The organism is Microcoleus sp. CZ3-B2 (assembly GCF_036705055.1).
GTDB lineage: Bacteria > Cyanobacteriota > Cyanobacteriia > Cyanobacteriales > Microcoleaceae > Microcoleus.
Map to the genome: position 1 here is coordinate 1 of NZ_JAUBTN010000031.1, position 57,671 is coordinate 57,671.

A 57,671-nucleotide genomic window follows, 5' to 3' on the forward strand; every position below is an offset into this window, starting at 1 on the left:
ATTAGTCATTAGTCATTAGTCATTAGTCATTAGTCATTAGTCATTAGTCATTAGTCATTAGTCATTAGTCATTAGTTGTTGGGAATTGGTTATTAGTTATTGGTTATTGGTTATTGGTTATTGGTTACTTGCTACGAATTCCCAATTTCCCATTCTCAATTCCCAATAACAAATAACAAATAACAGTCAACAGTCACGAGTCAACAGTCAACAGTCAACAGTCATCAGTTATGGGTTATGGGTTATTAAATATTCGTTATTGGCGCGAGACATGGGACTGGTGACTGAAGGCTAAAAATCCAGAAACACAAACAAGTAAAAATCAGGAAAACACTTTTTTAGAGCTATGAAAACTCAACAAAGTCAAGACCGGGTGATTATTTTCGATACGACTTTGCGCGACGGAGAACAATCTCCGGGTGCATCTCTGAATGTCGATGAAAAGCTGACGATCGCTCGACAGTTAGCGAGATTGGGCGTGGATGTGATAGAAGCGGGTTTCCCTTTCACCAGCACGGGAGATTTTGAGGCCGTCCAAAAAATAGCGCGATCGGTCGGCACGGAAAATGGGCCGACAATTTGCGGTTTGGCACGGGCGAGAAAGCCGGATATCAAAACAGCAGCCGAAGCTCTGAAACCGGCGGTAAATTCGCGAATTCATACGTTTCTGGCTACGTCGGATATTCACTTGGAATATAAGCTGAAAAAGACGCGGGCAGAAATTCTGGAAATAGTGCCGGAAATGGTGGCCTACGCTAAATCTTTTGTGGAAGATGTCGAGTTTTCGCCGGAAGATGCTTGTCGTTCGGAACCGGAGTTTTTGTATCAGGTTCTGGAACGGGCGATCGCCGCAGGGGCGACTACTGTTAATATTCCCGATACTGTTGGCTACACGACTCCGAACGAGTTTGGGGCTTTGATTCGGGGAATTAAGGAAAATGTGCCGAATATCGATCGCGCAATTATTTCGGTTCACGGTCACAATGACTTAGGATTGGCTGTTGCTAACTTTTTGGAAGCTGTGAAAAATGGCGCAAGACAGTTAGAATGCACGATTAATGGTATTGGCGAACGGGCGGGAAATGCGGCTTTGGAAGAGTTGGTAATGGCGCTTTACGTGCGCCGCCAATATTTTAATCCGTTCTTGGGCCGGCCAGCCGATTCTGAGGAACCGCTGACTAATATTGACTCGCGCCAAATTTACAAAACTTCCCGCTTGGTTTCCAATTTAACGGGGATGTTGGTGCAGCCAAATAAAGCGATAGTCGGGGCCAATGCTTTCGCCCACGAGTCGGGAATTCACCAAGATGGGGTGCTGAAAAATAAGCTGACATACGAGATTATGGATGCTGAGTCGATCGGCTTAACGGAAAATCAAATCGTACTGGGCAAATTATCCGGCCGCCACGCTTTTCACACTCGCTTAAAAGAGTTGGGTTTTGAAATGGCTGACGATGAGCTAAATAAAGCTTTTGTCAAATTTAAGGATTTAGCGGACAAGAAAAAAGAGATTACCGATTGGGATTTGGAGGCGATCGCCAACAACGAAGCCCACCAAGCACCGGAACTGTTCCGGTTAGAATTGGTGCAGGTTTCCTGCGGCGACAAATCTCGCCCGACAGCAACCGTTACGGTGCGGAATCCATCGGGAGAAGAATTGACGGATGCTGCGATCGGCACCGGGCCAGTGGATGCGATTTACAGAGCAATTAACCGCGTGGTAAACGTACCGAACGAGTTGATTGAGTTTTCTGTACAATCAGTAACAGCCGGCATAGATGCGATCGGCGAAGTAACAATTCGTCTGCGCCACGAAGGGAAAGTATTTTCCGGTCACTCAGCAAACACCGACATCATAGTCGCCTCCGCAGAAGCATACATCAGCGCCTTAAATCGACTGTACGTGTCATTGCAGCCTGAAAAATCCTCCGAACAGCCAACTGCGATCGCCAATCAAGTTGTTGCACAAGCACAGCGCTGATAAATTTGCAGTCAACCATCTTGCTTAAACCAAACCGCAGACGAACCCAGATCGAAGCAGATTAAACTAAATTAATCTGCCTTGATCCGCGTTCATCTGCGGTTAAAAATTAACTTAATCACCGAAAAATAATCATGTAAAAAATGCAAGAAGAAACCTTAAACAAAGAGCGAGAATTCCACGATGCCTGGGCATCAACAATAGATATTGACGGCATTCGAGTCAATGATTACTTTGAAGCTTGTACTGCCCCAGAAAATAGATTTATCCTCAAACAAATAGGTGATATTACCGGAAAACGCCTCTTAGATTTAGGCTGCGGTGCTGGAGAAAATAGCGTTTATTTTGCCAAAAAAGGCGCGCAATGCGTAGCTGCAGACTATTCTCAGGGCATGGTAGATGTGGCCTTGAAATTAGCAGAAAAAAACGGCGTTATTATAGAAGGTTGTACTGTCAATGCAATGGCGCTAGATTTTCCAGATAACAGTTTTGATATTGTTTACGCTTCTAACTTGCTGCACCATTTACCGGAACCAGAAAAAGCAATTCGCGAAATGCAGCGCGTCCTGAAACCAGGGGGAAAAGCTTGTTTTTGGGACCCGATGAAGCACAATCCGGTGATTAATGTTTACCGCAGAATGGCTACTGAGGTGCGGACTGAGGATGAAAGTCCTTTGGATATTAATATTGTGAATTTTGTCGAGTCTTTGTTTTCAAAGACGGCTTACGATACATTTTGGCTGGCGGCGCTGTGGATTTTTTTACGCTTTTATTTGATCGAGAAAATACATCCCAATGAGGAGCGTTACTGGAAAAAAATTATTATTGAACAAGAGAGATTGAAACCGGAATATTCTCGATTGGAAGGGTTGGATGGGTTGTTAAAGAAGTTGCCTTTGATGAAGCGGTTGGCTTGGAATTTGGCTGTGGTAGCAACGAAGTAATTAAAAGAAGGAAGTTCGGCAACGGATTATGTAACGGATGTAACGGATGTAACGGATGTAACGGATGTAACGGATGTAAGTCCGTCGGAAAAGGGAAGAGGGAAGAGGGAAGAAGAAGGCTTTAGTGGTAGGGTTCGTCAGTTTTGAGATTCTTGTATCAGCGCCGAAAGTATGATTTTGACGCGCCATTTATTGTCCGGTGCGTCAGTTTTGAGATTGTTTGTTTGTCGCAAAAATAATCGTAGCTGACGCACCCTACTTTCAACTCTAAAAGAAGTACAATAAGTCAAAGCATTTAATTAAGAGGCTAATTATGCCAGAAACTATTACTGCTGTCTACGAAAACGGGGTTTTGCGTCCCCTCAGTCCTTTGTCTTTCCAAGATGGGGAAACTGTGGAAATCACAATTGTAGCGGAAGTTTCGCCGGAAGAACTCAAGGGCGATCGCGAATTGGCGATTAAGTTGATGGATGTACGGGGATTGATGGGTGTACCAAACAAACAGGGTAAGCTCGATCGAGCAGAATTAATCAAGCGCGCCCAACAGTGGCGCGAATTGATGAAAAAAATGGAACCGCTACCAGGTAAACCTGTCTCAGAAATCGTTATTGAGGATCGCGGCCCGTGGTAAATGCTTATTTTGTCGATACTAGCGCTTTAGTCAAACGGTACGTGCCTGAAATAGGCAGTGAGTGGATTCTATCCATTACCGATCCTGTTACAAACAGCGATTTAGTTATTAGCCAGATTACTTGGGTGGAGGTACACAGCGCTTTTGCACGCCGCTTACGGGATGGAAGTTTGTCTGCGGAGCGCTTTGATTTAATTGTGCAAAAAGTGAGGGAGGATTTTGAAAATGAATACCGAGTTGTAGATGTCGATCGAACTTTGATAGAAACAGCCGCCGAATTGGTGATGCAACATCCGCTGCGGGCTTATGATGCTGTGCAATTAGCGTCTGCTTTGCGCTTTCAATCTACTTCTATCCTTTCGCAGCCAGAAACTCAACTAATTTTTGTTTCGGCGGACAACCGATTGCTGGATATTGCTCAGTCGGCAGGATTGGCAATCGATAATCCTAATAATTATCCCTCATCAAACGGTTCGTAGTGAGGAATGCAAGTCCTAGGATGGATGGGGACACCAGGACGCACTACGAACCTATATTGCTGCGATGGTTATTTATAGGATTTCCTTCAAGGTTTTAACTAATATTTGATTCTGTTCTTCCGTACCTACACTAATTCGCAATTTGTCTTCTAATCGCGGCTGATTGAAGTATCGAATCAGTATTCCCCGTTGTTTCAGTGTTTGATAAATTCTTTCTGCATCGCCGCCCAGCGGCCTAACTAACAAAAAGTTGGTTTGCGATGGCCAAACTTCAAAGCCTAATTCTTTGAAAATGACGGCTATTTTTGCTCTGGAAGCCTTGACTTTTTCGGCGTTGGCTGTTTTGTGCTCTGAATCTGCGATCGCACTCGCCGCCACCGCATAGGCTACAGCATCAACATTGTAGCTGTCTTTAATTTTATTTAATTCAGCCAGCAGCAGCGGATTTGCTATAGCAAAACCCAGCCTTAATCCCGCCAGCGAATAACCTTTTGAAAGAGTTCTCAAAACTATAACATTACTGTACTTTTTTGTCAACTCCAAAGCATTTTCTTCGGCGAAATCTACATAAGCTTCATCAATCACAAGAATACCCGATAACTCTTGAGCCAGTTTCTCCAAATCTGCCACAGATATGGCTGTTCCCGATGGACTGTTTGGCGAAGCTACAAATGTCACAGCACCTCTGGCTGCTATTAGCAAATCGACTGGTAACTGGTAATCGTCGGGATAAGGAACTTCGACAAATTGTGCATCTTGAATTTGTGCCAAAGTGCGGTACAATACATAGGTTGGCGCGGGACAAACAATCTGTTTTCCCGGTTCGCCCGCAGCGCGAACTATCAAGTTTAATAAATCATCGCTGCCGTTACCTACCGCAATCCAATCGTCAGGTACTCCCAAAACTTTACTAGCAGCAATGCGGAAATTTTTGCCCGTTGGATCTGGATAGCGCCGCAGCATTTCTCCGTCTATTTCCTGAAGCACTTTTAAGGCTTTGGGAGAAGGCGGATAGGGATTTTCATTAGAATTTAGTTTAATGATTTTGGTGCCTGCGGGTGGCTGTTCTCCCGGCACGTAACCCGACATTTCATGGATGTTTGTGCGAAAGTAATTCATCTATTATCTAGCGTTAACTTGCGTTAATTTGCGGTTCAAAAAAATTATATCAAACAATTAGTGACTATCCGATTTATACCCAAATCAATTAACTTTTGCATATCCGCTCGATCGTCCACCGTCCACGCCACAATGTCAACTCCCTGACTGCGGCTTTCTTGAATCAGTGCGGGATTTTCTAGCAAAATGCGATACTGGCTGCTAATCAAGTTATCGCCCTGCGCCACAGCTTGAGATAATTGAGTTTTGTATGCTTCTAGATTAGCAACAATGTGTCCGATCGCCAAATCGCCAGACAGCCGCCGCACTTGTGCCAAAAATTGCTCGCTAAACGAGGTAATGATGCACTTGTGTTGAATTTCTGCGCCCTGTAAACTATTGACAAAATCCGCCACTTCTGAATCCGACCATTCGCAATGCGGCTTGACATCAAAATAGAGAAATTTGTCAACTTTTTTCAGGATAACTAATGCTTCTGCGAAAGTAGGAATTTTTTGTCCTAAAAATTCATCACTAAACCATTTTCCCGCATTAAGTGTTTGCAATTGAGACAGCTTTTGTTCCCTGAATTTACCAGAAAATCCAGTGATTCTATCTAATGTTGCGTCGTGAAAAATCATCGGTACGCTGTCGGCTGATAGCTGGATGTCAAATTCGATCGAATTAGCTTTGCGGGCGATCGCCAGTTCAAAAGCTGCTAAAGTGTTCTCCGGGGCGATCGCCGAAAAACCCCGATGTGCGATAATTTCTACATTCACTATCTCGCGCCCTCTAAAAAATTGGCCACAGTTTGATTAAAAGTTTCCGGTTGAGTCAAAAAACACCAATGATTCCCCGGTACTTTTGTAGCGGTAAGATTTTTCAAGTATTTCTTGTACGGCTGCATTTGCCAATCCAGGCGATTTACGCCTTTTTCCGGCTGTACGAACAAAGTTGGGATTTCAATATTTTCAGTCAAACCGGCAACTTTCATCACTTCTGCAAATATCTGATTTCTGGCGGGAATCGTAAATTTACTGCCCCAACTTCCGTCTAATTTTGGTTCGATTTGGTGTTGGAATATCATTTGCTGCGCGTCACTCCAACCGGCGTATTCTCCCGATTGTTTGGCTGCTGCTTCTGCTTGGGCTAAAGTCGCAAACGGGCCCATACATTTGAGACAATCTAATTTCCGGTAAACAATTGGGAGGGTGAGTTTCATCGCTGCGGGCAGTTTGGTGATGAAGATCGGGTCTACTAAAATCATACTGCAAAAGCGATCGGGATTTTGTCTCGCCCAAATCGGTGCTAGTTTTCCCGTCCAAGAATGTCCCAAAATGTGGCAGGAAGACCAGTTGAGATGTGCCATCAAAGCTTCTAAATCTGCGATCGCACTTGCAAAAGTATAGCCGGTTTCCGGTTTGCTGCTCTCTCCGTGGCCGCGCATATCCGGCGCTACAATATGATAGCGGTTCGCCAAGTAATTGCCGAGGCTAGTCCAGACAACAGCACTATCTGCTAAACCGTGCAACAGCAGCAAGCGCGCCACTTTTTCTGTTGCTTTTTCTGTCTCTGTTGCTGAGTTCCATTCTAGGTAAGAAAGTTCAATTTCTGGTAAATGTAAGCTTTTGCGAGCAGGCATAATTAAAGTTTTTTTTAAAATAGTTAAGCTGCAGATATCAGTAAGGTTCGTAGTGCGGACTTTAGTCCGCTATTCGGGTGCGGACTAAAGTCCGCACTACGAGCGAAACGGTTTTTGTGATGGCGATATACCGGGTATGATTTCATTTTTGAAACAAGCATTTTTTACCAAGCGTGGGAGCACCTCAAGAACTCGCAATATAATAAATCCACAATCGGTAGGAGCTGGTGTTTTTCATTGAGCGTGCGAGCATCTCAAGAGCTCGCGTATTGTACAACTCGCGAGTTTTTGAGGCGATCGCACTCAAAACATCCAAAACCCAGATGTTCCCGGCTTGACGCTGCGCCGGAGCCTTTTCTGGGTTATTTTGAATGTTTTGACGGTCGAATTGGCCGATCTTCAACTACTTTATGGTTGTGGTTCAGATACTTCAGTTTGGACGATCGGCTCTTTAGCAATTTTGCTCAATTTCACTGAATCCAACAAGCTTTCCCAATCAGCCTTGAGGGTTGGATCGTCAGGCTGAGCCCGTCTTGCTGCAGCTAGGGTGCTGATGGCATCTTGCCAAATCCCATTTTCAGCATAAATAAAGCTTTTCTGGCGCGGATCTGCCTTTTCTAATTGACTGCGGATATCTGGACTGAGTTCAACTCGCCGCACAGTACCCATTTGGAACAGATCGCCGGATCTATCTTGAGGATTGTCGCAAATCACTGTCAAACTCCAACGGTAATTTTTTCCTACTTCCAATGGTGGCACATTTTTATTAGCGGGGATACTAACCTCGACAGTCCCTGATAAATTGCTAATTTCGAGAGTCTGTTTATAAATCTCCTTGTCGTTTGGATCTAGCAGACTAAATTCGGCTAATTTCGCTCTTATGGGAGGCCAGTTGAAAAAGAATGTTGGATAGTCGGAAACAGTCCGTGCGAAGTTATTTGGAGGAACTAAGGGTATGAGATATATTGGATTTGGGTTGGAGTCGAGCGCGCAGCCGCCGCGCGTACTTCGTGGTGTTACTGGTGGCTTGAACTGCATATCTATATCTTCACGGGGCTGAACGAAGCGCGGCCCTCCCGATTGAGTTAACGGTTTGCCGGGATCTTCCCTCGGCATTGGCTGTGCCAGACTTGCAAATTGGCAAGCGTTAAATGCTGCTATCAATAATATGGCACCAAAGGCGATCGAGTTGAAGCGAAAATTACTAATTTTTTTCATAACCGTTGCCGATGTTTTTTTTAATGTATATTGTCTCTGTTTACTTTGCAGACTTTTCTCCCAACACGCGGTATACATTTACTTTTTGATCCCTGCCTTTTAGAGGTAAAGCTCCCCAAGATTCTACCTCAAATTTTCCTTCTAGATGTACTAAAGTTTCTTCGCCAATCAAGATCCGGCAGGTGTCTTCTTGCCGATGTTTTTCGCAGCTTTCGAGGCGAGAAGCGATATTTACACTGTCGCCGATTACTCCATATTCTAAACGGGTTTTGCCTCCCAAGCTGCCCACGACGATCGGCCCTGTAAAAATTCCGACTCGCATTTTTGCCGCTGGTAAACCGCGATCGCTCCAATTTTGATTCATGGCTGGTAAGCGCGAACTTATAGCTAGAGCGCAAGATACCGCAAGGCGAGCATCTTCGGCAATTGCTTCGGGAGTTGTGCGGGGAATTGGCACCCCAAATACTGCCAGCATTCCATCTCCGGTAAATTTATTAATTACGCCTTGATGTTTTTGCACTTCCTCGGCCATTGCTGATAAATACTCGTTCAACCAAGGCATTACTATTTCTGGGGGTAGTTTTTCAGAAATTGTGCTAAAACCTTGCAAGTCAGTCAGCAGCATTGTAGCAGTTACTTTTTGCCCTGGCAATAGCCCGGACTGGAGGAGATGGACGCGCTCTTTCCACAAAGCATTGGCGATCGCCGGTGAAGTTTGCTGTCCTAACAGTTTCATTACAATTTCTTGCTGCTGTCTTGACTGGTGGTACTTGTAGGTGATGACCGCTACAGGGGCGATCGCCAAGGCCAGAGTCGGCGCTGTCACAGGTATCCACCCCTGTTGAGTGAATAGAAAAAATGTGAATCCCCATAAAATGCCACCAAGTGCGATCGCGCTAACGGTGAAACTGAGCGTATTTTCTAGCCGCCAAGCCAAACAGCCGCCAACTCCTCCCCAAACAGCAATCCAAAGCATTTCTTGCCATTCATCCCAAAACCAAAATAGCCCTTTACCATCTAAAACGGCGCTGATAATTTGGCTAGTTGCTGTTGCGTGAATCAATACTCCAGGCATCAGGCGGTTTTCGCTGACAGTAGCGCTGTAAGGAGTAGAAAAGATATCTCTTACAGTTGGGGCTGTAACGCCGATTAGCACTATTTTATCCTTTACCAATTTGGGGTCAACTTTTCGCTCCAAAACTTGACTTAGTGTCACCGTATTTGCGACATTTTTAGGAGAGCGGTAATTGAGCATGATTTGATAGCCTTGACTATTAATTGTCTGATACCCTCCTGAATCAGGCTTCAGTCGCGAAAACACTGTTTTTCCTATTTGAATTTCGTTATTTGCTGTAATTATTGTTTCTATTTTCTTGGTGTCAAAATAGTTATAAGCTAACCGCATTCCCAAGGAATTAAGCGTCGAATCTTCATAAAAAGTAAACATAAAATTGCGGCGAATTATGCCGTCTGGATCGACGATTAAATCGCTAAATCCTATCTGTTTTTTGGGTAGTTTCGGAGGCGGCCCAGCTCGCTCGCGCTCGGAGTTGCCGAGGGAGGTAATGGCGATGATTTTGGGGTTTTTGAATTGAGCGGCCAATTCTGCATTTCCCGGTTCGTAGGGGATATCGCGAATGATATCCATACCAATAACTGCGGGTTCGAGACGGGATAATTCGGCGAGCGTTTTTGCTAAAACGCGATCGGAAATCGGCCATTTATTAAAGGCACGAATATCCTCTTCTGTGATTTTTACTACCAGCAATCTAGGGTCAGCACCTGCATCGGTGTGCAACTGCACCATCAGGTCAAAAGCTTTTAATTCCAATGGCTGCAACCAACCTAAATGTCGCACTCCTAAGAGAGTTCCCGTCACGACAATCCAGGTCATCGCCAGAGGTTGCAAGTCAGCGAAGGGGAAGGAATTAGTTAAGTTTTTCCAACTCCAACGTTTCTCTCCCAATTGATGATGGAATCTCTTAAAGAATTTGGGCATCATAATTCTTTTTTTTCAACTTTATTGGACAAAGTACGATCGGAGGCGGTCATAATTAAAAGAATAATGCGATCGCCCTGAAGTTCCTTACAGCAAGGAAATTAGCTTTTCAGGTTTAAGGTTTATTTATGCACGCCTGATGGCATCTTAATGTCAATAATGCCGATTATTGATTCCTAATTTTTAATTGTTCTGTGCGGTTTTGGCGATCGCATTTAACTGCAATCCCTGGGGATAAATGTTCTCTTCTTTGCTGCGCTTGATGTCGGCTTCGGAAATCTGGGGTTTGAGGTATTTCGCCAAAACTTTCACGATGTCGCCCCGATCGATCGTCCCTAGGACTGAACCAATGGGCGAGAGGACGATGATTCGGGGGAGTTGACGGGCTTCCATGCTGTTAATGACTTCGGCGATGGATGCTTTTTGTGAGACTGTGGGGGTTTTTCCTAGGGGTTGCAAAATGTTGTGCAAAGTCTGAATTTGCCACTGACTGCGTTCTGTCAAGCGGATATCGTCGATCGACACTAAGCCCAAATCTCGCCCGTTGGTCGCAGCAATGTAAAATGGAAACGGGTTGACTTCTAACAAATAGCGATCGGCAAATTCTCGCAGAGTCAAATCTGCATCTACAACTCGAAATTCGCGGCTCATCGCATCAGCCGCTTTAGTTTTGAGCAGGGCTTCTTGCAGAGCAGCAAAGTCTCTGTAGGCTGTGGCATTCCGAATCGCAAACCAGCCGATTAGCGCAATCCACAAGCCGCCGTACTGGCGCGCTAACAAACATACACTTACACCAAAAACAACCGCCAACCAACCCAAAACTTGTCCTGTTTTTGCCGCCCAGCGAATGCCGACAAATCGAGAGCCGGTAATTTTCCAAATAGCTGATTTTAAAACTTGTCCTCCGTCCAAAGGCAAGCCGGGAATTAAGTTAAACAATCCCAAAACTAAATTTATTTCTGCTACCCTCTCTGTTACAATAGCAATCAAACTTGTTTGAGGGAGAACTTGAGAACCTAAACCGAGGATTAAAAACAGCGCGAAGCTGATTAGAGGGCCGGCGATGGCTACTTGAAATGCTTGACCGGGAGTTTTTGATTCCGAGTCGATCGATGCAACACCGCCAAATAAGAATAGAGTAATAGAATTAACTTTAATCCCTTGCGATAGGGCGGCCAAGCTGTGTCCGAGTTCGTGCAACAGCACCGAAGCAAACAGCAGCAGAGCTATGGCTAACCCAGCACTCCAGGAGAGGGCAGGCCCCCACAAGCGGTAACTGCTAGCATATTCGCGGGTTGCAAGGGCTAAAATTATAAACCACGAATAATCTATCAGTAGGGGGATGCCAAATAAAGACCCGATTCGCCAACCTGTCTGCATGAAATTTTCCTGGGAAAGGAGAGCAAGAAAGAGTTTCTATTATATCTGTTCTTCTGCTTGCCTTTCCCGTTGTCGCGGTTTCTACAGAACTCCGGCGTTACCCAAGCCCAAGATGACTCCAGCCCCCAACAAGTGGCCGAGGCTGGTTGTTGCCAGCAATTCCGGGATGCCGAAGCCTTTGAACATTCCGGGGACTGCAACGGGTAAAGCAGGGCCTTTGCCTCGGTTTTGCTTGTTGATGCCGTAGTAGCCGATCGCGATCGCCAGCAAATTGCATAAAATCATTGTCAGGCCTACCATTGGCGACCACTCCGGTGTTGAGGGAGTGGTAGACTGTATCGCTAACAGTAAAGATGAGTTAATCATGTTGTTATTTCCTGATTTCACAGATAAGATCGAGCGCTACAAAATTATAAAAAGCATTCTGCATTAAACTAAAATTTGTTTTATTAATTAACAATTTCTTTATATTTTGATACAAATTCATCGCGGAGGAAAAAAAGTGCGGGTTAAAATTTGCGGAATCATGAAACTCGATCAGGGAATGGCGATCGCCCGTTTGGGAGCTGATGCTTTGGGGTTTATCTGCGTGCCCGCTTCCCCGCGCTATGTCAGCCCCCAAACTATTCGCCCGATCGCGATCGAGTTGCCGGAAAATGTCGATCGCATCGGCGTTTTTGCTAACACCACAATAGAAAACATCTGTCAAGTAGCGATCGAGTCAAATTTAAACGGGGTGCAGTTGCACGGAGATGAAACAGCAGAATATTGCGCGAGACTGCGGGAGTTTTTGCCGGGAATTGAAATTATCAAAGCCCTGAGAGTTAAGACTCCAGAAACTTTAGCGACCGCTGCTATTTATGCCCTTCACGTCGATACTTTACTGCTGGATGCTTACCATCCCGCTCAACTCGGCGGTACTGGCAAAACTATAGACTGGGTGATGTTGGCAGAGTTTAAACCGCCTTGTCCTTGGCTGCTCGCCGGCGGTTTAACACCGGAGAATGTTTTAAATGCAATTGATAGCGCCAAGGGCAGTAATTTCAGCGGTGTTGACCTTTCTAGCGGTGTAGAAATAGCGCCGGGAAATAAAGATTTGACCAAAATTGCTCAGTTGTTTGCAAAATTAACTCAAATTGCTAATCATTGATAATTGGTAATTGAGAAAAAGCTAATTGGTAACGCACACTTTTTGCTTTTGATTCTGATGTACTAGACTTGAGTTGCAGAAGTCTTATCTCGATATTTTAACGGAAGATATCGGGCAGATTTAACCAACGATTGACGCAAAAAAATTCAGGGTGTTTGCCAATTTTGGCAATTGCTCGTCTGCTCAGTTCCCTCGCGCACCGCAATTCAAAAACTCGGTTTCTCCATCGCCCGTCTCTCGCTCGTCAGGCGCAACCTTCAAAGAAACCGGGTTTCTGCGATAATTTACGCATCCTCACCAAGAGCGAGGAAGAAACCCGGTTTCTGATTCCCCGCACACATCCCAGAAACCGGGTAATGACAAGGCCTTATTCCGACTACTAATATATCTTTAAAACTTTTAATGTTAAATTTGATTATGTTCAATTTTAGCGCGATCGGGCTGCTGGACTTACTGGCGCGCCGCCTCACCCTGGCTTTTTCAACTATTCCCGATTTCACCGACTGGCTGGTTACAGCTATGCTGGTGCTAGCTTACACTGCGATCGCGCTTCCCGTCGGTTTTTGGTCGGGATTTCTGAAAATAGACGTACAAACCTCTTGGCCTACCATTACCGGAGTGCTGATAGGCTGTTTGTTAACTCCGGGGCTGAGCGAGGAAGTATTTTTCCGCGTGTTAATACTGCCGCACCCTCGGGAGAATGTTCCTGGGTTAATGCTGTGGTTTTGGGGATGGGCGAGTTTGGTGCTGTTTGTAGTTTACCACCCGCTGAACGCGCTGACTTTTTATCCGATCGGTCGATCGACCTTTATGAATCCAGTGTTTTTGCTGCTAGCGGCAATTTTGGGAGTAGCGTGCTCCATCGCATACCTGCAAAGCGGTTCCATCTGGCCTGCGGTAGCGGTTCACTGGCTGGTTGTGACAGCTTGGCTGCTGCTATTAGGCGGTTACAGGAGGCTGTATGGTTAAATGTACAAAGTCCAGCATCACTATATTGTCAGGAGGAACTCCATCGTGGGTATCATAGGAGCGATCGTAGGTTTTTTGGCAGGGGTAGCAGTTGCTTACTCATTAGTGGAAAAACGATTAAAAAAGCAAAAACAAGAATACTTGCAGCAAACCCGAAGAATAGCTCAGGATATAGAACTAGCTCAGATATCTCGGATGCAGCCCACTGCAGATTCCCAGCCAGGAGAACAGGAAGATAAGCTTAGACAAGCCACTGTCGAACACGAAAATTTACTCAGACAAGTTACAACTCAATACGAAAGTCAACTCCAACAAATTGCCGCTCAATACGAAAATCAACTCCAACAAGTTCGAGCAGAACGCGATCAACTCCAACAAGTTGCTGGCGCACAGGAAAATCAGCTCAAACAAGCCAGCGAGGAATTAGAAGCAGCTCACAATGCTAAATTGCAAGAAAACCTGCAATCTTTGCAATCAGAACACGAAAATCATTTACTCAGAGTTGCTGACGAATTGCATCACAATTATCAAGCTCAAATCGAAGAACATTTGAAATCTTTGCAATCAGAACACGAAATTCGCTTGAAACAAACTGCCGAGGAATATCAGAACCGCGAGGTTGAGATGCAGTTACGTATGGAAGCTTTGCAAGAGGAATACGAGAGTCGGTTGCAAGCAGCTCACGAACAGTTGCAAGCTCACGAAACTCAGATGCAGACTACTATCGGGTCTTTGCAACAGCAGTACGAGAATAATGTCCAACAACAAGAAGTTCCCGATCGACAGTTTGGTCAGTTAAATCAAACAGAAGTTGGAGAATATTTACCCGAACCAGAATTAGTACAGGAACAGTCAAACGAGTTAAACCAAATAGAAGCTCAACAAGAGTTAAATGATACAGGTTTTTCGGAGCCACAATCAATTGATTCATATCAACAAACCGCAGTCGAACAACAGCCTGAAATAGCCAGACAATTAGCAACCTATTCGGTGGAGCAATTGATGGGATGCGTTCAAAGTCCAGACTCAGAAACGCGCAAGTTTGCAGCGTCTACTTTAGGTAACTTGGCTGCTGCGAATGCTCTGACAGACGACAGCGAGCGAGTAATAGAAACCTTGGGCCAATTACTTCGAGATTTGGAGCCAGAGGTGCGCGAAGCTGCTGTGGAAGCACTAGGATCGATCGAGTCGGAACAAGTAATTCCGCTGTTGGAACAAGCTTTGCTAGATACAGATAGGGCTGTGGCTGTGGCGGCTAGTGCTGCGCTCAATAGGTTGAAGTTTGATCCCCAGACTCCGGCGGTGCAACCGACAATTGTTGATATTGAGGAACCAAATAGTTAACTTTTGAGGGGGTTTGGGGGAGCTATAAGTCCCGCGCTGTACCCGTTGGGTCAGCGTTGGGATACATGGACTCCCTCAAGCAAATTTGATCCGGTCAATCAGGCGTAAAATTTGCCAGCTCGACCGACTAATTTTATTAGGAATATATATAATGCTAAAGGGAGGTGAAAACAATGCAGCATCAAGCCGTCAAAGTTAGACTGTATCCGACAACCCAACAGCAGACGATACTAGATCAGCATTTTGGCTGTTGTCGTTGGTGGTGGAATTACGCACTCAATATGTGTATTGAAACCTACAAAGCCACGGGTAAAGGCTTGACTCAAGTTGCGTTAAACAAACTCCTCCCAAACCTTAAAAAACAAGAAGAAACACAATGGTTGTCTGAGTGTTACTCTCAAGTTTTGCAATCAACTACGCTCAATTTGGTAACTGCTTACAAAAACTTTTTTGAATCCAGGGCTAAATACCCTAAATTCAAAGCCAAGAAAAACAGGCAGTCAATCCAGTACCCGCAGTCAGTCAAACTTGTTGGCGGCTCTCTCAAGTTTCCTGGTCGTGTCGGCACTGTCAAAGCCAAATTACATCGACCGATTGAAGGAACCATCAAAACCGTAACTGTCAGCATGACCCCTTCAGGGAAATATTATGCCTCCGTACTGACAGAACTCGAAGGACACAAGCCAGTTGCTTGCACCGATGGAAAAGTTGCAGGAATTGACTTGGGATTGAAAGATTTTGCTGTTGTCAATGATGGCATCAAAACATCCAAGTACCCAAATCCCAAGCATTTAGCAAAACACGAACGCAACCTCAAAAGGAAGCAGCAAAAATTAGCCAGAAAGCAGAAAGGAAGCAAATCTAGAAATAAAGCCAGGAAACTGGCTGCTAGGGTTTACGAACGAATTAGCAATGTCCGTCAAGACTACTTGCACAAGCTATCCAGAAAGCTTGTTGACGACAACCAAGTCATTGTAGTCGAAAACCTTCACGTTAAGGGCATGGTTCGCAACCACAAACTAGCTCGAGCAATTTCTGATGTAGGTTGGGGAATATTTGTCAATTTCTTGCATTACAAGCTAGACCGCGAAGGTAAAGTGTTGGTAGAAATTGACCGATGGTTTCCTAGCTCAAAACTCTGTTCAAATTGTCATTACCCTGTTAGTGAAATGCCATTAAATGTTAGGGCATGGACTTGCCCTAGTTGTGGTACTCATCATGATAGGGACTCAAACGCTGCAACCAATATCAGAACAGAAGGAATCAGAATGCTATTGGTCTTGGGAACCAGGACTGCTGCTGATGGAGGGGATGTGAGTCCGAAGCTGGGACGCAAGTCTAAGCTGACGCAATCCCCGCTGAAGTCAGAAGCCCGCGCTGTACCGAAGGTCAGCGTTGGGTAGTTCACAATCGCTGTTTTGTGCCGAGCACAAATTTAGTTTCGCCGGAGTCGCCAATACCCACGTCTAAGCGAATTAATCCAAAGGGCGATCGCACCCTTAAACCCAACCCAACAGCCGCCCCAGTCCCCGGTTTATCCCTCACCGACGCCGGTTTTCCCAACACGCTGTCACCGGTTCCCAAATCCGAAGCAAAATCGGCAAATATCACGCCGCCGACATCCCTACCGACGGGAAACCGATACTCGCCGGAAGCCAAAAAATAACTCCGCCCGCTACCAATATCCCCGCTATCGTAACCCCGCACGGAATTGCGCCCGCCGAGGCGAAATGCTTCTGTTGGCGGCAAATCTCCGATGACAGTTCCCCCTTGCAAGTTAAAAGCCAGCATTTCTGGCAAGGTTTCGGACTCGCTGATGCCAAGCAAAGTGATTGGTATATATTGTATATAATTTGCTAAGAGGCGGTTGCTCACAATGTTACCGCGTCCCAGAGGTATGGACTGCTCGGTGCTGAGGGTGAGAATCGAGCCGCTAGTGGGGTTAAAGGGATTGTTTCGCCGATCGCGCGTCGCGCCAAAAGAAACAGTGTATAACTCATCCACGCCGGAACCGCTGAAAGTGAGAGGATTGCCCCGTTCGTCGCGGCGGGCAATATTTAAGTTGCGATCGCGCGTGCTGATATTGGTATAATTCAATCCTAAAGTTCCCCGCCAATCGCCCAAAGGTCGCGTAACAGCGAGATTTCCCCCGATCCGAATTTCCCGAACTCGATCGCCATTGGGCAAATCGATATCCTTGTTGAAAATTTCGGAGATTTTGCGATCGCCAAAAGCTCTCACACTGTATCCCAAACGGTCTTCGGCAGCAATGTAAGGGCTGACAAACTCGACATCGTACTGGATACCTCGGAGGCTGGGTTCAAGTTCCACCGATAGCCGCTGTGCGTTGGTGCCGAAAGTGCGATCGACATAGGAAAGAGGAATAGCAACACCAACATCATCGCTAATGCTAGCACTCGCGCCAAAAGAACGAGCCGATCGCTGTTGGACATTGTAAATTACATTAATATCCGTCCCTACTTCTTCAGTAGAAACCGTCACATTGTCAAACAATCCCAACTGCTGCAACTGCTGCAAGTCCGATCGTACAACTTGCTCGGTGTAATTATCTCCCGCCTTTAGTTTGAGCTCGCCCCTAATAAAATCTTCCGAAATTCTGCCAACAATCGGATTGCCTTTTTTATCAACTGCTTCGCCTCTGGAATTGACAAAGCGAATTTTCACCTCAGCCACATAAACGCCCTCAGCATTGCCCGCTTGACTGATTTGTCGAGTACCGCCTAGCTGTCGGGCGTTGGTGTTTACCGGTTCGGTTTCGGGTTTGGTGGCGATCGTCCCCGGAGTTTGTAACACAGATGTAAAATCTTTATGGCGATTCGACTTGAGAGAAGGCGATTTAACTTCTCCAGCAACCGCCAGCTCATCAGATGCCGGCAAATCCCGCACAATTGGACTCACCTCATCCTCATCCTCATCCCTCTGCGCCCTCTGCGCCTCTGCGGTTGCTTCTCTAACCTCCACTTGACGCGGTGCATCTGTCGGATCGAGAGCCCGCGCCGACAACTCCCCACCAGCCACCTGCGCCAGAGTCAAAAATGCAATAATCGGAATTCGCATAAACATAAAACTAAAGCATACTCAACGCATATTAACCAAAATTGGTCATGATGCCTAATCCCCAAAAAGAAACCCGGTATTTTTGAAGATACCGGGTTTCTGTGATGCGCTGAAAATTTGCCAAAGGTCGATCGCGGGCGATCGTAAAATTGGGGAAACCAAAAATTTATTTATAGAAATTGTCTAGAAACACGTTTCTCAAAATGAGCCTGAGTCTGCTGCAACAATTGTTCGCGACTGTCCTTAGCGGTAGTAATGCTAGGGAGCAAATTGCGAGCTTGTAAAGTCATGTGAAGCTGTAGGTGTGCTACGTACTCACTGACGTCTTCGCGCACGGAGCAAGCTGGGTAACGTTTTAAAGTAGAGTTCAAAGTGTTCTCCTGCTTTGAGTTTGCAGTAGTTTCAATAATATTAGAGAGTATCACGGTCTACATCTAATTGCCTATTCCGCAATGAAGTTTAACCTTTGGGAGGCTTTTTTGTTACAATTGTTTACATATAATATTGCTTAAATAAATAAATCTACCCGATCAAAGGTAAAATACCGATCGCTAAAAAGCCCGCTGTGTATGTCTTCTTCCTTCTGTCCTAGATAACTAAAGCCCTCTCCCCTCGGACTGATGACGTTGTACCGAAAGCTCGGAGGCAACAGCAAAACATGACTGATGACTACCCTTCGACTTCGCTCTTCGGGCAAGATGACTAATGACGTTGTACGGAAAGCTCGGAGGCGACAGCAAAACATGACTGATGACTGATGACTAATGACTAATGACTAATGACTAATGACTTCTTCCCTCTTCCTTCTTCCTTCTACAAATTATCAGGAGTCGATCGCCCGTGCAGTCAATAGCAATAGCACACAAGCACACACTAACCACATTTGTCAATAGCAGCAGCCAAACAGCCGCCTACCTCGACATCGGCAGCGGCCCACCGTTATTGCTGCTGCACGGTTTCTTCGGAGAAAAGACTTGCTGGCTGCCATTAATTGAAATATTGCAATCTCAGTTTCGGTGCATCAGTTTAGATATGTTAGGTTTTGGAGAATCCAGCCAACCACAAATCCAGTACGACGTAGCCGTAGAAGTTGCCTTTGTGCGACAAGTTATAGAACAACTAAACATCGAACCCTGCAGCATCATCGGGCATTCTTTTGGCGGTTGGGTAGCCTCTGCATATGCCCTCAAATATCCTAATTCCGTCAGCAGTTTAATATTAGCAGCACCAGCAGGAATTCGGGACGACAGTTTTTGCGGTCAATACGATGCTTTGCGGCCGCTGCTGTGGCAAACCCCAGTAGTTGATTGGGCCTTGCAGTTGGCCAAACCTGTGGCTCGTCTTGCAGGAAAAAGTGACAAATTGCAGGAAATTTCCGGGTGGCGGCGCGAGTTAATGTCTCAACCAGTAGCCCGGTCATTTTTAATGAGCCGGATGCGGCCGGAAGACGCAGTTGATACAGTCGAAAAAGAAATTCACAAATTACAAATTCCTACCTTAGTCATCGCAGCCGATAGCGACGAAACAATTCCTCTGTGGCACTGTGAAACCTACGCCAAGGAGATACCGGGGGCAGAATTAGTAATTATTCCCAACGCCACCCACGGGTTGCCACAAACTCAACCTCAATTCATCGCGAAGTTGATTTGTAAATTTTGGGATAATTAAGAAAACCTTTGCCAAAAGCCGCATTCTAAAAATTGTGATAGACAACTAATGAAAAATAATTGTATTTTAGGATACTACTTCCACAGAAAATACATAATATATTAGTAGTATTGTAATTTTTTTTTATGTCTATCACATCTTGTGTCAGCACGAAATACAGACATTTAGTAGATTCTGAGGTATTACGAATGGCAGTGCTGAGCAACTACTTTAATCTGGAAGAAATTACCACAGCCAGAAAAGTTAGTGCTGCAGTAATCAACATCAGCGGTCGCCAGCGAATGCTTTCCCAGCGATCGGCTTTTTTTTGCATGAGGTTAGTTTGCTCTCAGAATGCTGCAGAAAGAGCAAAACTGCGGGGGAATTTGTTACAGGCGATCGCGCTTATGGACAAATCGCACCGCGACTTAATTAATACTGACAGCAGCAACTTATTGAGTCCCCCTTCACCCACCGTCAAAGCAATGTATTTTGAGGGGCCGCTATACCTAGACAAGCAAGTGCGCGAATATATCCATCGAATAAAAGCATTAATGCAAGTTCCCGATGCCGAACTCAGCCTAGAAAATCCCGATCTAAAGTACATTATCGCAGCAGCGGGCGACGAATTGCTAGCAGCTTTCGATGCTGTCGTGAGTCAGTACCAGCAAGAAAGCGAAATCGAACAATTTGAAATCGACTTCAAACAGATTGAACTGTATCAAGAAAGCTGTGCTGCTACCTCGAAAGCCGAAGCTCAAGCCGCCGAGATCGATCGCGCACTTCGCGAGCTCAAACAAACTCAAGCCCAACTGATGCACAGCGAAAAAATGTCTTCGATAGGAGCATTAATGGCCAGCATCGTCCACGAAATTAACAACCCAGTTAGTTTTATTCACGGCAACTCGATCCATGCCAAAACTTATACTGAAGATTTGCTGCACCTGCTATGTCTCTATCAAGAATACAATCCTAATCCCTGTGCCGAAATTAAAAAGACAATCGCAGAAATAGACCTCGAATTTCTAGTTGAAGACTTGCCTAAAGTTATGTCTTCCATGCAAATTGGTGCCGAACGAATTCGCGAAATTGTCAAATCTATGGGCAGCTTTTCGCGAACAGATAACAGTAAAATGACGCAGTGCGACTTGCACGACAGCATCGACAGTACCATCTTAATTTTGCGAAACCGTCTCAATGCTAAAACAGACCGTCCCGACATTCAAATAATTAAGAATTATGAAAATATTCCTGGTGTTGAGTGTTATGCCGGACAGATAAATCAAGTGTTTATGAATCTAATTAGCAACGCGATCGATGCTTTAGAGGAGACAGCACAAAATCAGCCCAATGCTGCGTTAAAAATTTATATCCGCACAGAAGTAGCAGGGAGCGATCGCGTGAGAGTGCGGATTACTGACACGGGAGGGGGAATGACAGCAGAGGTAAAAGAACGAATGTTCGAGCAATTTTTTACCACAAAGGCGATCGGTAAAGGTACAGGCTTAGGATTGTCTATTGTCTACAAAATCCTAGTAGAAAATCACCGAGGAACGCTCAGGTGCGAATCTGAACCGGGGAAGGGAACAGAGTTTATTATTGAACTGCCGGTGCAGCAAACTTAAGCAATTTATCAAAGTCAAAATTTCTCCCATTTCTATGTGAAATCTGCCTGGGTTCGATCGTTCCCATTGAAAAATTACACATATCCTACTTTAATTCTAGCTGATAAATAAAATACGCCGTACTAATCGCCACTCACTTCATCGGCAAGTTACCTAACTTCGGCAATTTTTCAATTGTGAATAGCTGCGAATTCAGCAGATTGAGGTAGAATAGACCTCTTGCAAAAGTCAAATTTACCCCCCTTAGTCCCCCCTTATTAAGGGGAGAAACAATAATAATCTTGCTCCCTCCCCGCGGGAGGGGAGGGTTGGGGTGGGGTGCTTTGGATTTTTGCAAGAGTTCTAATCAAGTGCTTTATTTTTTTGATGATATCGAGTTCGGAACTCGCGCAAAAATTTTCGGTTTCAGCCGCTAGTTGAGAGCAGCAATTTTTTGATTGCCAGTGCAAAATTCAGCATTAACTTATATAAATAATATTGCTTAAATTGTGGTAATCAGTATTAAAAGTGACAGCTAGTGTTATCATGTCAAAAATTAACAAACATCAACCAATCTGCGTCGATCGGCGCTCATCAGCCAGCATCAGCGGTCAAAAAATTAATATTCAACAAAAATGCAAATTACTCAACCCCTCCACTGTGCCATCCTAGTTTCCCAACTAGAAACATCTGAACACTTTTACAGCAATGTATTAGGACTGCAAAAAATCGATCGAGAATTAAAATTTCCCGGAATCTGGTATCAAATCGGTAACTTCCAGCTTCACCTAATTTTAGCGGCAACAATTATACCAGATGCCATAGATTCCCAAAAATTGGGACGCAACCGACATCTAGCATTTTCTGTGGCAAACTTAGAGGAGGCAAAACAACAATTAATAGCCAGCAATTGTCCGGTACAAATGAGTGCGTCAGGTCGATCGGCATTATTTACCCAAGATCCCGACGGTAACATCATTGAACTCAGCGAGTAACAGATGAAAATCATCGCCTACTCTTACAGCGAACCGCTACTAGAAGCTGCGCCAGCGCCCGAAATTTGGGGCCAAGAGGTCGATCGCATCTATCAAGACTTAGGAGGGCGACAGCAACTGCAACAACTCCTAAAAGATTGCCAAGCAGAACCAGTCAAATACCTATTAATTCAGCGCTTTGAAGAACTGGGCGACACAGTACAGCAAGTGTGCGCGCACCTAGAAAAACTCGAAAACCTCGGCATCGAACTCATTGTCACAGACGAAAAACAAACCGAAAATAGAGCAAACTTACTCAAACTCCTCGCAGAAGTCCAGCGCAGCCAACACAGCCGCAGCATTCGCAAAGGACACGCCCGCAACCGCATCAAATCCCTTCCCCCACCAGGAAAAGCCCCCTACGGCTACCGGCGTGGCAAAGACAAATATACGATCGACAAAACCGCTTCCCCCGCCGTCAAAGACTTTTTTGATCACTTTCTCATCTACGGTTCCCTGCGCGGTTCCGTGCGCCATTTAGCAAAGAAATACAACAAAAAAATCTCCGTCAGCACAGGCCGCCGCTGGCTGACAAATCCCGCCTACCGAGGCGATTTAGAATATCAAAAGGGCCAAGTCATTTCTAACACCCACGTCCCGATTATTTCCAGAGAAGAAGCCGCCCAAATAGACCGATTGTTGCGCCGCAACCGCCACCTTTCTCCCCGCAGCGCCAGCGCCCCGCGTTCCCTCGCAGGTTTAGCAATTTGTGCGGAATGTCGATCGCCCATGACAGTTGCAAAAGTCACCTCCTACCGCAAAGATCGAGAATACCTTTATTTGCGACCGATTAACTGTCTGTCTCAGCCCAAATGCAGCGGTATTTCCTACGAAGAAGTATTGCAATTAACTATAGCAGGAATTTGTCGGGATTTGCCCGATGCCGTCGCCCAGTTGCAAATGCCGGAGATGAACGCAATTAAAGCAGGAATTGCCGGATCTATCTGCTCGAAACAAGAAATCATAGAGCAACTACCAGCCCTAATTGAAAGCGGCATTTTTGACAAAGAAACTGCCGAACTGAGAGCCTACAAAGTCCGCACGGAAATAGCCGAAATGCAAAGCAGGCTCGCACAATTGCCCCCGGTCAACTTGCGAGAAACCGCGCAAACAGTTTCTCTTCCCCAGTTTTGGCTGGATTTGTCGGAATCGGAACGCAGGTTTTATTTTCGTGAGTTTATCGATCGCATTGAGATAGTCCGGGAAAATTCCCTATTGAAACTGCAAATTATTTTCATTTTTTAACAGTCGTAAATCAGCCCGGACTTGCTATAGCTTTTCTCAAAAAGGTGATATCATTTCCGGTCGATTACCATAGAAAATACTGTTTGTGCGTGTCCACAAAAGTACCAAATATTGAGCCTATGCAAGCCCGCACTACGAACCTTACTTATTGTGGTAAATCGATAGGACACGATCTGAGAATTCAGTCGATTTTAGATTGAATAATTTTAGTCAACGTAGGGTGCGTCGCCAAGAACAACTCTCGCTATCAACTAAAATTAAACGAGTGACGCACCCTACAACTGATAACTTAAGTAAACCGTATTGCATCATAGGAGAGATCGAAAGACTATATAACTTAGCAAGGAGTTTTAACTCTATTTTTTAGCCTTTAGCCAATAAACAATTAACTCTCCTTTACCTTTAACCGCGATCGCGCCTCTTTCCTCCAATACATACCGCTCTTTTAACTGCTCGCAAACAGCAGAAGTCACTTGAATATACCCCGGTAATCCTTGACATTCCATGCGAGAAGCAACATTAACAGTATCTCCCCACAAGTCATAAATAAATTTTTTAGTGCCAATCACCCCAGCAACTACTGGGCCTGTATTAATGCCAATCCGAATTTGAAAGGGTTCGCCCGTGTCGGTTTTAAAATCTGCGATCGCATCCTGCATATCCAACGCCATATTTGCGATCGCCCCTACATGATCTGTCCTCGGCACAGGTAAACCCCCCGCCACCATATAAGCATCCCCAATTGTTTTAATTTTTTCCAAACCGTGTTTTTCAGTTAATTCGTCAAATTTTGAAAAAATCTTATTTAGAAAATTTACCAATTCTAGCGGTGAAATTCTGGCAGCAAGAGACGTAAAATCGACAATATCTGCAAAAAGAACTGTTGCTGACTCAAACCTTTCAGCAGCATAACCCTCGCCTTTTTTTAAATTTTCAACAATCGCAGCCGGTAAAATATTCAGCAATAAATGATCCGATTTGTTTTGAGCCAGCCGTAAAGCTAGCTCAACTGTCTGCCGCTCTTTAATTTCCTTTTGCAATCGATCGACAAACTCTTCTAGTTGCTTAGTTTGCTCTTGAAGCAGTCGTTGCTGATTTTGAATTATTAACTGATTTGCCACTCGTGCCAATACTTCTTTACCTTGAAAAGGTTTAGTAATATAATCAACAGCTCCCACATCAAAGGCTTTTACTTTATCTGAAGCGTCATCTAAGGCGCTTAAAAAAATCACGGGAATCGAACTGGTTTTTGGTGAAGCTTTCAAGTTTGCACACACCTCATATCCATTCATCTCTGGCATCATCACATCCAGCAGAACTAGAGTCGGCGGAAACTCCTGCACCGTCGCCAGAGCTCTTTTTCCGTTCAACGCTTTGCGAACCTGATAGCCTTGCTCAGTTAGGATTGTAGATAAAAGCCGCACGTTATCTGGTTTATCATCAACTACTAAAATGGTGGCTGGAATTGTAGCAGACTGATTGCTGTTCATGCGATCGCTAACCGTATTTTTTCAAAATCCAATATATTAAGAGTCACACGCCTTAATGGCAGACTTCGCTAACTCAATAATATCATCAAACAGGAAATCACGTGCTAAATCAGTTAAAACTTTTGCAGAGGCAACAAACTCTACAGGCATCCCCTCAATCAACCGAAGAATCTTATCATCGTAGCATTCATGAGCAGCATCATGGATATTATCCAGCCACTCAATAGGCATTTGAGCGAGTTGTAATCCTACGGATTCATTGCTGCTAACCCCACTCAATTCGCTTTCGTTTTCAAGATCTTTATCAACAGATTCATCGTAAATATAGCTAAGCTCTAAGTATTTCTCTATGATAGCAAACAAGATTTTAGCCTCAAACGGTTTACGCATAAAATCATCGCAGCCTGCTGCTAAAATAGTTTGTCTTTCCTCTTCAAAAGCGCTAGCTGTGAGAGCGACAATCACCGTTTCTTTTCCGAGAGGATGAGATTTAATTTGTCTGGTTGCTTCATAACCATTCATTACAGGCATTTGCATATCCATCCAAATCAGGTGCGGTTGCCAATCTTCCCATACATTAATAGCTTCTTGACCATTTTTAGCTTCTCGCACGAGGAAGCCTAGCGGTGACAATAATCTATCTATGACTAGACAATTATCGGCACGATCGTCAACCACCAAAATCCGGTACTCTGGTTGATCTGGTGCTAAACCAATGACTTTTTTATGCGGTTTAAGCATTTGAATTTCGGTGGCATCGGCAAGACCCAGTTGAATATCAAATGAAAACGTACTTCCAAAATCTGGTGTACTCCTGACAACAATATCCCCTCCCATCATTTGGACAAATTTGCGACTAATTGGTAAGCCTAGTCCGCTTCCCTGTTCGGATTTATAACCTGCTTTTGTTTGCTCGAATGGTAGAAATAACTTATTCATTTCTTCTGCAGCAATGCCGGGGCCAGTATCTTGGATTTCAAACTGAAGGTGTAAAGATACCGGGCGAATAGAATTCGCGTTTGCACAATCAAAATTCGCAGGCGCGGACTTTTCATATCCCCTGTCGGCGGTTTTTGTTTGCGTGCTTTTCAACTCTACATTTTCAGTCGCTAAATTTTCTTCTACCTTGTTTTTCATTCGCAAGGTAACGCTACCCGTCTCTGTAAACTTAATGGCATTTCCGACAAGATTAATCAAAATCTGGCGCAATTTACCCTCATCTCCATTAACAAAGTATGGTACACTTTGGGCTATTTCAAAATTTAGCTGCAATCTCTTAGATTTAGCTTTCAGTCGAAACATTTCTTCTAGGGTTTCTAGCAGGCGAATTAAATTAAAACTGCTTTCATTAAGTTGACTTCTGCCTGCTTCAATTTTGGACATTTCCAAAATATCATTAATTAGCGAAAGCAAATGTTCCCCGGCGCGATTAATAATTCCTAGGTGTTGTTGGTGTTCGTTGTTTAGGGATGAATCGCGCACCATCACCTGACTAAATCCCAGAATTGCATTCAGGGGAGTCCGCAATTCGTGACTCATAGAAGAAAGAAATTCACTTTTGGCGACGTTGGCGGCATCAGCCACTCTGACAGCTTTTTGCAGCGCTGCTTCTGCCAACTTGCGATCGGCAATTTCTGTTTTCGCTTGTTCAAATAGCGTACATTGCTGGATGGCAATTGCTAGCTGTACGGAAATTTGCTTGAGAGATTCTATCTCAGAAGAGTTCCACTGTTTTTGACTGCGGCAGTGATGAGCAATTAGTAAGCCCCATAAATTTTCCCCTTGCAAAATAGGAACCACGAGGTTAGCTTTAATTTCAAATTGGGCGAGTAAATTAATGTGGCACTCGGAAATATCAGCCGTATAAATATTGTCGATCGCGCGAATGTGTCCCTGTTCGTAAACAGCAACGTAGTCTGTCCTAAAACAAGGATCGTTAATGTCAATTCCTTGAATCGGCATCACACCCCTTGCTACCGATTCGACTGCTATAAATCCGCTCCAATCTGAGTTGAATCGGTAAATAACCGTCCGATCAGTTGACAAGAACTCGCGAACTTCGACCACAGCCATTGTCAGAACTTCTTCTAGGTTAAGAGAAGAGCGAATCCGCTCTTGAATGGAATTCACCAGCCGCTCTCTTTTTAGTTGCTGTAGCAAAGCTGCTTCTGCCTGTTTGCGATCGGTAATATCTACTCCATAACCAACACACTCCACAGGTATGCCAGCAGCATCTTTGACCAACTTAACCTCATCGTGAATCCAGCGATAACTACCATCTTTGTGCAGTTCGCGGTATTCGTAGGAAATCAATTCTTTTTGCAATATCTGAGCGAAGGCAGTATCTATAATCTCTCGATCTTCGGGGTGAACGAGGCTGTGCCAATCCAGGGAACCATCCACAAATTGTCGCGCTTCGTAGCCCATCATTGAAACAATATTTTCGCTAACAAATGTTACGTCATAATCTCCCCCTAATTTGCAGCTAAAAATAACTGCCGGAGTAGTAGCCAACAAATATTGCAAGCGTTCGGTAACTGAGCGCAATTTAAACTCGGCTTGCTGGCGCTCGCAAGCTTCAGTTTCTAAGGAAGTGTTGGTTTCTGTCAACTGTGCGGTACGCTCTTGCACTTTAAGTTCTAAATCTTCATAGGCGCAGCGCAGAGCTAATTCTGCCTGTTCGCGCACGGCGATTTCCCGCTGTAATTTGATATTAATTTCTTCTAATTCTTGAGGGCTTTTTAATGATAAAAACTGCGGAATTAGCCCGAACAGCGTTCCGGCAGTGTAGCAGGAAACGAGGCCAGTAACTCCTTTTTCAATCCCGGACAGCCAATAAGCGGAATGCCACAGCGTCCAAATATCTATCAAGTGACCCGTACCGCAAAGAACAATAAATGTACTAAATAAAGCAAATATTCCTGAGAACGGAACGTCGCGTCGCTTCAAAATAAAATAAATCAGCATCGCCGGAATTGAATAGTAGGCGATCGCGATTAAAAAGTCGCCGGTTACGTGCAGCCACACCAAAGGCGTTTGCCACAGATAGCAGTGACCGTGCGGCATATACTGAGTTGGAGAAAAGATATTTTTGACTATTTGCCACATAATGTTTGGTTGCAGATGATACTAAGTGGAACGATCGTCTTGTTTTTGTGGGGCGGGCTCTCTGGCCCGCCCCACAAGTTGATTTATAAAAACGGGATGTTCGCAATTTTAAAGCTTTACCAAAAATTTTTCAGAGCAAGCTGCTGGCTGAGGTTGGGATTTTAAGGGAATTTTAATAATAAACTCAGTACCCATCCCAACCTCGGAAGTGCAGCGCAAATAACCTTCATGGCTTTGAATAATTTGATAAGAAATTGCCAAACCCAGACCTGTACCATAACCGATAGGTTTAGTCGTATAAAATGGATCGTAAATTTTAGCGATCGCCTCAGCATCTATGCCACTGCCATTATCAGCAATGTGAATCTGCACCCACTGGCCGTCAACCAAAAGCGTGCGGATGCGAATTGTTAGCCGTTTGCAATGGGCATATTGCAAGCGAGCGGGTAAATTTTTCCCCCAACAGTCTTTTTTGACCGAATGCTTCTGCACCGCCATCTGTTCTAAAGCATCAATCGCATTAGAACAAATATTCATAAATACTTGGTTGAGCTGTCCGGCGTAGCATTCCAAATCTGGCAAATTTCCATAGTCTTTAATCACTTGGATAGCCGGACGGTATGGCTGTTCTTTCAGGCGGTGCTGCAAAAGCATTAAAGTGCTGTCGATACCTTCATGAATGTTTACCTTTTTCATATCGGCTTCGTCTAAGCGGGAGAAGGTGCGTAAAGATTTAACTATATCTTTGATGCGCTCGGCTCCAACTTTAATCGAACTAAAAAGTTTTTGCAAGTCTTCTAAAATAAAGTCGAGCTCGATGCTGTTAATCTTGTCGGCAATTTCCGGCGGAGGAGTAGGGTAATAAACTTGATAAAACTTAATCAATCCCAAAAGCTCTTGAATGTATTCCTGGGCCGGAATCAGATTGCCATAGATGAAGTTAACAGGGTTATTGATTTCGTGAGCAATGCCAGCTACCATTTGCCCCAAAGAAGACATTTTTTCAGTTTGCACGAGTTGGGTTTGGGCACTTGTGAGTTGTTGTAGAGTGTTTTCTAGCTGCTGAGTTTGTTTTAGCAGTTGAGCTTCAGAATGTCGCAATGAATTTTCAGCCAAGGAGCGATCGCGATTTTCCTGTTGCAAAAGCTCGTTAGCAACCTTTAAAGCTTGCGTCCTTTCAATAACTCGCTTTTCCAATTCCAGCATTAATTGAGAGAGTGCTTCCTGAGCTTGCTTGCGATCGCCCACCTCATTTTGTAAAGCCAAATTTGCCGCCGCCAATCGATCGGGACTGGGGATCGCCAAAATTTTGGGGATTAGTTCCACCAGCACTGCTGCTGTGGATAGCGAAACTAGCGCCGTAATCGCTTTCAGAAAACCAGAGAACCAATAATTAGGATGCCACAGCGTCCATATTTCCATAACGTGGGTAATGCCACAGCAGACAATAAAAGAGCCAAATAACATGAAAATCCAGTCAAAAGGCAGGTCTTTTCGCTTCTTGACAATATAAATTAGCGTGATGGGTATCGCAAAATAAGCGCAAGCAATCAAAGCATCAGACAAAATGTGCAGCCCCACTAATCCAGGCTTCCACAAATAGCAATGACCGTGAGGAATAAAATAATTAGGAAACATTTTATGAACCATTTGTCTTCAACCAACCAGACTATTTGCTAGCTCATCTTTTTGAAAAAGTATTGCAGCACCATTTCCCAAAACCCTGCAACCAAATAAAAAATTGCTCTTGAGACTGAACGCTATTGATGAGTCGATGCAGCGATATAAAACTACTTTTAATTAAATTAACATCAATCGACTGAGCTTGAGCAAAGTCAACTGTCACATTTTTAATTGTGGCTTCACGGCCAACTGTGACACCTAGATGACATTTTGGCTAATTTGTTTGGAAAAACTGAGCGCTGCTACCTGAAATGGCGCTGAGCAAGTACCTCTTGAAATTGGGTTACGGCGCTCAGCAGAGGTTTCCGCTTCAGTCTGGCTCCCCCCTAACCCACGTCCCACAAGAACATTCCTGGGGGTGCATCTCAGTTTTGCAATAAGTATTTTTTTACAACAGTGCGAGCGTCCCCGCTCGCACTACAAATGCAAACATGAGATGCTCCCATACTTGGACGCAGGCGAGGCAAAAAACCCGGTTTATCGATGGAGTATCTCTCGGATGAGCAACGATTTTCCAAGAAACCGGGTTTTTTTGGGTAAGTTCTAAAGAAACAAAGATTGTTGTGGGACAGACTCTCCGTCCAGTCCCAAAGTTTGATTAAAAAGACTGAGACAACAAGTCCAGTTAATCCTCGATATGGGTGCGAGAAAAATCAGATTTAACGATTTGACCCCACTTCAAAAACAGATACTGTGCCACGTACAGAAGTGTCAGAGACGAACGAACTCAAAATTTTAGACCCCACTTCAAGCTCCCCGATTCACCGAGTTGCAAGTAAATCTCCAATCTAAAATCTAAAATCTACAATCTAAAACTTGTACCCTCGCGACTTGTGTGGAGCGTAGCCGAAGCAAGCCAAAGTATCTAAACTTGACAGAGTTGTTACCTTCTGAGAAAAGTCGCTACAGGCTGGTGTCGCAATCAAATGGGCGATCGGCTTTACAGTCAAGCAAAAGTGATAATATCAACTATACACTTACGGGCAATTGCCAATTATGACGATAGATGAGGTACTACAGCTAACTCGTGCGCGATCGCAAAAAGATTTACATCCCGTACAAGAAATCCTACTCCGCCAAGTTTGGGAAGGAAAGACTTATACAAGCATCGCATTGGCCTCTCATTACGGAGAGCATTACCTGAGAAACATCGCCTCTGGCTTGTGGCAATCTCTCTCTGAAATCTTGCATATACCTATTAGTAAATCTAATTTTCGCTCCTCTCTAGAATCGCGTTCCTTAACCGCAGAGGAAGCAGAATTAATTGAAAAATTCACCCGCAGCCAATGCCTAGCAACACCTTTAGAATATCCCGGCTCTCCCGTACCCCTCGGTTCGCCATTTTATATCAATCACCCGCTAATTGAAGAACTCGCGTATCAAGAAATTGCCAAGCCAGGGAGTGTTCTGCGGATAAAAGCTCCCAGGAAGATGGGTAAAAGTTCACTTTTGCTACGAATTTTAGACCGCGCTAATTCTCTAGGCTACCGAACTGTAAGTTTGGATTTTCAGCAAGCTGAGGAAGCTATTTTAGACAACCTCGATAAATTTTTAAGGTGGTTTTGTGCCAACATCAGCAGGCATCTAGATTTGCCACCTTTATTAGATAATTATTGGGATGAAGATATGGGCAGCAAAGTAAGCTGTACCATTTATGTTCAGCAATATATATTAACTGAAATAAATTCGCCTTTAGTATTAGCTTTAAATGAAGTCAATAGAATTTTTGAGTATCCCAAAATTGCCCGAGAATTTTTGCCGCTGCTGCGAAGCTGGCATGAAGAAGCAAAGCGGAATGAAACCTTGGGAAAACTGCGGGTGATCGTCCTTCATTCCACAGAAATTTATATTCCTTTAAAGCTCACTGAATCGCCTTTTAATGTCGGTTTGCCGCTGCAATTGCCCTATTTTACAGAAGAGCAGATACTTGCTTTAGCGCAGCGTTACGGACTCGATTGGACAGATAGCCCCGATGCCGAGCGACTGATGGCAATGGTGGGGGGACATCCTTATCTAGTCCGGCTCGCTTTTTACCATCTCTATCAAAAGGCTGTAACGCTAGATATGCTTTTGCAAGAAGCTCCGACCATAGGAGGAATTTATAAAGATTACTTGCGGAATTTTTGGGTGACATTGCAAGCAGATACCGAACTCGCAATTGCCCTTAAACAAGTGGTAAAATCTGAGCGCGGTCTGGAATTAGAGCCGATAGTAGCTTGTAAATTAGTGAGTATGGGATTGATTCATATCGATAACAACCGCTGTACGCTAAGCTGCGAGTTGTACCGCCTGTATTTTGGTTCGCCAAACTTTATTTAGTGATTGCCTACCGTAAAAATCTGTGCTGCTGTTAAGTTTAAGTCTGGGAAGGGAAGCGCACCACATCATCACCTCTATAGCAATCCTCGCATCAGTTGTGTAATTGTTGTAGGGGCAATCCCACGCCCGGTTTCCCCGATAGATAAGGGGTAGGCACGGGGGCACTACCCTACATATTTTGCTTGAGATTGCTATATTATCAAAGCAACTACTTGGGAAACCTAAATTTTACCGATGGATTATAATTCAGTAGGAATGCTGACAAAAACCACACTCAAACCGCCTCTTTTTCTAGTAAAGTTTCAACTTTTAACTAACTAATAGATGACATGACCGAGGTAACATACCAAATTGGTGGCAGTCTTGCCAGTGATGCCCCTACATACGTAGTGCGGCAAGCAGATGACCAACTCTATCAAGCCTTGAAAAACGGCGAGTTTTGTTACATCCTCAACTCCCGTCAAATGGGCAAATCTTCGCTGCTGGTACGCACCTTCCATCGACTGCAAGCAGAAGGCTTTCAATGCAGCACCATCGACATGACGCGCATCGGCAGCGAAAACATCACGCCTTTACAGTGGTATAAAGGAATTGTTGGTGATTTGTGGCGCAGCTTCAATCTCTTAGGAAAAGTGAATTTAAAAACTTGGTGGAAAGAAGAAGAAGTTTCCTTTCTGCAAAGATTAAGCTATTTTATTGAAGACATTTTGTTGGCAAAATTTCCCGAAGACAGGATTTTTATATTAGTCGATGAAATTGATAGCATTCTGGGGTTAGATTTTCCGGTAGATGATTTTTTTGCTTTAATTAGGTATTGTTACAACCAAAGAGCCATCAATCCCGAATACAACCGGATTACCTTCGCCATTTTCGGAGTAGCCACACCCAGCGATTTAATCGCCGATAAAAGAAGGACTCCTTTTAATATCGGACGAGCGATCGATTTGCAGGGATTTCAATTGGAGGAAGCACAGCCACTAGCGAAAGGATTAAAAAATGTAATAACCAATCCGCCAGCAGTGATCAAAGAAATCTTAGCCTGGACTGGAGGACAGCCATTTTTAACTCAAAAAATATGTGAATTGGTGGTAAGAAGTGCTAGAGAATCCCGCAGCGGCGATTTAAAAATACCACCGGGAACAGAGGGATTTTTTGTGGAATCGTTGGTGCGGGATAAAATCATTGATAAATGGGAATCGCAAGACGAGCCGGAGCATTTCAAAACTATACGCGATCGCATTCTTCGCAACGAACAACGCGCAGGTAGATTGCTCGGCATTTACCAACAAGTTCTGACCCCCCCGCCTTCGGCTCCCCCCCTTAATAAGGGGGGGCTAGGGGGGGTGTCAACAGATGACAGCCGAGATCAAATCGAACTATTGCTATCGGGTTTAGTGGTAAAAAAACATGGGTATTTGCAGGTAAAAAACAGAATTTATCAAGAAGTATTTAATCTCGAATGGGTAGAAAAACACTTAGGGCAACTGCGCCCTTACTCCCAACTATTTGATGCTTGGATCGCTTCCAAACAACAAGACGAATCGCGACTGTTGCGCGGACAAGCGCTGAAAGACGCTCAATTTTGGGCGCAAGGAAAAAGTTTGAGCGATTTGGACTATCAATTTTTAGCCGCTTCTGGTGAATTAGACAAGTTGGAAATGCAGCAAGCACTGGAAGCAGAACGAGTAAAAGAAGTCGAAGCACGACTGGTAGAAGAACGCAAGCGCGTAGCTTATGAAAGAAAGACAGCACAGCGACAGCGCAAGTTTATTGCAGCGTTGAGTGGGTTGCTGATAGTTGCGATCGCCTCCGCCATTTTCGCCCTCTGGCAATATTACCGCGCCGTCACCAGCGAAATTCAAGCCCTCGCCTCCTCCTCCTCCGGGCAATTCGCCTCCCAACAGCGATTAGACGCCCTCGTCACTGCCATCAAAGCCAGACGCAGGCTCGATGGCCTCCCTAATTCCAACCCCCAGTTGCGATCGCAAGTTCAACAAGTGCTGCAACAAGCCATCTACGGAACGGCAGAATTCAATCGCCTGTCGGGGCATTCCAGCCCGGTTCTGGCAGTTGATGTCAGCCCAGACGGTCAACTCATCGCCACCGGGGGCGGCGACCAAACAGCCAAGCTTTGGCAGCGGGATGGTACCTTGCTGCACACTCTCCAACACACGATCAGCAGCGTCTACGCCCTCCGTTTTACTCCCGACAGCCAGCGCCTGGTAACATCCAGCGTGGACGGCAACATTTATCTGTGGGATCGAGACGGCAAACTGCTCAAAACCTTTCAGGGACACAGCGCTGCGATTTGGGCGATCGCCGTGAGTCCAGACGGTGAGCGCATCGCCTCCGCCAGTGAAGACAGCACCATTCGCCTGTGGAGCGTTGATGGCAAACCGCTCAAAACCCTGAGCGGACATCAAGGTGCAGTTTGGGGTGTTGCCTTTAGCCCGGATGGAAACCTGCTCGCATCTAGCAGCACAGATAATACTGTCAAGGTCTGGACTCTAGACGGCGAACTGGTGAGCACTCTGGAAGGCCACAGCGCCACCGTTTGGGACGTTGAGTTCGTTTTACTTGCCGATAATAGCGGCACCAAGCGTCCCGCCATCATCTCTGCCAGCGCTGACAACACTGTCAAACTCTGGCAACCTGACGGAACCCTGCTACGAACTCTTAGCGGTCACAGTGCGGAAGTGTTTGAAGTCGCCGTCAGCACAGCAGGCGATCTCATTGCTTCCGCCAGCGCCGACCAAACCATCAACCTCTGGAAGCCGGACGGGACAATTTTGAAAGTCCTCAAAGGGCATCAATCGGGAATTCGCGGGCTTGCTTTTATTCCTAACAGTCCAATAGTTATCTCCGCCAGCGACGACAATACCGCCCGACTCTGGAATCCGACCAACCCCTTCTCGAAAGTCCTTTACGGACATGGCGGCACGATTTGGGATGTGAATTTCAGCCCGGACGGTCAGATGCTAGCTTCAGCCAGTACGGATGGCAGCTTCAAACTGTGGGCGCGAGACGGCACGTTGCTGAAGTCTTTTGCCGGAAATAAGACTGCCGTTCGTTCCGTTGCTTTCCTCTCTGGTGCCAGCTTTGCCAATCCTGCGATCGCACCTATTTTTGCTACCGCTAGTGAAGATAAAACGATTAAATTCTGGCAGTTCGACGGCACGCTACTGAAAACCATAACAGGTCATGAAGCTGGAGTTTGGGATGTCTCCGCCAGTCCAGATGGTCGGCTACTGGCTTCTGCTAGCAACGATAAAACCGTGAAACTGTGGAACAAGGACGGCATTTTGCTGAAAACTTTCACAGGGCATCGGGCTAGGGTTTACGATGTGGACTTTACCCCTGACGGACAGAGGCTGGTTTCAGGCAGTAGCGACAGCACTGCTCGGTTGTGGAGCCTTGACGGTCGGTTTTCCAAGACTCTAAAAGGTCATCGCAGCCCGATTTGGAAAGTTGCCATCAGTCCAGACGATCGCACTTTGGCAACTGCCAGCAGGGATGACACGATTAAACTCTGGACGATCGATGGTACGTTGCTCAAAACCCTCAAGGGAAATACTAGAGGCGTGATGGCGGTTGATTTCAGTCCTGACAGTCAAATGCTGGTGGGGGGAGGCTCAACTGGCGCACTCAAACTTTGGAAAAGAGACGGTACAGAAATAACGACGCTAACCGGACATGAAGGGAATGTCTGGGCGGTGGCGTTTAGCCCCGATGGCAAACAGATTGCCTCGGTTGGGGACGATCGCACTATTATTTTGTGGGATGTGGAGGGCATTCTCAAACTCGATGAACTGGGTTATGCGTGCGATCGCGTCCGGGATTATTTGCGAACAAATGTCGAAGTGAAGGAAGAGGACAGACATTTGTGCGATCGTATTCAGTAAATTAGAATAAAGACAACCTAAAGCAGGTAATACTAATGTTCACAAGCGATCTCAAAACGCTACTTGACCAACAAGCACTCCAAAGTCAAGATCCTGAATGCCGCTACATTACCGATCGCGTTAACTGGGAGCAATATGAAGCCTTGCTCGCCAGAAATGGCGATACTTCGGCATATCGAGTCACGTATTTAGATGGAGCCTTAGAAATTATGTCACCTTCGCGCCGCCATGAAAACAGAAAAACTCGCATTGGGAATCTCCTAGAAATTTACTTCTTAGAAGCAGACATCAACTATTTTCCCTTTGGCTCTACAACCCTTCGACGAGAAGAGAAAAGCGGCGGTACAGAACCCGATGAAGCTTACTGCATTGGCACAGACAAAGAATTTCCAGACCTGGCAATTGAGGTAATCGTTATCAGCGGTAGCATTAACAAATTGGAAGTTTACAGAAGGCTGAATGTTAAAGAAGTTTGGTTCTGGCAAAATGACCGCTTCAGCCTCTACTACCTGCGAGAACAAAACCCAGTTCAATTTGTCCCAACCTGCGGTTATGAACCAATTGCTCGCAGCGAAATTCTTCCTAATCTAGATATAGAGTTGCTGGCAGAATACATTCGATATCCCAATTCGCTCACAGCAGCTAAGGAATTTCGACAACGGCTGCGTTCTGGTGCTTAAAGATGAGTAAACTCGAATATCAAGTCGGCGGAAGTCTTGCCAAAAACGCCTCTACCTATGTGATGCGAAAAGCAGATTCGCAACTCTACGAAGCTTTAATAGCCGGTGAGTTTTGTTACGTCCTAAACTCCAGACAAATGGGAAAATCTTCCCTATTAGTCCGCACCCTACACCGACTAAAATCGCAAGGCTATCAATGCACTACCCTCGATTTAACCCGCACTGGTAGCGAAAATATTACCCCCTTGCAGTGGTATAAAGGAATCGCCGCCGAACTGTGGCGCAGCTTCAATCTTTTAGGGAAAATCAACTTAAAAACTTGGTGGCGAGATGAAGAAGAAGTTTCCCTACTGCAAAGATTAAGTCTTTTTATAGAAAATATCCTGCTCGTCCAATTCCCCCAAGATAAAATTTTTATCTTTGTCGATGAAATAGATAGTATTTTAGGCTTAGATTTTCCCGTTGATGACTTTTTTGCCTTAATTCGGTTTTGCTACAACCAACGCGCCATTAATCCAGAGTATAATCGCCTTACCTTTGCCATTTTTGGAGTCGCCACTCCTAGCGACTTAATTGCTGACAAAAATCGGACGCCATTTAATATTGGAATGGCAATTGATTTGCCAGGATTTACCTTTGAGGAAGCACAGCCTTTACTGGCGGGATTACAAACAAGTGTAAACAATGCAGTGCCAGTTTTAAAAGAAATCTTAAATTGGACTGGCGGGCAACCTTTTCTCACGCAAAAGCTTTGTAACATAGTAGCGAATATTAGTCAAGAGAATGATAGCCAAATTTTAACTATTCCCCCAGGAACGGAGGCATTTTGGGTAGAAAATTTAGTGCGATCGCGCATCATCGACCACTGGCAAGCCTGCGATGAACCAGAGCATTTGAAAACGATACGCGATCGCATCCTTCGCAACGAACAAAAAACCAGTAGATTGCTCGGAATTTACCAGCAAATCTTACAATCAGAACCCCCCCTAACCCCCCCTTATCAAGGGGGGGAGACAATCAGAACCCTCCGGCGGGGGGCAGGGGGGATCTCAACCGATGACAGCCCAGAACAAATAGAACTCATTCTCTCCGGGTTGGTGGTGAAAGAGCAAAGTTTACTGAAAGTAAAAAACCGCATTTACGAACAAGTTTTTAACCTCAAATGGGTAGACAAACAATTAAAACAACTGCGGCCTTATTCTCAAACTTTTGATGCGTGGGTGACATCTAAGCAGCAAGATTTATCGCGGCTGTTGCGGGGACAAGCTTTGAAAGATGCTCAAAGTTGGGCCCAGGGAAAAAGTTTGAGCGATTTAGACTATCAATTTTTAGCCGCTTCTGAAGAAATAGATCGGCGCGAAGTACAACAAGGATTAGAGGCAGAACGCACTAAAGAAATTGAAGCGAGGCTAACAGAAGAACACAAAAGACTAATTCAAGAAACCAAAGCTGCCAAACAACAAAGAATCTTATTGTTTGCAGTCAGTATGGCATTACTGCTGGCCTGCGGGTTGGGAATCGCAACGTTTTTTCAATATCGCAAAGCCACAGCAAGCGAACGGCAAGCGCGGGTGAGCGAAATTCAAGCGCTGGCATCTTCTTCTGACGCACTGTTTGCTTCTAATCGCAAGTTGGATGCGCTGATAGAAGCGATTAAAGCAAAACGAAAAGTGCAAAAACTAGGTGGGGTAGGTGTCGATACCGCTGGTCGAGTTGACAATGTACTGAGACAAGCTGTTTACGAAGCAGATGAATACAACCGTTTATCGGGGCATAAAGCGGCTGTTCTCGGAGTTGACATTAGTCCTGACAGTGAGTTTATTGCCTCAGCAAGTGTGGATAAAATTATCAAACTGTGGCGGCGAGATGGTACAGAAGTGGCAGCGCTCAAGGGTCATCAGGCGATCGTCCGATCGGTCAAATTTAGCCCGGACGGTCAGTTTATTGCTTCTGGAAGCGATGATGGGACTGTAAAACTTTGGCAGCGAAACGGTACTTTGTTGAAAACTTTTCAGGGTCATACTGCTGGTATCTGGACAGTGGCGTTTAGTCCCGACGGTCAAACAATTGCCTCTGCCAGCATGGACAAAACGGTGAAACTCTGGAACTCTGACGGCAAACTGTTAAGAACTCTCCAGGGTCATACTGCTGGGGTACCCTCAGTGGCTTTTAGTCCAGACGGTAAGACTGTTGCTACCGCAAGTGGAGACAAAACGGTGAAACTCTGGAACTCTGACGGCAAACTGTTAAGAACTCTCCGGGGTCATACTTCTGTGGTATCTGCAGTGGCGTTTAGTTTAGATGGTCAGATTGTTGCTACCGGAAGTGGAGACAAAACGGTGAAACTCTGGAACTCTGACGGTACTTTGCTGAGAACGCTTGAAGGTCATTCTGCTGTAATATCTGGAGTTGTTTTCAGTCCAGACGGTCAGACCATCGCTACGGCAAGTCGGGATGGGACTGTAAAACTATGGAATGTTGACGACGGAACAGAACTGACGACTTTTAGAGGTAACACTGCTGGGATTTGGGGGATGGCTTGGAGTCCTGACGGCAGTTTTATTGCTTCGGCGGGTGCAGAAAATACGGTGAGGCTGTGGCAGAGTCACAACCCTTTGCGGACGATTATTAGTGCACATAAAGCTGGGATTTGGGCGATCGCACTGAGTGCGGATAGTTCTACAATTGCTACAGGTAGTGAGGATGGCACGACTAAACTTTGGAGTCGGCAAGGCAAATTGTTGAGGACTTTCACTGGACAAAATACTGCGATTTATGCTGTGGCACTGAGTCGCGATGGCAAGTTAATTGCTTCTGGCACAAACGATAATCAGGTGAATATCTGGACTCGAAACGGAAATGCGATCGCAAATTTGGTAGGTCATAACGCTACGATTTTTGGATTGGCTTTCAGTCCTGACGGTCAAATTATTGCTTCTAGCAGTCAAGATAATACTATTAAACTTTGGCGGCCCAATGGTACTTTATTGCATACTATGACAGGACATCATGCTCCTGTTTGGCAGGTGGTATTTAGCCCGGACGGTCAGCTAATTGCCTCGGCTGGGGGCGATGGTACTGTTAAGTTGTGGAAGCTTGACGGTACTTTGGTGAGAACTTTTCGAGGTCATACTGCTGCGGTGTGGAGGGTGGCGTTTAGCCCTGACGGTAAATTTCTGGCTTCTGGCAGTGGGGACAATACTGTTAAGATTTGGACTGTGGATGGTAAGTTAGTGAGAACTCTTGAAGGTCACGCGGCGGCGGTTTGGGGGGTGGCATTTAGCCCTGACGGTAAGATTATTGCTTCTGGTAGTGTGGATAATACGGTGAAGTTGTGGAACTCTGACGGTACGGAATTAACGACGCTCAGAGGTAACTCTGGGGCGATTCGGGGAGTGGCGTACAGTTCTGATGGGGCGTTTGTGGCTTCTGTGAGCGAGGATAATAGGCTGATTTTGTGGAATGTGCCGCAAGTTCTGAATCTGGATTTATTGAGTTACGGGTGCGATCGCCTGCGGGATTATTTGCGGACAAATGCGATGGTGGAAAAGGGCGATCGCTTGTTGTGTTCGCCCCTTTGAATGATTTAACCGCGAAGACGCAAAGAACGCGAAGAGAAGAGGAAACAGTAACATACTCCCCTTGACGATTCGGCGGTCTGAGGCCGAATCGTCAAGAATCTCCAAAACCCGGATTTGGTATCACTACTGACTAATAAAATCGCTAGCGGTGAGAGTACCGGGCGCTATACCGTTCAGTTTTGCTAACAATTGATTGCTACTGGTGACGCTAATCAAAGTTTGATTGTTGCTCCCAGTAATAGTTAGTTGATTGAAACTCAAACCGGAATTTAACCCAATTAAATCCTCGCCTTGGCGGAAATCTGTAATGATATCACTGCCTAAACTTTGAGTTAGCAGAAATACATCATTCCCCGAACCGCCAGTCAAAGTATCATCTCCCACATCACCGCTAAGGAAATCGTTGCCAGCATTGCCGAAGAGGCTATCATTGCCTTTGCCGCCGTACAGCGTATCGTTGCCTGTATAACCTTCGAGCAAATCGTTTTCGTTGTTACCGAATAGCAAATCGTCACCATCGCCACCGCCGAGACTGTCATTGTCTTTGCCGCCGTAAAGCGTGTCATTTCCAGCCTTACCAAAAATTAAATCTGCACCTTCATTTCCGAAGGCAATATCGTTGCCGTTGCCAGCATTAATTGTGTCATTTCCTAAGTTGCCTAACAGATAGTCGTCGCCATCTTCCCCCAGCAAAATATCGTCATCTTTGCCACCAAAAATGGTGTCGTTGCCAAAGCCACCGGCAACAGTATCTTGGCCTAAATCTCCTCTCAAAAAGTCGTCGCCGTCTCCGCCAACCACAGTGTCGTTATCTTTGCCAGCGTAGACTGTATCGTTGCCGGTGCCGCCGAAGATTAAGTCATTGTCGGTATTGCCGAAGATGGAATCGTTACCGCTGCCGCCGTCGATGTTGTCGCTGCCCCCCATTCCGTAGAGGGTGTCATTGTCGCCAAGTCCGTTAATTGACTCGTTGATGCCATCGCCTATGATGAAATCGGCGCTGTCACCGCCGTTGAGAGTTTGTTGGGCGGGATTTTGAGTAATACTGCCGGGGTCGATTTCTGGGGCTGGTAGGGGTTCGACGATCGCATTATCCGTTGTCGGTGTTGGCGTGGGTGTCGGTGTGGGAATTGGTATCGGTGTGGGAGTTGGTGTGGGAGTTGGTGTGGGTGTCGGTGTGGGAACTGGTATCGGTGTGGGAGTTGGTGTGGGTGTCGGTGTGGGAACTGGTATCGGTGTGGGAGTTGGTGTGGGAGTTGGTGTGGGAGTTGGTGTGGGAGTTGGTGTGGGAGTTGGTGTGGGTGTCGGTGTGGGAGTTGGTGTGGGAGTTGGTGTGGGAGTTGGTGTGGGAGTTGGTGTAGTTGTGAATTCAAAAGCGCCGATATCCACGATCGCACTTCCATTATTATCACCATCTTGAGGGCGAGTCACGCCCCGCTGATCCGCCGCCGGCGCGCCCGCACCAGTACCGGTATCAATGGCGGGACTTCCTGCTAGCAGGGGCCTTACGAAAGCGCCGTTAATATTTTGTAAAGGGCCGAGTAATGGATCGGCGATCGTCACAGTTGCCGTCACATTATTGTCGTTAGGATCGCCCGTCGTCAGTTTAGCAGGAAATTGCAGATTATTTCCCCCGTCAATTAGTGCCCTTCCAGTTTGGTATTTAACTTTATAAGGATTACCGGCCGTATTGCTATCAAAAATCGAATTCTTGACAGTAATTGGCTGATTTCCAAAAGTCGCAATACCGCCAGAATACTCCCCAGCGGTGTTATTGGCTAAAGTCGAATTGACAATGTTAGTGGAAAAAGAATCTCTATTGCCGACAACTATTCCCCCGCCCTGTTTAGCAGCGGTGTTACCTGAAAATGTACTGTTGACAATGCTGACATTTCCATTTTCTCCCAACCACAAACCGCCGCCGTTATCGTCGGCTGTGTTGTTAGCAAAGGTACAGTTTGTCACAGTTAAATCGGCATTTCCGTGGCGAACTCCACCTCCTGAACCTCCACTCCCTGATGAGTTTTTTACGGCTTTGTTGTTAATAAAAGTGCTGTTTTCCAAAACCACTGTATCTGGAGGATAGCCAAACAGAAATGCTGCACCTCCTTCTCCAGAGGCGATATTGCCGTCAAAAGTGCTGCCTCGGATGATAACATTGCCACCAACAGGCCCCGGAGTTGCATTGGGGCCTGAAGCATTAGCGCCATCGACGTAAACTGCCCCGCCAACCCCTTTTTCTGTGCGGTTGCCTGTGAATTTAGAGTTTTCGATCGTCAGGCTGCCCAACAGGTTATTAACAGCCCCGCCTAAGCTGCCTTTGTTGTTGGTAAATTCGCTATCTCTGATAGTCAGAGAACCGCCGCTTTTAGTGGCGATCGCCCCGCCGCCGCGTTCGGTATTATCCGCCAAAGAACCGTCATTGTCGCTAAACTTACTGTTAATGACAGTTGTGGTGCTGCGGAAACCTGTATGAACGCCGCCACCGAAACCGGCAACATTATTATTAACTTGGCAATTTTCTAAGGTTAAAGTGCTGTTACCTCCCGTTTTAATGCCACCGCCAGCGCTAGTTGTTTCGTTATTCGGATCGGTTCCAGAGACTTTACCGTTGGCAACAATCAGGTTTTTTAGAGTAACATTGGTTGAACCTTCGGTGAGGATTACCCGCGAAGTGTTGTTGCCACTAATGGTTAAGTTGGCTGCACTAATTGCGTCAACTGTCAAGTTTTTATTGATGACAAGTTGACCGGAAGTTAGAACAATTGTTTGATTCGCAAGACTGGAAGCAAATTGAATAATATCGCCGGCTGCTGCGGAGGCGATCGCACTTCTCAAGGAACCGGGCCCGCTATCATTATTGTTGGTAACGGTAACAGTCGCTAAAGTCCCTCGGTAATCGGCCATAGTCTCTGGAGTCAAGGCACTGGATGCCTCAATATCACCCTTGGTAAACTCCAAATTCCAGTTACCAGTGCGGCCGGTGCGATCGCTAGATGCCGCAATATCAGCCCCAGTTAACTCGCCCAGGCGATCGACAAAATTAGCCCCATCACCCGCAGCCACATCGCAACCGTAAAGCATAATATCAGCTTTGTCGCTCAGCGCATTTCGCCACCCTTGCAACTGGCTGGCATATTGCGGCAAACTATCCGCATTCAACGTCGCAGAACCTAACTGCAAACTGCCAGAATTGCCGTGAGAAAAAATGTGAACTTCGTCTAAAGTTCCCCCCGCAGCGGCGATGGTTTGCAGTTTCGCAGAAATCTGCTCGACTCCGTTACCATTTTTATCTAAAATGATGACTTCTGCATTCGGAACCGCGCCACCCGCAAGAGTTTGATAGTCATCTAAGTCCGACTCAATGAAGACAATAGATTTAGGACGAGAATTGCGGAGAACAGATTGTGAATCAATACTGGCCAAATTTGAACTCATTTCGCATACCCCTATGAGAATGTTGGTAATTTGCTGGTAGATTCACCTGAAAAAACAGAAAACTTTTGAAATTTTCTCAAGAAAGCATTTGTAGCGCTGTCCGCCAAGAGCGAGTATGATATTTACTAGCGAACAAGGACAGCACCGCGTAAAAAAAATACTTACTGAATTCCGACATAGATGAGCCTAATTTTTTTATGCTGAAGGCAGCAGGCAGACTTAAAACCTCAGTAATAAATCTGGTCGATCAAAATTTAGGGAAAAAAAGTTTGCTCATACAACTATTCATAATTTGTATTGATTATCAGGTTTTTTGTTAAAATATTTTGAATTTTATAGTAATTAAATGCCGGCGATGTAATGTCAAGAGTTCTAGACGTAGAATTTATATATGTAGGATGTGCAAGGAGCACTTTACCGATCTAAATAGCACCTAATTTTATGTCGGAGCGATTACCATAATAAAAACGTTTCGTTCGTAGCGCGGACTAACGCCCGCCATATAACTGACTAAAGTCCGCACTAGGAACCTTACATAATATGAAACTATTTTCTAGTAACTAACCGTAGGATACCCAGCGGGAGAAAATCTTGGCACTTTCGTCAAAACCTTCAGCCCGCACAGGCACCTACCCGATGTTTTACTGGTAGTAATGTGCGCGTTGCACACCCTACCAGAGACAGTTAGATTGTTACCTGAATGAAATCGCTAGCGCCGAGAGTAACGGGCGTACCGTTAAGCTTCGCTAACAATTGATTGCTGCCCGTAACGCTAATCAAAGTTTGATTGTTGCTAGACGTAATGCTGAGTTGATTGAAACTCAAACCGGGAGCTAACCCAATTACATCCTCGCCCTGACGGAAATCAGTAATGATGTCGCTTCCCACACTTTTATTGAGGAAAAACACGTCATTTCCCGAACCGCCGGTCAAAGTATCGTCCCCAACATCGCCGCTGAGGAAATCGCTACCAGCACCGCCGATGAGCAAATCGTTACCCTTGCCACCGTAAAGCGTATCGTTGCCGGTGTTGCCGGAGATTACATCATTTTCATTGTTGCCGAATAGCAAATCGTTACCATCACCGCCATCGAGACTATCGTTGTCTTTGCCACCGTAAAGCGTGTCATTTCCAGCTCCGCCAAAAATCAAATCTTCACCTTCATTTCCGAAGGCAATATCGTTGCCGTTTCCAGCATTAATTGTGTCATTTCCTAAGTTGCCAAAAAGCTGGTCGTCACCATCTTCCCCCAGCAAAATATCGTCATCTTTGCCACCAAAAATGGTGTCGCTGCCAAAGCCGCCAGCAACAGTATCTTGGCCTAAATCTCCTCTCAAAAAGTCGTCGCCTTCTCCGCCAACCACAGTGTCATTATCTTTGCCGGCGTAGACTGTATCGTTGCCAGCGCCGCCTTGGATGAAGTCATTGCCGATATTGCCGAAGATGGAATCGTTATCTGCACCGCCGTCAATGTTGTCATTGCCACCCATGCCGTAAAGAGTATCGTTGCCAACAAGTCCGTTAATTGACTCGTTGATGCCACCGCCCATGATGAAATCGTCTGTGTTACCGCCGTTGAGAGTTTGTTGGGCGGGGTTGGGGGCGATCGCACCAGAGTCGAATTCCGGGGCGTTGAGGCTATCTAGCGGGGAAGCATCTGTCACCGGAGTTGGTGTGGGCGCGGGAGTTGGTGTGGGAGTTGGAGTCGGCGCGGGAGTTGGTGTGGGCGCGGGCGTCGGCGTGGGCGCGGGAGTTGGTGTGGGAGTTGGAGTCGGCGCGGGTGTTGGAGTGGGCGCGGGAGTTGGTGTGGGAGTTGGAGTCGGCGCGGGAGTTGGTGTCGGCGCGGGTGTCGGTGTCGGTGTTGGCGTCCCTGTAGGCGTCGGTGTGGGCGCGGGAGTTGGTGTCGGCGCGGGAGTTGGTGTCGGAGTTGGAGTCGGCGCGGGTGTTGGTGTCGGCGCGGGAGTTGGTGTCGGAGTTGGAGTCGGCGCGGGTGTTGGTGTCGGCGCGGGTGTTGGTGTCGGAGTTGGAGTGGGAGTTGGTGTCGGAGTTGGGACGACAGTACCTCCGAATTCAAAAGAACCGCTGTCTACGATCGCCCCTGGAATTGTATCACCATCTTGAGGGCGAGTCTGGCCGCGCTGATCCGTAGCTGGTGCGCCGCTTGGTACTCCTTTGTCAATGGCCGGACTTCCTGTCAGCAGGGGCCTTACGAAAGCGCCGTTGATATTTTGCAGTGGGCCAAGTAAGGGATCTGCGATCGTCACACTTGCCGTCGCATTGACATCACTGCCGTCATTAGGGTTTTTGGGCGGCCACTGAAAATTCCCTCCTCCATCGGCGTATTCGTCGGTGACGTGTTGGTTAATTCCCCAAGGGTTTCCTCCGTTAGCCGCTGTATTGTTGGCAAGAATCGTGTTTTTGAGGGTGACATCATTGGCAGCGGCGAAGATACCTCCACCAACCCAACCAGCACTATTATCGGCGATCGTCGTGTTGACAATAGTTGTGGGTGCACCCAGAGTCATTGCACCGCCGAGTTTGTTGAAATCATCAGCAGCAAACGCGGTGGAGTTGCCAGAAAACGTACTGTTAGTAATCGTAGCAGGGGCATTCCGCGTCCACAGGCCACCACCTTGATTGTTGGCTTTGTTGCCAGCAAAGGTGGTGTTGGTAATAGTCAATCCCTGGTTGGTGCTGTCGCTCAAATTCGTTACCGCACCACCGTTTCCAGGACTTCCACCGTTGGGTAGCTCCAGAATTTCGTTATTTTGGAAGGTGCTGTTTTCCAAAATAACCTTGTCTTGGCTGCCGGTGAACAGATAAGCTGCACCTCCTTCACCTCGACCTTTATTGTCTTGAAATACGCTATTGGTAATCTTGATTGTGCCGGAAGCTTCGCTCGGATTGCTGGCTCTGTCTGTGTAAACTGCGCCACCAAAACCCCTTAAAAAGGAATTATCTTGGCCTGATGCGAAAACGGCTGCGATGGTGTCGTTACCGATGAATCGCGAGTTGTCAATTGTTAACTTGCCCTGAAGGCTGTTAATTGCTCCGCCGTTAATTCCTTTGTTGTTTGTAAAGTCGCTGTTGGTGACAGTAAAAGCTTTGGAACTCAAAAAGCCGATCGCACCTGCACCGCGTTCGTCATTGGCTGCAGTGGCCGTGTTGCCGTTAAACTTACTGTTCGTTACTGTCAGAGTATTGTTGAAATTGCCGAAAATTGCGCCGCCACCTTGATCGGCAACATTATTATTGAACTGAACATTGTCTACTGTGACGCTTACTTCGTCCGTTGTACCGATCGCGCCGCCTCGCTCCGCAGTTTTGCCGTTGGTAATAGAGAGATTTTTGACTGCAAAATTTGTAGCAGTCACCACATTTGCATTGACAAAAAAGGCACGGGATGCGTTATTGCCGCTGATGGTTAAACCCGCTGCTGCTGCGCCGTCAATCGTAATATTTTTGCCAACAGGAATATCGAGTTGACCGCTGGTGAGGGTGATGGTTTGACCGGCCAAACCAGGAGCGAAGGTAATGGTATCGCCGGCTGCAGCGGATGCGATCGCAGCTCTCAAGGAACCAGCACCGCTATCGCTATTATTGCTGACCACGATAGTAGCTAAATCACCTTGGTAATTAGCCATTACATCTGACCGCAAGGCTAAGTCCGATTCAATTTGACCCTTAGCAAATTCTAAGTTCCAGTCGCCTCCGCGGCCGGTAATGTTGGTGGATGCGGCAACGTCAGCTCCCGTTAATTGGCTGAGTTTGTCAACGAAATTAGCGCCTGTACCGGATGCTACATCGCAGCCGTACAGCATAATGTCTGCTTGTGGGGCTAGTGAAGTCTGCCATTGTTCTAACTGGCTTTTGTATTGCTCGATGTTATCCGAACCCAGAGCGGTATTGCCAAGTTGCAAGTTGCCAGAACTACCGTGAGAAATGATGTGAACCGAGTCGATCGCCCCATTGGTAGAGGCGTATTTTTCAATTTCAGAGGAGATTTGTTCGATACCATTTTTGGTGCGATCGAGTATCACTACCTGCTGTCCAGGCAGCACTCCTGCTGCAATTGAATCGTAATCTTCCACGCCGGAATCAATGAAGACTAAGGAACGCGGGGGCAGTTTTTCAAGAGAAGATTTTGAGTTAACTTGGGCGAACGTAGAAGTCATATTTGATACTCCATTATGGGCGTTATTGGTAGATACATCCCTGGAGTAATCTTATCAGCCTTGTTTTAATACATATTAACATTGAATATTTAAAAGCACAACAATTTTTGAATAATTATTTAATTTATTTTTTTTCCGGGTTCCACTTCGTTTTAGTTGTAGTCAACCGGATTTTTGCTCGCAATTGCTAGCAAGAGAGGGAGCATCTCACTTTTGCAGCCAAGCTAGAAATTGGAGGTAGGAGGCAGGAGACAGGAGACAGGAGGAAAGAGGAAGAAAGAAGGAGTCAAAAGAAGTCTTTTTACAAATATGAGATGCTCCCGCAAGAGATAACACAAATATCGGGAATACAAAAAAAATCCTGCTTTTTTTTAGCAGGATTCTTTTAGCCTTGTTTTGCTGGGGATACCGATAATTACAGGCATTGGGGCATGGGTTTCAGGGTAATTTGCTCCAGACTGAGATGGCAATCTCCCGTCTATAGCTGTACTATAATTCTCCTAAAAAGTCTGTTAAAAGCAAGCATTCTCCCAAATTCACAATTATTGGAATGTCTATTTTCTCTAATTATATCAAATCCTCTCTTCATCGGAATAGTAAATTCACTGTTGACTGTTGACTGTTAACTGTTGACATCATGTATAAGTGCAACTATAATTAATATTATTCAAGATTATTTTTATGATTAATCTTGAATAATTCAGACAATTAAAAAATAATCTCAAACACAGATTACGATTTTGTTGTGGCATTTACTAACATTCAAAACAGTCTGATATTAAGTATGGGTTAATTGCTGCCGATTCCCGAAGAGAATCGCCCGCCGTGCAGTTACCGAATGTATATAACGAATCTAATCCGCTGTTGTCGATCGGCAACTGTACCAAAATACTTGCTGGGCACCTGCAGATTCGGTGAAAAAACCCGGTTGCTTCGGGGGCGAGTATTTTCTGGAGTGTTGGCAATTGGCTTTTGCACGGTTCTAGGTAATCGGAAGTGCTGCTAGAAATTGTCCAAAATTTGTCAATCTCTCCAAAGATAGAGGCATATTTTTGCAGTGCCGAGGTAACTTGCTCGATGCCATTACAGCGACTAAACTCGACGAAAATTAATGCCAGCGCCATCAAAATCTCAGAAATAAAATATCCCCCAGAATTAATGCTGGAATCGTTAAATACACAGCTTTTGGATGGGGCATTTGGGTATTCCGAAGCAGGATTGGTTTCTGTCAAAGAAGTGAACATTTTCCTTCCTCCAAAAGGGTGTTGAACGGTAGATACACCCTGGGAGTCAAATCACAGGAAACTGGCAGCGACCTTGTTTGTGTTGCTCGTCTCCATGTCACCCTTTTATTAGTTTCGCCCATCTGTTTGGCGCTGCCATCCGCGATCGCACGGAATTTATATTTTTTGTATTTTCCAGAATTGCCTAATGGCCCGTAATTACCGATGGTTTCTGTATCCTGTAGGTAACACCACTTTCAAGTCAGAATACCACTCGGTAGCCCGTCCTGCAAAGCCTTTGGCGATCGCTCCTATCCCAAATCTCAAATCTCAAATATCAAATTGTCTGAGAGTCTGTGGCGCGCGTAAATGTATCAGTCGTCAGCAGATGGCGGTTTTTTCCCTGAATTGCGAATATTAACAATCTTGTTGAGCGCATCGAACCAAAAACTAGCTCCCATTGAAATAGCTACGCCGCTCAAGATCCAACCAAGCAATTTTGCCATGAAAGCCGGCAACAATAAATTACCCTGCGCGTCTATTTCTAACCTGTTCGGTTCGCTCCATCCCAAAGGTAGAGCTACATTATCCAAAGCTCGATCGACATCCTGCTGAACTTGCCTAAGACCGGTTAAATTATCTAATTTAGTCTTAGCGTTTTTTTCTACCAACTGCTGAGCATACAAATTAACAGTCGATCGCAGCATCGAATCCTTCGACAACCGATTAACAATATGAATGCTATCAGCATTAGCAGCAATCGCGATCGTAGTTCCGAGCAAAATCGCCACCCCTCTAGCATTTCGCTTGTAAACGCCGGAAGCACGCTGCATCGATTGGTCGAACCAAGTTTCAATTTCTTGCTGAAACCGCTGCAACTGCTCTTGACTATCTCCGCCGCCTTTTTCAGCACGCTGCGCTAAAATAGAAAGGCTGCGTTTCAAAGATTCTGGCATAATGCTCAAAATTTCTTGAATTTCTTGGTACATCAAACCGTTTTCTTGCTCCTCCATAATTTCTGCTACCCTATCCTGAGTTTTTTTAAAGTTCCTCACACTATTTAACAGATTGCTCAAACTCGGTTCCAGTTGCGATCGCAGCGCCTCCCGCTCGTATTCGCTATCAAAACTAGCCTTAATAAATGCCATCTGTCTTTGAAAATCTCTCCCTCCTAGCTCAGTTTCTGGCAGATAAACCTGAGAATCATTAATATAAAATTCTAGTTTTTCCGACATCCGATCCAAACTGTTGTTCAAACTCGTCAAATCTTTTTTATAATCTTCAACAACCCGATTAAACTCCGCCGTCAACCAGCTAAATTGTTGTTCAACAATCGATTTTGCAGACTCCGGCAGATTCAAATGATTGCTAATTGCTTGAATTTGTGCCAACTGTAAATCTTTAAATCTTTCCAATCTGGCTTTAGATATCGCTCGGATTGAATTAGAAATTTTTAAAGTATCCAAAAGGCTAGCAGAAAAACTCTCTGGTGGAATATAAGAAGGCCCTGTTGATTGATTGCCGAAAACATTCTTGGTGCGAGTCAGCAGGCGGTACAAATCACCCATAAGGTGCGTAATAAGTCGAAATCCTTGGGAGAAAATCCCTTTGGCTCCCTGATTCAAATCCTTGATAATCGGATTAGCGTAGAGCGCATTAGCAAATTGTTCGACTCGCTGAAATTGCAGCGGCTCTTTGGCCGCGTCGCTGCCGTTAGAAATTAGCACTTCGATCGACTTCTTTAAATGTTCCGCCCGCCATTGCAAAACAGTAGCAATCAGTTCCTGAATTTCTGAAGCTAGCAAGCTTAAAGTCAGGTAAATAAACACTAGGCCAATTATGATATCTATAATTACAGGTAAGTTCATGGTATTTTCCTTGTCGCCAATAACTGCTGTCTAAGTTTACCTTCTGTTTGGGACGCGAAAAATTCTTTTAAGCCGAGTTTCCCAAAAGCATCCAACCACCCTAGCCCACGATCCCAACCCTGAATTTATAAGTGATTCCCAATTCTTCAATTCTTTAATCTAAAATCGAAAATCTTAAACGGTCATTCCTTATGTCAAAAATCTTTCCATTCTCGGTAGGTAAACCGAAAACTCGCTTCAATGACAGCTTGACAGACAAACTGTGGATGCTGGCTTTGCTGTTGGCTGCGGTGCTAATTTTCGGGCTCAATCTCGGCGGCCCGGCGTTGCGGGATTGGGATGAAGGGATTGCTGGGCTGGTAAGTCGGGAAATTTGGCGCGGCAATTTAAATTGGCTGTATCCGACGATCGACTCTATGCCTTATTTCAACAAACCGCCGCTGGTACACTGGCTGATCGGGCTGTGTTTTGCCAACTTCGGCGTCAGCGAATTGACGGCGAGGTTGGTACCGGCGATGCTGACGGCGGCTTCTGTGCCCATGCTTTACGCCATTGGGCGGGAGTTGTATCCGCAGCGCTCGATCGCCATTTTTTCGGCTCTCGTTTATCTGACGCTGCTTCCGGTAGTGCGGCACGGACGTTTGGCGATGTTAGACGGAGCAGTTTTGTGTTTTTTGCTGGCATCGATGTGGTGTTTGTTGCGATCGCGCCGCGACTTGCGCTACGCCTTGGGGGCGGGGATCGGGTTCGGACTCATTTGTTTGACTAAGGGCGTGATGTTGGGGCTGCTGCTGGGCGCGATCGGCTTAGTTTTCCTGGTTTGGGATACCCCGCGACTCCTCACTTCTGGCTATCTTTGGGGCGGATTGGCGATCGGAACTTTCCCCGTAGCTGGTTGGTATTTTGCCCAATGGCTGCACTACGGCCAAGATTTCATCAACGCCAACTTGCTAAACCAATCTTTCCGGCGCATTTGGGAACCAGTAAGCAATCACAACGGCCCGCCCTGGTATTATCTTTTAGAAATTTTAGAATCAGCTTGGCCGTGGCAGTTATTTTATCTGCAAGGGCTGTATTTCAGTTGGGAAAATCGCAATTTTCCCGGGCCGAAATTAGTCTTAGTTTGGACAGGAGTATATCTGCTGGCTATTTCTGTGATGAATACGAAATTGCCTTGGTATGTTTTGCCAATTTATCCAGCTTTTGCTTTAGCCGTTGGTAGTTATTTCGCGGAAGTTTGGGAGCAAATGTCCCTACCGCCAGAGCCGATCAAAGAGGAAGCAGAAGAACGTTTTGATGCTATATCTTTTTTACCTCATCCCGCGATTTTGGCAATACTGGCGGTGGTGGCTGTAGTCGGTTGCGCGTACTTTAGCGGCTTAGTACGGATTGGGGAACAAATTGTATCTCCCCAGCAAGATTTGCAGTTAATGATGATGTTTGTAGCTTTGACAATGACACTGGCGGCCGTGTTGCTGCACAACAAAGACAGACAATTTTTATTAGTTTTAATTTGGGGAACTTACGTCTCGCTGTTGGTATTTGTCGCTTCCGACAACTGGGTTTGGGAACTGGCGGAGGATTATCCGGTTAAGCCGATCGCCCAAATTGTCCGCGAAGGAACGCCCATCGGCCAAGAAGTCTTTACTTCTCACCGCCTCCCGCGTCCGTCGCTGAATTTTTACAGCCAGAGGCAAGTTATTGTCGCCGACGCGCCTACACTGAAAGAAAAATGGCAAACTCTCCCGCAACCTTATTTTCTGTTAGAAAAACCTGTCCTCAAACATCTAGATTTGCAGAATGCTGAGGTTGTAAAAACAGCCGAGGATTGGGTTTTGGTAACACGAAAATAAGTTTGCCAGTCACAAACCCGGTTTTTTACCAGAAAATTTGATTGCAGTACACAAAAGCCATCACAAACCCGGTTTATTGGGTTTTGATGCGTCCGGGATTGAATATTTAACATGATTGTGTCCGGGGCAGTGGTGAGGATTAGGGAACCACTTACATTTAATTATGCCACCGGATAGCTTTTCTAACTTAGCAGGAGTGTGCCCTGCCCCGAATAGATCGAGGTTGAGATTGAGGGCTACTTTCGCAGCGTAAGCAAGGTAAAAAGTACAAGGTATTGATACAGAGAATATTACTATTTTAGCAATTAGATTGTAATCCATAATATGTATAGCTTTTCTCAGAAAGATGAGGTACTATGCCCAGCGGCACCTCATCTTTCTGAGAACCGCTGTATGTCCTGCTACTTAACCATCAACATATTGCATTTCCATTTTCAACGCCGCCTCAACTCTTTGATACTCGGCCTCAACCTGTTTTAAAAGCTCGCAAGCTGGAGCAGGTAAAGCTTGGTTGGCTTGTATTCCGATGCGGCCCATGATTTCGAGTTGCTCGCACAGCTTAAACAAGCCAAAAGCACCGAGAGTACCGCTAATCGATTTCAAAGAGTGAGCATCTCGCCGCAAAGCCAGCGGATCGGCGCTCCTGACGGCCGTAGAGATGCCTCGCAGCAGTTCGGGAGCTGTTTCGAGGTAAATCTCGATCGCCTCCTCTAAAGCTTCCACATCTCGCAATCCTTCTATAATCTTGGCACTCAGACAATCGGGACTTTCTAACAAAGCCCGATCGAGATTTGATTCACCAAACCCGACAACTGCGCTCGAATTGGAAATTGTCTGTTGTGCATTTTCCGCAACAATCGCATTCGATCGCACTTCTAATTCACTCGTTTCTCCGATCTGTTCAATCTGCGAGTTTACACAAACAATCGGCACCGGGCGATCGCACTCTGGGCGCGATCGAGATTTACACGCCTTCAAAGCTCGAACCAACTCCTCAATGGCGATCGGCTTGCTCAAATAATCGTCCATCCCCGCAGCCATGCACTCTTCGCGATCGCCCTGCATCGCATTTGCTGTCATCGCCACAATCCAAGGGTTCGTCGATTTTAGATTGGGGATTGGGGATTTGGGATTGTTAGATTGTTCGTCAGTTTCAGAAACTTCTGATTCTTCAGTGGGATTTTCTAAGGTAAAATCCTCTGAAAATTGCTCGCGGATGAGGCGGGTAGCTTCCAAACCGTCCATTTCCGGCATTTGCACATCCATCAACACCACATCGTAAGGCTGGCGGTGCAAAGCTGCGAGCACTTCGATCCCGTTTCCCGCCACATCCGCGCGATAGCCCATCCGCTGCAAAATTTGCAAAGCCACCTTCTGATTCACCAAATGATCGTCCGCCAACAGAATCCGCAGCGGTAAGTTATCTGCCAGCACTGGTATGCTTTGGAGGAAAGCCCCGCTAGTGCGCGGCCCTCTCATTTCAGTTACTTGCGGTTCCCCAAAAATATTGATTAAAACATTGTAAAACTGAGATTGTTTAATCGGTTTGTTCAAAAAAGCAGCAAAATTCACATCAACTGCAGAGCAGTTAATTTCTGGTAGGCCGATCGAAGTTAGCATCACTAAGGGCAACTTTTCGCAATCAGGATACTGGCGAATTTCCGCTGCTAAAGCCAACCCGTCCATTTCCGGCATTTGCATATCCAAAACTGCAAAATCAAACGCCTCCTTAGCAGCTAGCCAATCTAAAGCCAAACGAGCCGAAGCTGAAGCTCTAGGCACCATTCCCCAAGACTGAGCCTGCTGAGTCAAAATTTGGCGGTTGGTAGCATTGTCATCGACAATCAAGACTCGCTTCCCAGCCAATTCCGGTTGACAATTGGTCGAGTTAACCGACAAAGAACTTTTGCAGCCACGAACGATCGTGCTGAAATAAAAAGTAGAGCCGGCGGATGGCGGATTTTGGTCGATCGGCTTGGTGCTGAGTGCGGATTTGACAGAGCAATATTTTTCGGCAATTTCACAGGAGTCTCCCCATTCCACATCAAAAGCTGTTGCTTTAAAATCTACCGGAGGCTTGCCGGCAATACAACCCATACTTTCTACCCACATCCTGCCGCCCATCATTTCGGCCAAACGCTTGCTAATTGCCAAACCCAATCCGGTACCGCCGTAGTGTCGGCTTGTTGAAGAATCTACCTGGCTGAAGGATTTAAACAGCCGATCCATGCGATCGCCCCGAATGCCGATACCCGTATCTTTGACCGCAAATTGTATTTCGTATGCTTGGTTAATTGCTAGCGGTTCGCCATTAATTTCTGGCGGTTCTGTAGGGTTTGCCGGCACTGAAATCTTTTTTGCCGTCACCGAAACCACTACTTCTCCAGTTGCGGTAAATTTCACAGCATTGCTGAGCAAATTGATTAAAATTTGCCTCAAGCGGGTGCTGTCGCCGATCGCCATTGTCGGTACCGAGCGATCGATCAAGTAACCCAATTCCAGTTTTTTTTGTGCCGCCTTGGTAGCTACCAAGTCAAGAGATTCCTCAATGCAAGTGCGGATGTCAAACGGATGTTCCTCTAAGTCCAATTTGCCCGACTCAATTTTCGAGAAATCTAAAATATCGTTGATCAGCGTCAGCAAGGCATCGCCGCTGCTGCGGATAGTTTCTACAAAATCGCGCTGTTCGCGAGTTAAGCAGGTATCCAACAGCAAACCGGTCATGCCGATGACTCCGTTCATCGGAGTGCGAATTTCGTGGCTCATGGTGGCTAAAAATTCGCTTTTAGCTTTGGTAGCCGCCAGTGCTTCGTCGCGAGCTTTTGCCAAATCTACGCCTGTTTGCTGGCGTTCTAGTTCGCTTCCCACCCACTGACCCATCAGTTTCACCAACTCTCTGTCTACAACTCGGAACGGTTCTGTCACAGGAGTTGGAGAAAGGAAGCACAAAGTGCCGTAAACTTCACCTGTCACGGTGACGGGAATGCCCATGTACGCTTCGATCTTGAATGCTGGATCCTCGGTGTTGAAGCACAAAGCCGCAAACCTCGCCGACTCAAAGTACATCGGTTCTTTTGCCATTACTGTAGTCCCGCAAAAGGTTTTTTCGAGGTCGTAGATTTGTGCTTTCTCGATCGACCCGTCGGGACATTCCACAGCCACGATTTGATATTTGTCGCCTTGAATGCGGGACAAAATTCCCACGGACAGACCCAACTGTCGGCATCCCATCACCAGCAGTTCTTGGAGGCGCAAATCAAAGGTAAAGAGGCGGCCCTCCGGGTCAGTACGGGGAGCCGAGGTCACTTGGTACAAAGCTTTAATTGCAGCTTCGCTTTCTCGCAGTTCTTGTTCTGTTTGCTTGCGGACGCTGATGTCGCGGGAAATACCAATAATTTCTTGCACCAAACCAGTTTCCGGATCGCGGATCGTGCGGCTGGTGGTTTCAAACCAAATGTATTTGCCGTCTTTGCGGCGGATGCGGTAGCTGACGGTGTAAGTAACTGGAAGCGCCAGGACTTTTGAGTGAGCTTTGGCGATGGTTTCTAAATCGTCTGGGTGAAAATAATGGTTGGGGATCGCGCCGACGAGTTCCGAAGGTTCGTATCCGAGCAAAGCGCGGCTGGCGGGGGACACGTAAATAAACACGCCTTCGGGGTTGTGTCTGGTAATCATGTCGGTTGAGTTTTCGGCCATCAACCGATAGCGGTCTTCGCTTTCTAAGCGTTCGACTTGAGAGTTGCTCAATGCTTCTAGCATTGTGTTGATGGCGCCGGCCAGGCTTGCGAGTTCATCTTTTCCGCTCATATGAACGCGCAAGTCTGGGTCTCCGTTGGCTCCGATGTTGCTGACGCTGGTGCTTAGGTCTGCCAATCTCGCCAAGACTAAGTTTTCGAGCAACAGCAGGGCGATCGCGCTAAATACTAAACCTACTGCCAGTATTGATAGGGTAAACAGGCCCAAGGTAGCCTGACCTTGGCGGTAGATGATGCGGTCTGCCTCTACTCGCAGCAGCAGCGCTAGGTTGCCTTGGAGGTCGCGAATCAGGGCGTATCCTGCGACTACGTTATCGCTGACTGGTTCGACTAAAATTTCTACTGATTTGAGGTTAGAAATTTTGATTTTGTCTAAATCCTGGATCGATCGGGCGATCGCCTTAGCCCCCGGTTTGGAGTAGTTCGCAGAACCCAATTTAAAATCTAAACTCGGCAACCTAAAATCGACTGACAGGTGAGTCAGTTCCGAAAGCAAACCAATTTCGCTGCTGTCGAGGTAGCGTCCCAGAACCAGCGTCCCGCGCGGCGGGCCTTGGGCGTTGCTGTTGACGATCGGCCTCGAAGAAATTAGCAGCCTAGCTTCTGGGAGGGTAATGACGCCTGCTTTTGCCCGATCGCGATCGCCCTGCGGTGTCGAGGGTTCTAGCAACGCCTCAATCAATTGCTGTTTCAAGCTTTCGGGAATCGGCACTTCGGTTTGGGACTTCCGGTCGAAACCTTTGCTAAAAATCGTCTGACCGCTGGAGTCCAGCACTAGCAACAAGTTTAGTCTCAAGGAAGTAAATGTCGAATCGACGAAATTTGACTTGACAAAAGCCTCATTTTGTGTATCAACAAAAGAGTAAGTATCGTCCCACTCGGCGTAGTCTTGGGCGCTGGTGTCTAAATTCGACAAGTCGTCATCTAGGGCATCCAAAGCCCGCGCGACATCCTGGCGGACGTACTGGGCCTCAAGGTTTTGAAAATCGTGCAGCAAAATAGTTGATGCAGTGGCATAGAGAACCAGAATCAGGCTGACTAGAGCTGCACCGATGATTAATAGTGTTTTTTTTCGGAGTTGCATGGCGTCGCCCCCCTCACTGTGCTACTAGGCAACTAGCCTGGGGAGATTTGAGACGTAGGTTGTTTAGC

The 57,671-nt window shown here is 46.0% G+C and carries 36 protein-coding genes; 17 read left to right on the plus strand and 19 right to left on the minus strand.

The window, feature by feature from the left end:
- Window positions 1-346 precede the first annotated feature (346 nt).
- The 4 genes from QUA97_RS15510 (at window position 347) to QUA97_RS15525 (ending at window position 4,035) form a co-directional block, all read left to right on the plus strand.
- Window positions 347-1,981 (plus strand): 2-isopropylmalate synthase, encoded by a 1,635-nt coding sequence (locus QUA97_RS15510; protein ID WP_333195162.1) that lies wholly within the window; start codon window positions 347-349, stop codon window positions 1,979-1,981.
- A 143-nt stretch (window positions 1,982-2,124) separates the two neighbouring features.
- Window positions 2,125-2,925 carry a class I SAM-dependent methyltransferase gene (locus tag QUA97_RS15515; RefSeq protein WP_194069830.1) on the plus strand — a complete coding sequence of 267 codons (801 nt, stop codon included), beginning with the start codon at window positions 2,125-2,127 and terminating at the stop codon, window positions 2,923-2,925.
- A gap of 313 nt (window positions 2,926-3,238) precedes the next feature.
- A complete protein-coding gene (locus QUA97_RS15520) occupies window positions 3,239-3,556 on the plus strand; it encodes an antitoxin family protein (protein WP_194069828.1) in 318 nt (105 codons plus the stop codon).
- Window positions 3,550-4,035: a type II toxin-antitoxin system VapC family toxin gene (locus QUA97_RS15525; protein WP_333195163.1), complete on the plus strand. Its 486-nt coding sequence runs from the start codon at window positions 3,550-3,552 to the stop codon at window positions 4,033-4,035. The genes QUA97_RS15520 and QUA97_RS15525 overlap by 7 nt, the downstream gene beginning before the upstream one ends.
- Before the next feature lie 72 nt (window positions 4,036-4,107).
- On the opposite strand, the gene hisC is transcribed toward QUA97_RS15525, so the two are convergent.
- The 8 genes from hisC to psaK all read right to left on the minus strand — a co-directional run bounded on the left by hisC (window position 4,108) and on the right by psaK (window position 11,738).
- Window positions 4,108-5,154: a histidinol-phosphate transaminase gene (hisC, locus tag QUA97_RS15530; protein WP_333195164.1), complete on the minus strand. Its 1,047-nt coding sequence runs from the start codon at window positions 5,152-5,154 to the stop codon at window positions 4,108-4,110.
- A gap of 44 nt (window positions 5,155-5,198) precedes the next feature.
- Window positions 5,199-5,912: a glycerophosphodiester phosphodiesterase gene (locus QUA97_RS15535; protein WP_333195165.1), complete on the minus strand. Its 714-nt coding sequence runs from the start codon at window positions 5,910-5,912 to the stop codon at window positions 5,199-5,201.
- A complete protein-coding gene (locus QUA97_RS15540) occupies window positions 5,912-6,775 on the minus strand; it encodes an alpha/beta fold hydrolase (RefSeq protein WP_194069821.1) in 864 nt (287 codons plus the stop codon). Before QUA97_RS15540 ends, QUA97_RS15535 begins: the two co-directional genes overlap by 1 nt.
- A gap of 184 nt (window positions 6,776-6,959) precedes the next feature.
- Window positions 6,960-7,178 carry a hypothetical protein gene (locus QUA97_RS15545; protein WP_194069819.1) on the minus strand — a complete coding sequence of 73 codons (219 nt, stop codon included), beginning with the start codon at window positions 7,176-7,178 and terminating at the stop codon, window positions 6,960-6,962.
- Window positions 7,179-7,183: 5 nt separating this feature from the next.
- Window positions 7,184-7,993, minus strand: coding sequence for a DUF928 domain-containing protein (locus QUA97_RS15550; protein WP_333195166.1), 810 nt, complete (start codon window positions 7,991-7,993; stop codon window positions 7,184-7,186).
- Window positions 7,994-8,033: 40 nt separating this feature from the next.
- Window positions 8,034-9,995 carry a CHASE2 domain-containing protein gene (locus tag QUA97_RS15555; RefSeq protein ID WP_333195167.1) on the minus strand — a complete coding sequence of 654 codons (1,962 nt, stop codon included), beginning with the start codon at window positions 9,993-9,995 and terminating at the stop codon, window positions 8,034-8,036.
- 180 nt (window positions 9,996-10,175) lie between these two features.
- Window positions 10,176-11,372 (minus strand): site-2 protease family protein, encoded by a 1,197-nt coding sequence (locus QUA97_RS15560; RefSeq protein WP_194069815.1) that lies wholly within the window; start codon window positions 11,370-11,372, stop codon window positions 10,176-10,178.
- 81 nt (window positions 11,373-11,453) lie between these two features.
- Window positions 11,454-11,738, minus strand: coding sequence for a photosystem I reaction center subunit PsaK (gene psaK, locus QUA97_RS15565; protein ID WP_194069813.1), 285 nt, complete (start codon window positions 11,736-11,738; stop codon window positions 11,454-11,456).
- 136 nt (window positions 11,739-11,874) lie between these two features.
- On the opposite strand from psaK, the gene QUA97_RS15570 reads away from it, so the two are divergent.
- From QUA97_RS15570 to QUA97_RS15585, 4 genes are all read left to right on the plus strand, one after another.
- Window positions 11,875-12,522 (plus strand): phosphoribosylanthranilate isomerase, encoded by a 648-nt coding sequence (locus QUA97_RS15570; protein WP_194069811.1) that lies wholly within the window; start codon window positions 11,875-11,877, stop codon window positions 12,520-12,522.
- Window positions 12,523-12,939: 417 nt separating this feature from the next.
- Entirely contained in the window at window positions 12,940-13,491 is a 552-nt protein-coding gene (locus tag QUA97_RS15575) for a CPBP family glutamic-type intramembrane protease (protein WP_194069809.1), read from the plus strand.
- A 45-nt stretch (window positions 13,492-13,536) separates the two neighbouring features.
- Window positions 13,537-14,835: a HEAT repeat domain-containing protein gene (locus tag QUA97_RS15580; protein WP_333195168.1), complete on the plus strand. Its 1,299-nt coding sequence runs from the start codon at window positions 13,537-13,539 to the stop codon at window positions 14,833-14,835.
- Window positions 14,836-15,008: 173 nt separating this feature from the next.
- Entirely contained in the window at window positions 15,009-16,238 is a 1,230-nt protein-coding gene (locus QUA97_RS15585) for an RNA-guided endonuclease InsQ/TnpB family protein (RefSeq protein ID WP_333195169.1), read from the plus strand.
- Between the two features lies 1 nt (window position 16,239).
- On the opposite strand, the gene QUA97_RS15590 is transcribed toward QUA97_RS15585, so the two are convergent.
- Together QUA97_RS15590 and QUA97_RS15595 are read right to left on the minus strand one after the other, a co-directional pair.
- Window positions 16,240-17,913: a BamA/TamA family outer membrane protein gene (locus QUA97_RS15590; RefSeq protein WP_333195170.1), complete on the minus strand. Its 1,674-nt coding sequence runs from the start codon at window positions 17,911-17,913 to the stop codon at window positions 16,240-16,242.
- Window positions 17,914-18,083: 170 nt separating this feature from the next.
- Window positions 18,084-18,284 carry a hypothetical protein gene (locus tag QUA97_RS15595; RefSeq protein WP_194069799.1) on the minus strand — a complete coding sequence of 67 codons (201 nt, stop codon included), beginning with the start codon at window positions 18,282-18,284 and terminating at the stop codon, window positions 18,084-18,086.
- Between the two features lie 469 nt (window positions 18,285-18,753).
- Here QUA97_RS15595 and QUA97_RS15600 point away from each other — a divergent pair, with 469 nt between their 5' ends.
- The 4 genes from QUA97_RS15600 (at window position 18,754) to QUA97_RS15615 (ending at window position 23,443) form a co-directional block, all read left to right on the plus strand.
- Complete coding sequence (locus tag QUA97_RS15600) at window positions 18,754-19,581, plus strand: alpha/beta fold hydrolase (RefSeq protein WP_333195171.1); 828 nt, start codon at window positions 18,754-18,756, stop codon at window positions 19,579-19,581.
- A gap of 125 nt (window positions 19,582-19,706) precedes the next feature.
- Window positions 19,707-21,185, plus strand: a complete 1,479-nt coding sequence (locus tag QUA97_RS15605; RefSeq protein ID WP_333195172.1) for an ATP-binding protein — start codon at window positions 19,707-19,709, stop codon at window positions 21,183-21,185.
- Between the two features lie 614 nt (window positions 21,186-21,799).
- Window positions 21,800-22,159: a VOC family protein gene (locus QUA97_RS15610; protein ID WP_194010737.1), complete on the plus strand. Its 360-nt coding sequence runs from the start codon at window positions 21,800-21,802 to the stop codon at window positions 22,157-22,159.
- A gap of 3 nt (window positions 22,160-22,162) precedes the next feature.
- Window positions 22,163-23,443, plus strand: a complete 1,281-nt coding sequence (locus QUA97_RS15615) for a recombinase family protein (protein ID WP_333195173.1) — start codon at window positions 22,163-22,165, stop codon at window positions 23,441-23,443.
- Window positions 23,444-23,799: 356 nt separating this feature from the next.
- On the opposite strand, the gene QUA97_RS15620 is transcribed toward QUA97_RS15615, so the two are convergent.
- The 3 genes from QUA97_RS15620 to QUA97_RS15630 all read right to left on the minus strand — a co-directional run bounded on the left by QUA97_RS15620 (window position 23,800) and on the right by QUA97_RS15630 (window position 29,691).
- On the minus strand, window positions 23,800-24,933 hold the full coding sequence (locus QUA97_RS15620) for an adenylate/guanylate cyclase domain-containing protein (RefSeq protein WP_333195174.1): 1,134 nt from the start codon (window positions 24,931-24,933) through the stop codon (window positions 23,800-23,802).
- A gap of 36 nt (window positions 24,934-24,969) precedes the next feature.
- Entirely contained in the window at window positions 24,970-27,999 is a 3,030-nt protein-coding gene (locus QUA97_RS15625; protein ID WP_442922533.1) for an ATP-binding protein, read from the minus strand.
- A 150-nt stretch (window positions 28,000-28,149) separates the two neighbouring features.
- Window positions 28,150-29,691: a sensor histidine kinase gene (locus QUA97_RS15630; protein ID WP_194067605.1), complete on the minus strand. Its 1,542-nt coding sequence runs from the start codon at window positions 29,689-29,691 to the stop codon at window positions 28,150-28,152.
- A gap of 1,029 nt (window positions 29,692-30,720) precedes the next feature.
- On the opposite strand from QUA97_RS15630, the gene QUA97_RS15635 reads away from it, so the two are divergent.
- From QUA97_RS15635 to QUA97_RS15650, 4 genes are all read left to right on the plus strand, one after another.
- Entirely contained in the window at window positions 30,721-32,043 is a 1,323-nt protein-coding gene (locus tag QUA97_RS15635; RefSeq protein WP_333195176.1) for an AAA-like domain-containing protein, read from the plus strand.
- 329 nt (window positions 32,044-32,372) lie between these two features.
- The gene (locus QUA97_RS15640; RefSeq protein ID WP_333195177.1) at window positions 32,373-35,945 is read left to right on the plus strand and encodes an AAA-like domain-containing protein; all 3,573 of its coding nucleotides are present in this window, start codon (window positions 32,373-32,375) and stop codon (window positions 35,943-35,945) included.
- A gap of 35 nt (window positions 35,946-35,980) precedes the next feature.
- On the plus strand, window positions 35,981-36,625 hold the full coding sequence (locus tag QUA97_RS15645) for a Uma2 family endonuclease (RefSeq protein WP_333195178.1): 645 nt from the start codon (window positions 35,981-35,983) through the stop codon (window positions 36,623-36,625).
- Window positions 36,626-36,627: 2 nt separating this feature from the next.
- A complete protein-coding gene (locus QUA97_RS15650) occupies window positions 36,628-40,206 on the plus strand; it encodes an AAA-like domain-containing protein (protein ID WP_333195179.1) in 3,579 nt (1,192 codons plus the stop codon).
- A 123-nt stretch (window positions 40,207-40,329) separates the two neighbouring features.
- Here QUA97_RS15650 and QUA97_RS15655 read toward each other — a convergent pair whose 3' ends face one another.
- The 4 genes from QUA97_RS15655 to QUA97_RS15670 all read right to left on the minus strand — a co-directional run bounded on the left by QUA97_RS15655 (window position 40,330) and on the right by QUA97_RS15670 (window position 50,911).
- Entirely contained in the window at window positions 40,330-43,644 is a 3,315-nt protein-coding gene (locus QUA97_RS15655; RefSeq protein ID WP_333195180.1) for a DUF4347 domain-containing protein, read from the minus strand.
- Between the two features lie 684 nt (window positions 43,645-44,328).
- Window positions 44,329-47,820: a DUF4347 domain-containing protein gene (locus tag QUA97_RS15660; RefSeq protein ID WP_333195181.1), complete on the minus strand. Its 3,492-nt coding sequence runs from the start codon at window positions 47,818-47,820 to the stop codon at window positions 44,329-44,331.
- 755 nt (window positions 47,821-48,575) lie between these two features.
- Complete coding sequence (locus QUA97_RS15665) at window positions 48,576-49,064, minus strand: hypothetical protein (protein ID WP_333195182.1); 489 nt, start codon at window positions 49,062-49,064, stop codon at window positions 48,576-48,578.
- A gap of 353 nt (window positions 49,065-49,417) precedes the next feature.
- On the minus strand, window positions 49,418-50,911 hold the full coding sequence (locus QUA97_RS15670) for a hypothetical protein (RefSeq protein ID WP_333195183.1): 1,494 nt from the start codon (window positions 50,909-50,911) through the stop codon (window positions 49,418-49,420).
- A gap of 191 nt (window positions 50,912-51,102) precedes the next feature.
- Here QUA97_RS15670 and QUA97_RS15675 point away from each other — a divergent pair, with 191 nt between their 5' ends.
- A complete protein-coding gene (locus QUA97_RS15675) occupies window positions 51,103-52,764 on the plus strand; it encodes an ArnT family glycosyltransferase (protein ID WP_333195184.1) in 1,662 nt (553 codons plus the stop codon).
- A gap of 60 nt (window positions 52,765-52,824) precedes the next feature.
- Here the strand turns inward: QUA97_RS15675 and QUA97_RS15680 are convergent, their stop codons facing one another.
- Together QUA97_RS15680 and QUA97_RS15685 are read right to left on the minus strand one after the other, a co-directional pair.
- Entirely contained in the window at window positions 52,825-53,085 is a 261-nt protein-coding gene (locus tag QUA97_RS15680; protein ID WP_194067597.1) for a hypothetical protein, read from the minus strand.
- Window positions 53,086-53,169: 84 nt separating this feature from the next.
- Complete coding sequence (locus tag QUA97_RS15685) at window positions 53,170-57,603, minus strand: response regulator (RefSeq protein WP_333195185.1); 4,434 nt, start codon at window positions 57,601-57,603, stop codon at window positions 53,170-53,172.
- Window positions 57,604-57,671 lie beyond the last annotated feature (68 nt).

Bases quoted from the DNA above. Each gene is read 5' to 3' on its own strand.
- QUA97_RS15510 (WP_333195162.1), top strand. From the start codon at position 347: ATGAAAACTCAACAAAGTCAAGACCGGGTGATTATTTTCGATACGACT.
- QUA97_RS15515 (WP_194069830.1), top strand. From the start codon at position 2,125: ATGCAAGAAGAAACCTTAAACAAAGAGCGAGAATTCCACGATGCCTGG.
- QUA97_RS15520 (WP_194069828.1), top strand. From the start codon at position 3,239: ATGCCAGAAACTATTACTGCTGTCTACGAAAACGGGGTTTTGCGTCCC.
- hisC (WP_333195164.1), bottom strand. From the start codon at position 5,154: ATGAATTACTTTCGCACAAACATCCATGAAATGTCGGGTTACGTGCCG.
- QUA97_RS15540 (WP_194069821.1), bottom strand. From the start codon at position 6,775: ATGCCTGCTCGCAAAAGCTTACATTTACCAGAAATTGAACTTTCTTAC.
- QUA97_RS15550 (WP_333195166.1), bottom strand. From the start codon at position 7,993: ATGAAAAAAATTAGTAATTTTCGCTTCAACTCGATCGCCTTTGGTGCC.
- QUA97_RS15555 (WP_333195167.1), bottom strand. From the start codon at position 9,995: ATGATGCCCAAATTCTTTAAGAGATTCCATCATCAATTGGGAGAGAAA.
- QUA97_RS15560 (WP_194069815.1), bottom strand. From the start codon at position 11,372: ATGCAGACAGGTTGGCGAATCGGGTCTTTATTTGGCATCCCCCTACTG.
- psaK (WP_194069813.1), bottom strand. From the start codon at position 11,738: ATGATTAACTCATCTTTACTGTTAGCGATACAGTCTACCACTCCCTCA.
- QUA97_RS15575 (WP_194069809.1), top strand. From the start codon at position 12,940: ATGTTCAATTTTAGCGCGATCGGGCTGCTGGACTTACTGGCGCGCCGC.
- QUA97_RS15585 (WP_333195169.1), top strand. From the start codon at position 15,009: ATGCAGCATCAAGCCGTCAAAGTTAGACTGTATCCGACAACCCAACAG.
- QUA97_RS15590 (WP_333195170.1), bottom strand. From the start codon at position 17,913: ATGCGAATTCCGATTATTGCATTTTTGACTCTGGCGCAGGTGGCTGGT.
- QUA97_RS15605 (WP_333195172.1), top strand. From the start codon at position 19,707: ATGTCTATCACATCTTGTGTCAGCACGAAATACAGACATTTAGTAGAT.
- QUA97_RS15610 (WP_194010737.1), top strand. From the start codon at position 21,800: ATGCAAATTACTCAACCCCTCCACTGTGCCATCCTAGTTTCCCAACTA.
- QUA97_RS15615 (WP_333195173.1), top strand. From the start codon at position 22,163: ATGAAAATCATCGCCTACTCTTACAGCGAACCGCTACTAGAAGCTGCG.
- QUA97_RS15620 (WP_333195174.1), bottom strand. From the start codon at position 24,933: ATGAACAGCAATCAGTCTGCTACAATTCCAGCCACCATTTTAGTAGTT.
- QUA97_RS15625 (WP_442922533.1), bottom strand. From the start codon at position 27,999: ATGCCGCACGGTCACTGCTATCTGTGGCAAACGCCTTTGGTGTGGCTG.
- QUA97_RS15630 (WP_194067605.1), bottom strand. From the start codon at position 29,691: ATGGTTCATAAAATGTTTCCTAATTATTTTATTCCTCACGGTCATTGC.
- QUA97_RS15635 (WP_333195176.1), top strand. From the start codon at position 30,721: ATGACGATAGATGAGGTACTACAGCTAACTCGTGCGCGATCGCAAAAA.
- QUA97_RS15640 (WP_333195177.1), top strand. From the start codon at position 32,373: ATGACCGAGGTAACATACCAAATTGGTGGCAGTCTTGCCAGTGATGCC.
- QUA97_RS15645 (WP_333195178.1), top strand. From the start codon at position 35,981: ATGTTCACAAGCGATCTCAAAACGCTACTTGACCAACAAGCACTCCAA.
- QUA97_RS15650 (WP_333195179.1), top strand. From the start codon at position 36,628: ATGAGTAAACTCGAATATCAAGTCGGCGGAAGTCTTGCCAAAAACGCC.
- QUA97_RS15655 (WP_333195180.1), bottom strand. From the start codon at position 43,644: ATGAGTTCAAATTTGGCCAGTATTGATTCACAATCTGTTCTCCGCAAT.
- QUA97_RS15660 (WP_333195181.1), bottom strand. From the start codon at position 47,820: ATGACTTCTACGTTCGCCCAAGTTAACTCAAAATCTTCTCTTGAAAAA.
- QUA97_RS15665 (WP_333195182.1), bottom strand. From the start codon at position 49,064: ATGTTCACTTCTTTGACAGAAACCAATCCTGCTTCGGAATACCCAAAT.
- QUA97_RS15670 (WP_333195183.1), bottom strand. From the start codon at position 50,911: ATGAACTTACCTGTAATTATAGATATCATAATTGGCCTAGTGTTTATT.
- QUA97_RS15675 (WP_333195184.1), top strand. From the start codon at position 51,103: ATGTCAAAAATCTTTCCATTCTCGGTAGGTAAACCGAAAACTCGCTTC.
- QUA97_RS15680 (WP_194067597.1), bottom strand. From the start codon at position 53,085: ATGGATTACAATCTAATTGCTAAAATAGTAATATTCTCTGTATCAATA.
- QUA97_RS15685 (WP_333195185.1), bottom strand. From the start codon at position 57,603: ATGCAACTCCGAAAAAAAACACTATTAATCATCGGTGCAGCTCTAGTC.